69 protein-coding genes, 1 pseudogene and 2 other annotated features (1 of these 72 running past the window's edge) are annotated in these 56,822 nt (G+C 39.0%); of the genes and pseudogenes, 69 read left to right on the top strand and 1 reads right to left on the bottom strand.

Annotated elements, in window-relative coordinates; all coding sequences use genetic code 11:
* The 68 genes and pseudogenes from gltX to QRN68_RS08495 all read left to right on the top strand — a co-directional run.
* Positions 1 to 1,395 carry the 3' portion of a glutamate--tRNA ligase gene (gltX, locus tag QRN68_RS08830; RefSeq protein ID WP_285396438.1) on the top strand. 66 nt of this gene lie to the left of the window's left edge, so 1,395 of the gene's 1,461 nt are visible here — the last part of the coding sequence; its start codon lies off the left edge, out of view; its stop codon occupies positions 1,393 to 1,395.
* Between the two features lie 50 nt (positions 1,396 to 1,445).
* Positions 1,446 to 1,663 (top strand) — a binding site (T-box leader).
* 149 nt (positions 1,664 to 1,812) lie between these two features.
* Positions 1,813 to 2,463, top strand: a complete 651-nt coding sequence (gene cysE, locus QRN68_RS08825) for a serine O-acetyltransferase (protein WP_285396437.1) — start codon at positions 1,813 to 1,815, stop codon at positions 2,461 to 2,463.
* Positions 2,460 to 3,860, top strand: a complete 1,401-nt coding sequence (cysS, locus tag QRN68_RS08820; protein ID WP_285396436.1) for a cysteine--tRNA ligase — start codon at positions 2,460 to 2,462, stop codon at positions 3,858 to 3,860. Before cysE ends, cysS begins: the two co-directional genes overlap by 4 nt.
* A 5-nt stretch (positions 3,861 to 3,865) precedes the next feature.
* Positions 3,866 to 4,285, top strand: coding sequence for a Mini-ribonuclease 3 (locus tag QRN68_RS08815; protein WP_285396435.1), 420 nt, complete (start codon positions 3,866 to 3,868; stop codon positions 4,283 to 4,285).
* Positions 4,285 to 5,037: a 23S rRNA (guanosine(2251)-2'-O)-methyltransferase RlmB gene (rlmB, locus tag QRN68_RS08810; protein WP_285396434.1), complete on the top strand. Its 753-nt coding sequence runs from the start codon at positions 4,285 to 4,287 to the stop codon at positions 5,035 to 5,037. The genes QRN68_RS08815 and rlmB overlap by 1 nt, the downstream gene beginning before the upstream one ends.
* 2 nt (positions 5,038 to 5,039) lie before the next feature.
* Positions 5,040 to 5,552, top strand: a complete 513-nt coding sequence (locus QRN68_RS08805; RefSeq protein ID WP_285396453.1) for an NYN domain-containing protein — start codon at positions 5,040 to 5,042, stop codon at positions 5,550 to 5,552.
* Positions 5,553 to 5,620: 68 nt separating this feature from the next.
* Entirely contained in the window at positions 5,621 to 6,268 is a 648-nt protein-coding gene (gene sigH / locus QRN68_RS08800) for an RNA polymerase sporulation sigma factor SigH (protein ID WP_285396433.1), read from the top strand.
* A gap of 76 nt (positions 6,269 to 6,344) precedes the next feature.
* Positions 6,345 to 6,491 carry a 50S ribosomal protein L33 gene (gene rpmG / locus QRN68_RS08795; protein ID WP_004233588.1) on the top strand — a complete coding sequence of 49 codons (147 nt, stop codon included), beginning with the start codon at positions 6,345 to 6,347 and terminating at the stop codon, positions 6,489 to 6,491.
* Positions 6,492 to 6,539: 48 nt separating this feature from the next.
* Positions 6,540 to 6,725, top strand: a complete 186-nt coding sequence (gene secE / locus QRN68_RS08790) for a preprotein translocase subunit SecE (protein ID WP_285396432.1) — start codon at positions 6,540 to 6,542, stop codon at positions 6,723 to 6,725.
* Between the two features lie 385 nt (positions 6,726 to 7,110).
* On the top strand, positions 7,111 to 7,644 hold the full coding sequence (gene nusG, locus QRN68_RS08785) for a transcription termination/antitermination protein NusG (RefSeq protein ID WP_285396430.1): 534 nt from the start codon (positions 7,111 to 7,113) through the stop codon (positions 7,642 to 7,644).
* A 226-nt stretch (positions 7,645 to 7,870) separates the two neighbouring features.
* Positions 7,871 to 8,296: a 50S ribosomal protein L11 gene (gene rplK / locus QRN68_RS08780; RefSeq protein WP_004233593.1), complete on the top strand. Its 426-nt coding sequence runs from the start codon at positions 7,871 to 7,873 to the stop codon at positions 8,294 to 8,296.
* Positions 8,297 to 8,415: 119 nt separating this feature from the next.
* Positions 8,416 to 9,114: a 50S ribosomal protein L1 gene (gene rplA / locus QRN68_RS08775; RefSeq protein ID WP_285396429.1), complete on the top strand. Its 699-nt coding sequence runs from the start codon at positions 8,416 to 8,418 to the stop codon at positions 9,112 to 9,114.
* A gap of 61 nt (positions 9,115 to 9,175) precedes the next feature.
* Positions 9,176 to 9,321: a sequence feature (ribosomal protein L10 leader region), on the top strand.
* 32 nt (positions 9,322 to 9,353) lie between these two features.
* The gene (gene rplJ / locus QRN68_RS08770; protein ID WP_068986555.1) at positions 9,354 to 9,854 is read left to right on the top strand and encodes a 50S ribosomal protein L10; all 501 of its coding nucleotides are present in this window, start codon (positions 9,354 to 9,356) and stop codon (positions 9,852 to 9,854) included.
* Between the two features lie 71 nt (positions 9,855 to 9,925).
* A complete protein-coding gene (rplL, locus tag QRN68_RS08765) occupies positions 9,926 to 10,288 on the top strand; it encodes a 50S ribosomal protein L7/L12 (RefSeq protein ID WP_285396428.1) in 363 nt (120 codons plus the stop codon).
* 76 nt (positions 10,289 to 10,364) lie between these two features.
* Positions 10,365 to 10,967: a class I SAM-dependent methyltransferase gene (locus QRN68_RS08760; RefSeq protein ID WP_285396427.1), complete on the top strand. Its 603-nt coding sequence runs from the start codon at positions 10,365 to 10,367 to the stop codon at positions 10,965 to 10,967.
* Positions 10,968 to 11,208: 241 nt separating this feature from the next.
* On the top strand, positions 11,209 to 14,784 hold the full coding sequence (gene rpoB, locus QRN68_RS08755; RefSeq protein WP_285396426.1) for a DNA-directed RNA polymerase subunit beta: 3,576 nt from the start codon (positions 11,209 to 11,211) through the stop codon (positions 14,782 to 14,784).
* Between the two features lie 203 nt (positions 14,785 to 14,987).
* Positions 14,988 to 18,674 carry a DNA-directed RNA polymerase subunit beta' gene (gene rpoC, locus QRN68_RS08750; RefSeq protein ID WP_285396425.1) on the top strand — a complete coding sequence of 1,229 codons (3,687 nt, stop codon included), beginning with the start codon at positions 14,988 to 14,990 and terminating at the stop codon, positions 18,672 to 18,674.
* 139 nt (positions 18,675 to 18,813) lie between these two features.
* Positions 18,814 to 19,062, top strand: coding sequence for a ribosomal L7Ae/L30e/S12e/Gadd45 family protein (locus tag QRN68_RS08745; RefSeq protein WP_285396424.1), 249 nt, complete (start codon positions 18,814 to 18,816; stop codon positions 19,060 to 19,062).
* 98 nt (positions 19,063 to 19,160) lie between these two features.
* A complete protein-coding gene (rpsL, locus tag QRN68_RS08740; RefSeq protein WP_008181595.1) occupies positions 19,161 to 19,580 on the top strand; it encodes a 30S ribosomal protein S12 in 420 nt (139 codons plus the stop codon).
* A gap of 148 nt (positions 19,581 to 19,728) precedes the next feature.
* A complete protein-coding gene (gene rpsG, locus QRN68_RS08735) occupies positions 19,729 to 20,199 on the top strand; it encodes a 30S ribosomal protein S7 (RefSeq protein ID WP_024364378.1) in 471 nt (156 codons plus the stop codon).
* Positions 20,200 to 20,279: 80 nt separating this feature from the next.
* Positions 20,280 to 22,358 carry an elongation factor G gene (fusA, locus tag QRN68_RS08730; protein ID WP_285396422.1) on the top strand — a complete coding sequence of 693 codons (2,079 nt, stop codon included), beginning with the start codon at positions 20,280 to 20,282 and terminating at the stop codon, positions 22,356 to 22,358.
* A 139-nt stretch (positions 22,359 to 22,497) separates the two neighbouring features.
* The gene (gene tuf / locus QRN68_RS08725) at positions 22,498 to 23,685 is read left to right on the top strand and encodes an elongation factor Tu (RefSeq protein WP_285396421.1); all 1,188 of its coding nucleotides are present in this window, start codon (positions 22,498 to 22,500) and stop codon (positions 23,683 to 23,685) included.
* A 417-nt stretch (positions 23,686 to 24,102) separates the two neighbouring features.
* Complete coding sequence (locus QRN68_RS08720; protein WP_285396452.1) at positions 24,103 to 24,786, top strand: response regulator transcription factor; 684 nt, start codon at positions 24,103 to 24,105, stop codon at positions 24,784 to 24,786.
* Positions 24,787 to 24,792: 6 nt separating this feature from the next.
* The gene (locus QRN68_RS08715; protein WP_285396451.1) at positions 24,793 to 25,809 is read left to right on the top strand and encodes a sensor histidine kinase; all 1,017 of its coding nucleotides are present in this window, start codon (positions 24,793 to 24,795) and stop codon (positions 25,807 to 25,809) included.
* A 96-nt stretch (positions 25,810 to 25,905) separates the two neighbouring features.
* Positions 25,906 to 26,667 (top strand): ABC transporter ATP-binding protein, encoded by a 762-nt coding sequence (locus tag QRN68_RS08710; RefSeq protein WP_285396420.1) that lies wholly within the window; start codon positions 25,906 to 25,908, stop codon positions 26,665 to 26,667.
* Positions 26,657 to 28,624: an FtsX-like permease family protein gene (locus QRN68_RS08705; RefSeq protein ID WP_285396419.1), complete on the top strand. Its 1,968-nt coding sequence runs from the start codon at positions 26,657 to 26,659 to the stop codon at positions 28,622 to 28,624. The genes QRN68_RS08710 and QRN68_RS08705 overlap by 11 nt, the downstream gene beginning before the upstream one ends.
* A gap of 176 nt (positions 28,625 to 28,800) precedes the next feature.
* Positions 28,801 to 30,117 carry a Na+/H+ antiporter family protein gene (locus QRN68_RS08700; RefSeq protein WP_285396418.1) on the top strand — a complete coding sequence of 439 codons (1,317 nt, stop codon included), beginning with the start codon at positions 28,801 to 28,803 and terminating at the stop codon, positions 30,115 to 30,117.
* A gap of 476 nt (positions 30,118 to 30,593) precedes the next feature.
* On the top strand, positions 30,594 to 30,902 hold the full coding sequence (gene rpsJ / locus QRN68_RS08695; protein WP_004233624.1) for a 30S ribosomal protein S10: 309 nt from the start codon (positions 30,594 to 30,596) through the stop codon (positions 30,900 to 30,902).
* Positions 30,903 to 30,947: 45 nt separating this feature from the next.
* On the top strand, positions 30,948 to 31,577 hold the full coding sequence (gene rplC, locus QRN68_RS08690; RefSeq protein ID WP_068986544.1) for a 50S ribosomal protein L3: 630 nt from the start codon (positions 30,948 to 30,950) through the stop codon (positions 31,575 to 31,577).
* A gap of 26 nt (positions 31,578 to 31,603) precedes the next feature.
* Positions 31,604 to 32,227 (top strand): 50S ribosomal protein L4, encoded by a 624-nt coding sequence (gene rplD, locus QRN68_RS08685; protein ID WP_012296062.1) that lies wholly within the window; start codon positions 31,604 to 31,606, stop codon positions 32,225 to 32,227.
* A complete protein-coding gene (gene rplW / locus QRN68_RS08680) occupies positions 32,227 to 32,511 on the top strand; it encodes a 50S ribosomal protein L23 (RefSeq protein ID WP_285396417.1) in 285 nt (94 codons plus the stop codon). The genes rplD and rplW overlap by 1 nt, the downstream gene beginning before the upstream one ends.
* A gap of 48 nt (positions 32,512 to 32,559) precedes the next feature.
* Positions 32,560 to 33,390, top strand: a complete 831-nt coding sequence (rplB, locus tag QRN68_RS08675; protein ID WP_068986542.1) for a 50S ribosomal protein L2 — start codon at positions 32,560 to 32,562, stop codon at positions 33,388 to 33,390.
* A gap of 60 nt (positions 33,391 to 33,450) precedes the next feature.
* Positions 33,451 to 33,729 (top strand): 30S ribosomal protein S19, encoded by a 279-nt coding sequence (rpsS, locus tag QRN68_RS08670; protein WP_008181911.1) that lies wholly within the window; start codon positions 33,451 to 33,453, stop codon positions 33,727 to 33,729.
* 22 nt (positions 33,730 to 33,751) lie between these two features.
* Positions 33,752 to 34,096 (top strand): 50S ribosomal protein L22, encoded by a 345-nt coding sequence (rplV, locus tag QRN68_RS08665; RefSeq protein ID WP_004233639.1) that lies wholly within the window; start codon positions 33,752 to 33,754, stop codon positions 34,094 to 34,096.
* Between the two features lie 3 nt (positions 34,097 to 34,099).
* A complete protein-coding gene (gene rpsC / locus QRN68_RS08660) occupies positions 34,100 to 34,753 on the top strand; it encodes a 30S ribosomal protein S3 (protein WP_025116438.1) in 654 nt (217 codons plus the stop codon).
* Position 34,754: 1 nt separating this feature from the next.
* The gene (gene rplP, locus QRN68_RS08655; RefSeq protein ID WP_054767906.1) at positions 34,755 to 35,189 is read left to right on the top strand and encodes a 50S ribosomal protein L16; all 435 of its coding nucleotides are present in this window, start codon (positions 34,755 to 34,757) and stop codon (positions 35,187 to 35,189) included.
* The gene (rpmC, locus tag QRN68_RS08650) at positions 35,179 to 35,379 is read left to right on the top strand and encodes a 50S ribosomal protein L29 (RefSeq protein WP_004233646.1); all 201 of its coding nucleotides are present in this window, start codon (positions 35,179 to 35,181) and stop codon (positions 35,377 to 35,379) included. The genes rplP and rpmC overlap by 11 nt, the downstream gene beginning before the upstream one ends.
* Before the next feature lie 18 nt (positions 35,380 to 35,397).
* A complete protein-coding gene (rpsQ, locus tag QRN68_RS08645; protein ID WP_285396414.1) occupies positions 35,398 to 35,661 on the top strand; it encodes a 30S ribosomal protein S17 in 264 nt (87 codons plus the stop codon).
* 43 nt (positions 35,662 to 35,704) lie between these two features.
* Positions 35,705 to 36,073 carry a 50S ribosomal protein L14 gene (gene rplN / locus QRN68_RS08640; protein ID WP_004233650.1) on the top strand — a complete coding sequence of 123 codons (369 nt, stop codon included), beginning with the start codon at positions 35,705 to 35,707 and terminating at the stop codon, positions 36,071 to 36,073.
* Between the two features lie 35 nt (positions 36,074 to 36,108).
* On the top strand, positions 36,109 to 36,417 hold the full coding sequence (gene rplX, locus QRN68_RS08635; protein WP_053482809.1) for a 50S ribosomal protein L24: 309 nt from the start codon (positions 36,109 to 36,111) through the stop codon (positions 36,415 to 36,417).
* Between the two features lie 28 nt (positions 36,418 to 36,445).
* The gene (gene rplE / locus QRN68_RS08630) at positions 36,446 to 36,985 is read left to right on the top strand and encodes a 50S ribosomal protein L5 (protein WP_079562362.1); all 540 of its coding nucleotides are present in this window, start codon (positions 36,446 to 36,448) and stop codon (positions 36,983 to 36,985) included.
* Positions 36,986 to 37,006: 21 nt separating this feature from the next.
* Positions 37,007 to 37,192: a type Z 30S ribosomal protein S14 gene (locus QRN68_RS08625; RefSeq protein WP_004233656.1), complete on the top strand. Its 186-nt coding sequence runs from the start codon at positions 37,007 to 37,009 to the stop codon at positions 37,190 to 37,192.
* A 29-nt stretch (positions 37,193 to 37,221) separates the two neighbouring features.
* On the top strand, positions 37,222 to 37,620 hold the full coding sequence (gene rpsH, locus QRN68_RS08620; protein WP_008181717.1) for a 30S ribosomal protein S8: 399 nt from the start codon (positions 37,222 to 37,224) through the stop codon (positions 37,618 to 37,620).
* A gap of 30 nt (positions 37,621 to 37,650) precedes the next feature.
* Positions 37,651 to 38,190, top strand: coding sequence for a 50S ribosomal protein L6 (rplF, locus tag QRN68_RS08615; protein ID WP_249075421.1), 540 nt, complete (start codon positions 37,651 to 37,653; stop codon positions 38,188 to 38,190).
* A 32-nt stretch (positions 38,191 to 38,222) separates the two neighbouring features.
* Positions 38,223 to 38,582: a 50S ribosomal protein L18 gene (gene rplR / locus QRN68_RS08610; protein WP_083227117.1), complete on the top strand. Its 360-nt coding sequence runs from the start codon at positions 38,223 to 38,225 to the stop codon at positions 38,580 to 38,582.
* A gap of 21 nt (positions 38,583 to 38,603) precedes the next feature.
* The gene (rpsE, locus tag QRN68_RS08605) at positions 38,604 to 39,107 is read left to right on the top strand and encodes a 30S ribosomal protein S5 (RefSeq protein WP_068986538.1); all 504 of its coding nucleotides are present in this window, start codon (positions 38,604 to 38,606) and stop codon (positions 39,105 to 39,107) included.
* Between the two features lie 13 nt (positions 39,108 to 39,120).
* The gene (rpmD, locus tag QRN68_RS08600) at positions 39,121 to 39,303 is read left to right on the top strand and encodes a 50S ribosomal protein L30 (RefSeq protein WP_049662869.1); all 183 of its coding nucleotides are present in this window, start codon (positions 39,121 to 39,123) and stop codon (positions 39,301 to 39,303) included.
* Between the two features lie 34 nt (positions 39,304 to 39,337).
* Entirely contained in the window at positions 39,338 to 39,778 is a 441-nt protein-coding gene (rplO, locus tag QRN68_RS08595) for a 50S ribosomal protein L15 (protein WP_079562360.1), read from the top strand.
* Positions 39,778 to 41,073, top strand: a complete 1,296-nt coding sequence (secY, locus tag QRN68_RS08590) for a preprotein translocase subunit SecY (protein ID WP_285396408.1) — start codon at positions 39,778 to 39,780, stop codon at positions 41,071 to 41,073. Before rplO ends, secY begins: the two co-directional genes overlap by 1 nt.
* Positions 41,074 to 41,143: 70 nt before the next feature.
* Positions 41,144 to 41,797, top strand: a complete 654-nt coding sequence (locus tag QRN68_RS08585; RefSeq protein ID WP_285396406.1) for an adenylate kinase — start codon at positions 41,144 to 41,146, stop codon at positions 41,795 to 41,797.
* A 249-nt stretch (positions 41,798 to 42,046) separates the two neighbouring features.
* Positions 42,047 to 42,124: pseudogene (locus QRN68_RS08580) on the top strand (type I methionyl aminopeptidase); the annotation flags it as partial.
* Between the two features lie 86 nt (positions 42,125 to 42,210).
* The gene (gene infA / locus QRN68_RS08575) at positions 42,211 to 42,429 is read left to right on the top strand and encodes a translation initiation factor IF-1 (RefSeq protein ID WP_004233690.1); all 219 of its coding nucleotides are present in this window, start codon (positions 42,211 to 42,213) and stop codon (positions 42,427 to 42,429) included.
* Positions 42,430 to 42,466: 37 nt separating this feature from the next.
* Entirely contained in the window at positions 42,467 to 42,580 is a 114-nt protein-coding gene (gene rpmJ / locus QRN68_RS08570) for a 50S ribosomal protein L36 (RefSeq protein ID WP_000868344.1), read from the top strand.
* A 24-nt stretch (positions 42,581 to 42,604) separates the two neighbouring features.
* On the top strand, positions 42,605 to 42,970 hold the full coding sequence (gene rpsM / locus QRN68_RS08565; protein ID WP_285396401.1) for a 30S ribosomal protein S13: 366 nt from the start codon (positions 42,605 to 42,607) through the stop codon (positions 42,968 to 42,970).
* A 25-nt stretch (positions 42,971 to 42,995) separates the two neighbouring features.
* A complete protein-coding gene (rpsK, locus tag QRN68_RS08560; protein ID WP_036151912.1) occupies positions 42,996 to 43,385 on the top strand; it encodes a 30S ribosomal protein S11 in 390 nt (129 codons plus the stop codon).
* 139 nt (positions 43,386 to 43,524) lie between these two features.
* A complete protein-coding gene (locus QRN68_RS08555) occupies positions 43,525 to 44,469 on the top strand; it encodes a DNA-directed RNA polymerase subunit alpha (protein WP_004233733.1) in 945 nt (314 codons plus the stop codon).
* 57 nt (positions 44,470 to 44,526) lie between these two features.
* Positions 44,527 to 44,907, top strand: a complete 381-nt coding sequence (gene rplQ / locus QRN68_RS08550) for a 50S ribosomal protein L17 (protein ID WP_012296051.1) — start codon at positions 44,527 to 44,529, stop codon at positions 44,905 to 44,907.
* Positions 44,908 to 45,484: 577 nt separating this feature from the next.
* Positions 45,485 to 46,330 carry an energy-coupling factor ABC transporter ATP-binding protein gene (locus QRN68_RS08545; protein ID WP_285396394.1) on the top strand — a complete coding sequence of 282 codons (846 nt, stop codon included), beginning with the start codon at positions 45,485 to 45,487 and terminating at the stop codon, positions 46,328 to 46,330.
* Complete coding sequence (locus tag QRN68_RS08540; RefSeq protein WP_285396392.1) at positions 46,306 to 47,178, top strand: energy-coupling factor ABC transporter ATP-binding protein; 873 nt, start codon at positions 46,306 to 46,308, stop codon at positions 47,176 to 47,178. Before QRN68_RS08545 ends, QRN68_RS08540 begins: the two co-directional genes overlap by 25 nt.
* Entirely contained in the window at positions 47,175 to 47,972 is a 798-nt protein-coding gene (locus QRN68_RS08535) for an energy-coupling factor transporter transmembrane component T family protein (protein WP_285396390.1), read from the top strand. The genes QRN68_RS08540 and QRN68_RS08535 overlap by 4 nt, the downstream gene beginning before the upstream one ends.
* Positions 47,973 to 47,984: 12 nt before the next feature.
* Positions 47,985 to 48,725, top strand: coding sequence for a tRNA pseudouridine(38-40) synthase TruA (truA, locus tag QRN68_RS08530; RefSeq protein WP_285396388.1), 741 nt, complete (start codon positions 47,985 to 47,987; stop codon positions 48,723 to 48,725).
* Positions 48,726 to 49,177: 452 nt separating this feature from the next.
* Entirely contained in the window at positions 49,178 to 49,615 is a 438-nt protein-coding gene (gene rplM / locus QRN68_RS08525) for a 50S ribosomal protein L13 (RefSeq protein ID WP_004233742.1), read from the top strand.
* 25 nt (positions 49,616 to 49,640) lie between these two features.
* Complete coding sequence (rpsI, locus tag QRN68_RS08520) at positions 49,641 to 50,033, top strand: 30S ribosomal protein S9 (protein ID WP_004233744.1); 393 nt, start codon at positions 49,641 to 49,643, stop codon at positions 50,031 to 50,033.
* A 417-nt stretch (positions 50,034 to 50,450) separates the two neighbouring features.
* Positions 50,451 to 51,068: a hypothetical protein gene (locus QRN68_RS08515; protein WP_285396383.1), complete on the top strand. Its 618-nt coding sequence runs from the start codon at positions 50,451 to 50,453 to the stop codon at positions 51,066 to 51,068.
* Positions 51,069 to 51,095: 27 nt separating this feature from the next.
* Complete coding sequence (locus QRN68_RS08510; RefSeq protein ID WP_285396382.1) at positions 51,096 to 51,863, top strand: DUF6630 family protein; 768 nt, start codon at positions 51,096 to 51,098, stop codon at positions 51,861 to 51,863.
* 292 nt (positions 51,864 to 52,155) lie between these two features.
* A complete protein-coding gene (locus QRN68_RS08505; RefSeq protein ID WP_481817442.1) occupies positions 52,156 to 53,073 on the top strand; it encodes a DUF4822 domain-containing protein in 918 nt (305 codons plus the stop codon).
* 179 nt (positions 53,074 to 53,252) lie between these two features.
* The gene (locus tag QRN68_RS08500; RefSeq protein ID WP_285396380.1) at positions 53,253 to 53,966 is read left to right on the top strand and encodes an N-acetylmuramoyl-L-alanine amidase; all 714 of its coding nucleotides are present in this window, start codon (positions 53,253 to 53,255) and stop codon (positions 53,964 to 53,966) included.
* 72 nt (positions 53,967 to 54,038) lie between these two features.
* Positions 54,039 to 55,094, top strand: a complete 1,056-nt coding sequence (locus QRN68_RS08495) for a P-loop NTPase (RefSeq protein WP_285396379.1) — start codon at positions 54,039 to 54,041, stop codon at positions 55,092 to 55,094.
* 57 nt (positions 55,095 to 55,151) lie between these two features.
* Here the strand turns inward: QRN68_RS08495 and gerD are convergent, their stop codons facing one another.
* Positions 55,152 to 55,760 carry a spore germination lipoprotein GerD gene (gene gerD / locus QRN68_RS08490; RefSeq protein ID WP_285396378.1) on the bottom strand — a complete coding sequence of 203 codons (609 nt, stop codon included), beginning with the start codon at positions 55,758 to 55,760 and terminating at the stop codon, positions 55,152 to 55,154.
* Positions 55,761 to 55,913: 153 nt separating this feature from the next.
* Here gerD and QRN68_RS08485 point away from each other — a divergent pair, with 153 nt between their 5' ends.
* Entirely contained in the window at positions 55,914 to 56,588 is a 675-nt protein-coding gene (locus QRN68_RS08485) for a KinB-signaling pathway activation protein (RefSeq protein ID WP_285396377.1), read from the top strand.
* The last annotated feature ends 234 nt before the right edge of the window (positions 56,589 to 56,822 follow it).

The following is a 56,822-nucleotide window of genomic DNA, read 5'->3' as shown; positions in this document are numbered from 1 at the left end:
CGTACAGCGTTATTTAACTATTTATATGCAAAACATCATAACGGTAAATTCATTGTACGTATTGAAGATACGGATATCGAGCGCAATGTAGAAGGCGGAGAAGCATCTCAGCTTGATAACTTAAAATGGTTAGGTATCGAATATGATGAGTCAATCGATATTGGTGGACCGTATGCACCTTATCGTCAAATGGAGCGTCTTGATATTTATAAAGAGCACGCTGAAAAGCTTTTAGAGCAAGGTTTAGCTTATAAATGCTTCTGTTCTTCAGAGAAATTAGAAGCATCTCGTGAAGAGCAAAAAGCACGAGGTGTTGCAGCTCCAACTTATGATGGTACTTGTCGTCATTTATCAGTAGAGGAAGTTGCGGCTAAAGAAGCTGCAGGTGAACCATACACAATTCGTATGCGCGTACCTGAAAATGTATCATATGAATTTGAAGATTTAGTACGTGGGCAAGTAACATTTGAGTCAAAAGATATTGGTGACTGGGTACTTGTTAAAGCAAACGGTATTCCAACGTATAACTATGCGGTAGTGCTAGATGATCACTTTATGGAAATTTCACATGTATTCCGTGGTGAAGAGCATTTATCGAATACACCAAAACAAATGATGATTTTTGATGCATTTGGCTGGGAATATCCACGCTTTGGTCATATGACATTAATCATTAATGAAAACCGTAAAAAATTATCAAAACGTGATGAATCAATTATTCAATTCGTCACACAATATAAAGATTTAGGATACCTACCTGAAGCAATGTTCAACTTCTTTGCATTACTTGGCTGGTCTCCTGAAGGGGAAGAAGAGATTTTCTCAAAAGAAGAATTTATTAAAATCTTTGATGAAAAACGTCTTTCAAAATCACCATCTATGTTCGATAAGCAAAAGCTTACATGGATGAATAACCAATACATTAAAAAGCTATCTTTAGAAGAAGTAGTGGCATTATCTTTACCACACTTACAAAAAGCTGGTTTATTACCAGAAGAGCTGACAGCGGAAGAACTTGCATGGGCGACAGATTTAATCGCACTTTATCATGACCAAATGAGCTTTGGTGCTGAAATTGTAGAACTATCTCGCCTATTCTTTAACGATCACATTGAATATGATGAAGAAGCAAAAGCAGTTTTAGCTGGTGAGCAAGTACCTGAGGTTATGGCAGCATTTAAAGTGCAGCTTGAAGGTTTAGAAGAATTTACGCCTGATACTGTTAAAGCCGCTATTAAAGCTGTTCAAAAAGAAACAGGTCACAAAGGGAAAAATCTATTTATGCCAATCCGCGTTGTAACAACGGGTGAAACGCATGGCCCAGAGCTTCCTAACGCGATTTGCTTAATTGGCAAACAGAAAACAATTGACCGTGTAGAAAAACTTGCGCAATAAGTAGAAATTGATTGACAATTTATTAGTTCGTTGTAAAATGTATTTAAATTGAGAAAGCGTTGATAGGGAGAAGTAAGTGGCGCATGCTCTAAAGAGAGGACCATCACCGGCTGAAAGTGGTCTGAGCCTAGGCAAAACTGAAATGCACCTTTGAGCATAAAGCTGAACAATAGTAGGCTTTATCGATTCGTTCCCGTTATAGAACGTCCAGAGTGGAAGGTTTTTGCCTTCAATCAGAGTGGAACCGCGCAAATTTAGCGTCTCTGTCATTCCTTTTTGGGATGATAGGGGCGCTTTTTTATGTTTTAGTCATTTGACGGTGGCACAATTCTACTCAACTAACTCTGCAGCGAATCAACGTTAGCTACAGTGTGTCAAAGGGTCAAGGCCAATCAAAACGAAAAGGGGGAGTTTTTTGTGTTTAAAAGAATGAAGGAAGATGTAGAAACAATCTTTGAGAATGATCCAGCAGCGCGTAGTGTGTTTGAAGTTGTGCTAACATACTCAGGTCTACATGCTACATGGGCGCATCGAGTTGCCCATTGGTTCTTTAAAAGGCGCTTTTATTTTATAGCTCGTACTATTTCACAAATTAGTCGCTTCTTTACTGGAATTGAAATTCATCCTGGAGCGAAGATTGGTCGACGTTTCTTTATTGACCATGGGATGGGCGTTGTTATTGGCGAAACATGTGAGATTGGTGATAATGTAACATTGTATCAAGGGGTAACTTTAGGTGGTACAGGAAAAGAAAAGGGGAAACGCCATCCGACATTAAAGGACAATGTACTAGTTGCGACAGGAGCAAAAGTATTAGGTTCTATTACAATTGGTGAGAATAGTAAAATTGGTGCAGGTTCAGTTGTCTTAAAAGAAGTGCCACCAAACGCTACAGTTGTCGGTATTCCTGGTAAAATTGTGATTAAGGATGGAGTCCGTCTAGAGAAAAAACTAGACCACCAAAATATACCTGACCCTGTAGAAGAACGTTGTCAAGGTTTCGAGAAACAGATTGCAGCATTGCAGCAGGAAATCGAGAGCTTACAAAAGGAGAGAGAAACACAATGAGTATTCAAATTTTCAACTCATTAACACGACAAAAGGAAACTTTCGTACCGCTAGAAGAAGGCAAAGTGAAAATGTATGTTTGCGGTCCGACTGTTTATAATTATATCCATATTGGGAATTCGCGTCCTGTTATTGTTTATGATACAGTACGACGTTATTTTCAATATAGAGGCTATGATGTGAAATTTGTATCCAATTTTACGGATGTAGACGATAAAATTATTAAGGCAGCAAATGAGCTGGGCGAAGAAGTACATGAATTAACAGAGCGCTTCATTGCTGCGTATTTTGAAGATGTTACAGCATTAGGCTGCAAGAAGGCAGATGTACACCCACGCGTTACAGAGCATATGGATGATATTATACAATTCATTCAAGTTTTAATCGATAAAGGCTATGCTTATGAGTCAGCTGGAGATGTCTATTACCGAACTCGTAAATTTAATGGCTACGGTAAACTATCTCATCAATCGGTGGATGATTTAAAAATTGGTGCTCGTATTGAAGCTGGCGAGAAAAAAGATGATGCATTAGATTTCGCTCTATGGAAAGCTGTTAAGCCAGGTGAGATTTATTGGGAAAGCCCTTGGGGAAAAGGTCGTCCGGGTTGGCATATTGAATGCTCGGTAATGGCACGTGAACATTTAGGAGATACTATTGATATTCATGCTGGTGGGCAAGATTTAACTTTCCCGCATCACGAAAATGAAATTGCACAATCTGAAGCTCATAATGATAAAACATTTGCACGTTATTGGATGCACAATGGGTATATTAATATTGATAATGAAAAAATGTCCAAATCTCTTGGCAATTTTATACTCGTTAATGATATTCGTAAACAAATTGATCCACAAATCTTACGCTTCTTTATGCTTTCTGTACATTATCGCCATCCAATTAACTTTTCAAAGGATTTAGTGGATGCAGCCGCAACTGGTTTAGAACGAATTCGTACTGCCTACAACAATGTTAAGCATCGTTTAACAGCAACTGCTAGCCTAGGTGATCATTCAGAAGAATGGCTTGGAAAAATTGCTGAACAAAAAGCGTATTTTGAAGAAGCAATGGATGACGATTTTAATACAGCCAATGCCATTTCCGTATTATTTGAATTAGCACGTATCGCAAATATTTATTTAAATGAAACAAATACCGATGAAAAAGTATTATTGCGTTTTGTTGAAACTTTTGAGGTGTTAGGTGACGTCTTAGGTATTGAATTTGCAAAAGAAGAAGAGCTATTAGACGAAGAAATTGAAGCACTTTTACAGGAGCGTGTAGAAGCGCGTAAAAATCGTGATTTTGCTCGTTCAGATGAAATTCGTGACCATTTGCAAGCGCAAGGTATCATTTTAGAAGATACGCGACAAGGAACTAGATGGAAACGAGGGTAAGTAACTTGGATAAACTCCGCAACGAAGATGTCAAGCAATTGAATGCATTAGCGTTAGCCTATATGGGAGACGCAGTTTTAGAGCAAAAGGTACGAGAGTATTTGCTACGTGCCGGCCGTGTTAAACCTAATACACTTCATAGAGAAGCGACGTGTTATGTATCAGCGAAAGCGCAATCTATGATTGTACATCGAATGATGGATGAAGGCTTTTTAACAGAGGAGGAATTGGCTGTGTTCCGTCGTGGACGCAATGCCAAATCCGGCTCTGTGCCCAAAAATACAGATGTTCAAACATACCGTAATAGCTCAGGCTTTGAGGCGGTGCTTGGTAGTTTATATTTATTAAATGAATTAGAACGCGTGTATGCAATCATTGCATACGCTATTCAAATAATCGAGGAATCAAAAGGAGTGTCGAAATAATGGCAGAGCAAAATGGTGAAATTATTGCCGGTAAAAACCCAGTGTTAGAAGCACTTCGTTCAGGCCGCGATATGAATAAAGTATGGATTGCAGAAGGTGTAAAAAAATCAGGGGTTAATGAATTACTAGATTTGGCACGAGAACGTGGCGTCATTGTTCAATTTGTCCCGAAAAAAAAGGTTGATCAATTATCAGATGCCAATCACCAAGGAATTGTCGCCTCTGTTGCAGCATACCAATATGCAGAGCTAGAGGATTTATTTGCTGCGGCAGCAAAAAAACAAGAAGACCCATTTTTCTTGATTTTAGATGAGCTAGAGGATCCGCATAATCTGGGCTCTATTATGCGAACTGCTGATGCTATAGGTGCACACGGTATAATTATCCCGAAGCGTCGTTCCGTAAGTTTGACAGCTGTAGTGGCAAAGTCTTCAACGGGAGCAATAGAGCATGTACCTGTCGTGCGTGTTAATAACCTAGCGCAAACAGTAGAAGAGCTAAAAGAACGAGGAGTATGGATCGCAGGTACAGATGCTAAAGGTTCTGCGGACTATCGTAAAATGGATGCAACATTACCGCTAGCGATTATTATTGGTAGTGAAGGTAAAGGCATGAGCCGCTTGTTAAAAGAGAAATGTGACTTTTTATATCATTTACCGATGATTGGACATGTCACATCACTAAATGCATCGGTAGCTGCTGCACTTTTAATGTATGAAGTGTATCGTAAACGTCAAGAAGCGAATGATTGACAATGAACAACATTTTGCTTGTTGACGGCTATAATATGATTGGAGCTTGGAAAGAGCTACGGCCATTACGAGATACGAATTTTGAAGATGCGCGTAAGAGATTAATTGAGCTTATGGCTGAGTATAAGGCGGCCATGGGCTGGCGCGTAATTATCGTTTTTGATGCACATCTTGTACCAGGTGTGGAGCAATCTTATTTAGAAAATGATGTCGAAGTCATTTATACACGAAAAAACGAAACAGCAGATGAACGTATTGAAAAAATGACAAGAGAACTAAAAGCTAGAAATGTTCAAATTCATGTAGCAACTTCGGATATGGCAGAGCAAAGTGTAATTTTTGGTAACGGTGCTTTGCGAAAATCGGCAAGAGAGCTAGAAATTGATCTGGGTATTATCCAGCATAAAATTTCTCATGATGTGAAACGAAAACAGGATAGCAAGCCGCCATCTCGCATAGAGCTAAAGCCTGATATTGCTTTGGCCTTTGAAAAATGGCGACGTGGTTTGAAATGATTGATTGACTCATATTTTCCAATTCCGTTATACTGTTCCTAATTATCTGTTGTGGCTGAGGTGATACCATGTTTAAAAATAGTATTGTACAAGTGACACAAGATTTTGAACGATTCAATGATGAAGAACTTATTGAAATGGTGCATCAAGGTAATACAGATGCGTTGGATTATTTAATTACGAAATACCGTTTGTTAGTAAGAGCAAAGGCTAGATCATATTTTTTAATTGGTGCGGATAAAGAAGATATTGTGCAAGAGGGCATGATTGGTTTATATAAAGCCATTCGTGATTTTAAGGGAGACAAGCTAGCTTCTTTTCGAGCTTTTGCTGAGCTATGTATTACAAGACAAATTATTACGGCTATTAAAACTGCTACAAGACAAAAGCATATACCACTAAATTCTTACGTTTCTTTGGACAAGCCTATTTTTGATGAAGAGTCAGATCGTACATTAATGGACGTGTTAACAGGTGCTATTATGGATGATCCGGAAGAATTAATGATTCATAGAGAAGAGTATGGTTACTTAGAAGAAAAGATGAGTGAGATTTTAAGTGAATTAGAGTTACAAGTGTTAGCTCTTTACTTAGATGGCCGGTCTTATCATGAAATTTCCGCGAAATTAAATCGTCATGTGAAGTCCATTGACAATGCTTTGCAACGAGTAAAGCGTAAATTAGAGCGACATTTAGTGCTTGAAGAAATGTCCTAGCGGTAGCATACCCTTGTTGACATTGACAAATATAGGTGTTAGTCTTGAAAAGACAAAGTGCCGAAAAGGTGATTATATGGCAAAAAAAGTCGTTTTAAATTGTGAAAAATGTGGATCGAGAAATTACACGTTTCCTGCTAAGGAAGGTTCAACTGTACGCCTCGAATTAAAGAAATTTTGCTCACATTGCAATGAACATACAATGCATAAACAAACGCTATAAAATAATTTGTAAATAGACAGATATGATTGATTCGGAGGTCAGGCTAGAATGGGCAAGATTAAAGGCTTTTTCAGCAATGTAATGTCGGAAATGCGCAAAACAAGCTGGCCAAAAAGTAAAGAACTGACGAAATATACAGTCGTTGTAATTTCAACTGTTGTAATTATGGCTTTATTTTTTGTGTTAATTGATTTAGGCATTTCATCATTACTTCGCTGGTACTTAGAGTTATAATTTAGTAAATAGCATGTTAATACTTCTGAAATAGCCCGTCATTACAATAAACGGGTTTTTTCGTTTGTTTTATCTTCATTCAGCGTATGTTTTTATAGCGAAAGCAAAGCGACAGCTACAATTACGCCAAGGTGAAATTGAAGAAGTGAACTGCAATAAAATATTCTTAATATGGTAAGTATGCTACTAGGGATAGTATGAGGGTAGCAATAGATGACTATGCTAGTTTGGGTATATATCATCAGGCTTTCGCTAGGCTATTAGCGGAAGCTATGTTTTTCTAATGGGTAGTTTGTGAAAAGAGTAAAGGATACGCTTAGCATATCGTGATTCATTTTTTCACTTTTATTTGTAAGGGAGGGACGGACGAGGAGTCCTAGTAGTTATGGAGAAAAATTGGTATGTTGTTCATACGTATTCAGGGTATGAGAACCGCGTAAAAGCAAACCTAGAGAAACGTGTAGAAACAATGGGTATGCAGGATAAGATTTTCCGTGTTATTGTGCCTGAACACGAAGAAACAGAAATGAAGGATGGGAAAAAGCGTACAATGATGCGTAAAGTTTTCCCTGGCTATGTTTTAGTAGAGCTAATTATGACAGATGATTCGTGGTACGTTGTACGTAATACACCAGGTGTAACTGGCTTTATAGGTTCATCTGGTGGCGGGGCAAAGCCTACACCTTTATTACCTGAAGAAGCGGATCGTCTACTACAACAAATGGGAATGACTGACAAAGTTGTCGAAGTTGATATTTCTGTTGGGGAAGCGGTAGAAGTATTAGAAGGGCCTTTTGCTCACTTCCAAGGACGTGTTGAAGAAATTGACACTGAAAAAGGAAAAGTGAAAGTTTCTGTTGATATGTTTGGTCGCGAAACAATTATGGAACTAGATTTTGAACAAATACAAAAAATGTAGTTCTAGTAACTAAAGTGTCATACGTCTGATGCGTATGTCGCAGATTTTGTTAATTACTACTTGCTTAAAAAAAATAAAAGTGGTATCATTTCAAGGTCAGACTGTCAGACTTTAGTTTGACGTCTGTAATGATAATTTTAATGTTATCGGCACTTAGCTGACAGACAGATATTGAGTGGGAGGGGCAACCCAATTACCACATCACGGACTTAAGGAGGTGTGTCTCGTGGCTAAAAAAGTTATTAAAGTTGTAAAACTTCAAATCCCTGCTGGTAAAGCAAATCCAGCTCCACCGGTTGGTCCTGCATTAGGTCAAGCGGGTGTGAACATCATGGGATTCTGTAAAGAATTCAATGCGCGTACTGCAGATCAAGCTGGTCTTATTATCCCAGTTGAAATTTCAGTATTCGAAGACCGTTCTTTCACTTTCATTACAAAAACTCCACCTGCAGCAGTTCTACTTAAAGTAGCAGCTGGTATCCAATCTGGATCTGGTGAACCAAACCGTAAAAAAGTGGCAACGGTTAAACGTGATAAAGTTCGCGAAATCGCTGAAACTAAAATGCCAGACCTTAACGCTGCTTCAGTTGAAGCTGCAATGTTAATGGTTGAAGGTACTGCACGAAGCATGGGTATTGTTATCGAAGACTAATCCCATTACTTGATGATGTATTTGTTTTTTGGAAGGTTGCGGAGTTTCTTTGTGAACGCGCAACCTTTATTCGTGGGAGGTAAAATCCGCTATAACCACAATCAAGGAGGAATTATATAATGGCTAAAAAAGGTAAAAAACTGCAAGATGCAGCAAAATTAATCGACCGTAACGCAGTATACGGCGCACAAGAAGCAATCGAACTTGCTCAAAAAACTAGCTCAGTGAACTTCGACGCTACTGTAGAAGTTGCTTTCCGTCTAGGAATCGATACTCGTAAAAATGACCAACAAATCCGTGGTGCAGTAGTGTTACCAAACGGTACTGGTAAAACTCAACGCGTATTAGTATTCGCTAAAGGTGAAAAACTTAAAGAAGCTGAAGCAGCTGGTGCTGACTATGTAGGCGATGCAGAATACATCCAAAAAATCCAACAAGGTTGGTTCGATTTCGATGTAATCGTTGCAACTCCTGACATGATGGGTGAAGTTGGTAAACTTGGTCGTGTATTAGGACCTAAAGGTTTAATGCCAAACCCTAAAACTGGTACAGTTACTTTCGACGTAACAAAAGCTATCGAAGAAATTAAAGCTGGTAAAGTAGAATACCGTGCTGATAAAGCTGGTATCATCCACGCTCCTATCGGTAAAGTTTCTTTCTCTGCAGAAAAATTAGTAGAAAACTTCTTAACTGTATTTGACGTAGTGCAAAAAGCAAAACCTGCTGCAGCTAAAGGTACTTACATGAAATCTGTAAACGTTACAACTACAATGGGTCCAGCTATTAAAATCGACGCTTCAAACGTAGTAGTAAAATAATAAAAGATTTTACACAAATCTATTGACGGTGCTATATATCCATGATATTATAGTTGCTGTTGTGAATCATCCATTTGTACCGTAGACAGTAGGAGTGACTTGTCACTTAATGATCCTACCGAGGACATCGGAATTCGGATTCTTATTTAAAGATGATGACTTTCAGCCTCTGCGTCTAATTGACCCAGAGGCTTTACTTTTGTCGGTATAAATGACCCATTCTAATAGGAGGTGTCATCATGAGCAAAGCAATCGAAAACAAACAAGTACAAGTTCAAGAGATTACTGAAAAATTCCAAAACGCTGCTTCTGTAGTAGTTGTGGATTACCGTGGTCTTAACGTTGCACAAGTGACTGAGCTTCGTAAACAACTTCGTGAAGCTGGCGTTGAGTTCAAAGTTTACAAAAACACTTTAACTCGTCGTGCTACTGAAGCTGTTGGCCTTGAAGGAATCAATGACGTATTAGTTGGTCCTAACGCAATTGCGTTCTCAAATGAAGATGTTGTAGCTCCTGCTAAAATCATCAACGAGTTCGCTAAGAAAAATGAAGCTTTAGAAATTAAAGCAGGTATTATTGAAGGTACAATCTCTTCTGTTGAAGATGTTAAAGCACTTGCAGAACTTCCATCACGCGAAGGTCTTCTTTCTATGCTTTTATCTGTACTTCAAGCTCCAGTGCGCAACTTCGCACTTGCAACAAAAGCTGTTGCAGAACAAAAAGAAGAACAAGGCGCGTAATTTTATACGCACTATAACTTCTGCGGCCTGACCGCAACAATAAAACATTATCCAATTAGGAGGAAATTATAATGAATAAAGAGCAAATCTTAGAAGCTATCAAAGCTATGACAGTTCTTGAATTAAACGATTTAGTAAAAGCTATCGAAGAAGAATTCGGTGTAACAGCTGCTGCTCCTGTAGCAGTAGTAGGTGGTGCTGCTGCTGGCGCTGCTGAAGAAAAAACTGAGTTTGACGTAGTATTAGCATCTGCTGGTGCAGAAAAAATTAAAGTAATCAAAGTGGTTCGTGAAATCACTGGTTTAGGTCTTAAAGAAGCTAAAGAAGTAGTAGATAACGCTCCTAAAGCTCTTAAAGAAGGCATTTCTAAAGATGAAGCTGAACAAATCAAAGCTAAACTTGAAGAAGTTGGCGCATCTGTAGAAGTTAAGTAATCTCGCGTTACTTTTAAACAAGAGGAAAGCTCGTCATTGTGGCGGGCTTTTTTCTTCATTCTGAGGAGGCGTGAAAATGTCTGATCATTATTATACAAGTAAGCCTCAAACTGAGAGTAAACCTCGTCATTGGACCTTCAAATTATTAGGTCATACGTTTTCTTTTGAAACGGACGCAGGTGTATTTAGTAAAAGCGAAGTAGATTTTGGATCCCGTGTTTTGATAGATGCTTTTCAAATGCCTGATATTGATGGTGCAATTTTGGATGTGGGTTGTGGCTACGGACCGATAGGATTATCCATTGCCAAAACAAACCCGGATCGTACCGTTTTGATGATGGATATTAATGAACGTGCAGTTACGCTTTCGCAAAAAAATGCGCAAGGAAACGGAGTTCAAAATGTACGAATATTTGTGAGTGACGGACTATCGATGGTCGACGAAAATGTAAAAGCTGCAGCTATATTAACCAATCCTCCAATTCGTGCGGGAAAGGATACAGTTTTCCGTTTTTACGATGGTGCTTACGACAAGTTAGCGACATCTGGTGAGCTGTGGGTAGTGATACAGAAGAAGCAAGGTGCACCATCAACGGTAAGTTACTTAGAGGAAAAATTTTCAGAAGTCGATGTTGTAGAGAAGAAAAAAGGGTACTGGATAGTACGTGCAAAAAAATAAGTGAAATATGTATAAAATATTGACTTGACAAATCGGCTATGATAACATGATACAATGCAAAAATATTATTTTGAGGTCGTGTGCCCTTTTGTATATGATTGTTTTAATGTGGGTATACTTGCCAAGATAAGTTTAGTTAACCGAAAATGAGATCTTTTTGAAGACTCGTTTTCTTTTTGTCTTTCGAAATCATACACTATTTGTATGATTTTGCAAAGACCTAATATCGCTTTATTGAGGGGTGAATGAGTTGACAGGTCAACTAGTTCAGTATGGACAACACCGCCAGCGTAGAAGCTTTGCGCGTATTAAAGAGGTGCTTGAGCTTCCAAATCTGATTGAGATTCAAACGGCGTCTTACGAGTGGTTCCTTGAAGAAGGTTTACGTGAAATGTTCCGTGACATTTCGCCGATCGAGGACTTTACAGGCAATCTTTCATTAGAATTTATCGATTATTCATTAGGTGATCCTAAGTATGATGTCGATGAGTGTAAAGAGCGAGATGTTACTTACGCAGCTCCTTTACGTGTGAAAGTACGTCTTTACAACAAAGAAACAGACGAAGTGAAAGAACAAGATGTCTTCATGGGTGACTTCCCATTAATGACAGAGACAGGTACGTTCATTATCAATGGTGCTGAACGTGTTATCGTTTCACAATTAGTTCGTTCACCGAGTGTGTATTTCCATGATAAAACTGATAAAAACGGTAAAAAAGGTTTTGGAGCTACAGTTATTCCGAACCGCGGTGCATGGTTAGAATATGAAACTGACGCGAAAGACGTAGTATATGTACGTATTGATCGTACGCGTAAGCTTCCAGCAACAGTGCTACTTCGTGCATTAGGTTTCGGTTCAGACCAAGAAATTATCGATATTATCGGTGACAACGAGTATTTACGTAACACGTTAGAAAAGGATAACTCTGAAAGTACAGAAAAAGCACTTTTAGAAATCTATGAACGTTTACGTCCAGGTGAGCCACCAACAGTTGAAAGTGCGAAGAGCTTATTATACTCTCGTTTCTTTGATGCGAAACGCTATGATTTAGCGAATGTTGGTCGCTACAAAATGAATAAAAAGCTTCATATCAAAAATCGTTTATTTAACCAAACGATTGCTGAAACGCTTGTAGACCCAGAAACAGGCGAAATTTTAGTAGAGAAAGGTACAGTTCTTGACCGTCGTACTTTAGATAAAATCTTACCGTATCTAGAAGATTCATCAAAAGCAATCGGTTACCGCACTTTATCACAAGTAGGTGGAGTGCTTGAGGATGATGTAACAATTCAGTCTATTAAAATTTATGCACCAAAAGATGAAGCGCAAAAAGAAATCAATATTATTAGTAATGCATACATCGATGAAGAAGTGAAGAATATTACACCTGCTGACGTATTATCTTCAGTAAGTTATTTCTTCAACTTACTTTACCAAGTAGGGGCAACAGATGATATCGACCACTTAGGTAACCGTCGTCTACGCTCTGTTGGTGAGCTGTTACAAAACCAATTCCGTATCGGTTTATCTCGTATGGAACGTGTAGTACGTGAGCGTATGTCTATTAACGATACAGCTGCTATCGTACCACAACAATTAATTAATATTCGTCCAGTAATTGCGTCAATTAAAGAGTTCTTCGGTAGCTCTCAGTTATCACAATTCATGGACCAAACAAACCCATTGGCAGAATTAACACATAAACGTCGTCTTTCTGCATTAGGGCCTGGTGGTTTAACACGTGAGCGTGCAGGTTTCGAAGTACGTGACGTTCACTATTCTCACTATGGTCGTATGTGTCCTATCGAGACACCAGAGGGTCCAAACATTGGTTTAATCAACTCATTATCTTCATTTGCCAAAGTAAATAAATTTGGATTCATTGAAACACCTTATCGTCGTATTGACCATGAGACAGGTAGAGTAACGGATCAAATTGATTATTTAACAGCTGACGAAGAAGATAACTACTATGTAGCACAAGCGAACTCACTGTTAAATCCTGATGGTTCATTTGCTAAAGAAGAGGTAGTAGGTCGTTTCCGTGGGGATAATACAGTATTCAATAAAGCACAAATGGACTACATGGACGTTTCACCTAAACAAGTAGTTTCGGCTGCGACTGCATGTATCCCGTTCTTAGAGAACGATGACTCGAACCGTGCACTTATGGGTGCCAACATGCAACGTCAAGCAGTTCCTCTTCTTAACCCAGAAGCACCATTCGTTGGTACTGGTATGGAACACGTTGATGCGCGTGACTCTGGTGCGGCTGTAGTAGCGAAATATGATGGTATTGTTGAGCATGTAGAAGCTCGCTCTATCCATGTTCGCCGAATTGAAGTCGTTGATGGTAAAGAAGTTAAAGGCGATTTAACAAAATATAAATTACAAAAATTCATTCGTTCTAACCAAGGTACTTCATACAACCAACGTCCACTTGTAAAAGTTGGCGAACGTGTGAAACCTCGTGACATTTTAGCAGATGGTCCATCTATGGAAAATGGTGAACTTGCTCTTGGTCGTAACGTACTTGTTGCGTTCATGACTTGGAACGGCTTTAACTATGAGGATGCTGTTATCATGAGCGAACGCCTTGTAAAAGACGATGTTTATACATCTGTTCATATTGAAGAATATGAATCAGAGTCTCGTGATACAAAATTAGGACCTGAAGAAATCACTCGCGATATTCCAAACGTTGGGGAAGATGCACTTCGTAACTTAGACGAACGTGGTATCATCCGCATCGGTGCAGAAGTACGTGACGGTGACATTCTTGTAGGTAAAGTAACACCTAAAGGAGTTACAGAATTAACTGCTGAAGAACGTCTATTACATGCTATCTTCGGTGAAAAAGCTCGTGAAGTTCGTGATACTTCATTACGTGTACCACACGGTGCTGGCGGTATTATTCTTGACGTGAAAGTATTTAACCGTGAAGATGGCGATGAATTACCACCAGGTGTTAACCAATTAGTTCGTGCTTACATTGTTCAAAAGCGTAAAATTCGCGTTGGGGACAAAATGGCCGGACGTCATGGTAACAAAGGGGTTATCTCTCGTATCTTACCGGAAGAGGATATGCCATTCATGCCAGACGGAACTCCTGTCGATATCATGTTAAACCCACTTGGCGTACCTTCTCGTATGAACATCGGACAAGTTTTAGAGCTACACTTAGGTATGGCTTCTCGTTACTTAGGTATTCATATGGCAACTCCAGTATTTGATGGTGCCAACGAGGAAGACGTTTGGGAAACGATGGAAGAAGCAGGTATGAACCGTGATGGTAAAACAATCCTGTATGATGGACGTTCAGGTGAACCATTTGATAACCGCGTATCAGTAGGGATCATGTACATGATCAAACTTGCTCACATGGTTGATGATAAACTTCACGCACGTTCAACTGGTCCTTACTCACTTGTTACACAACAACCACTTGGTGGTAAAGCACAGTTCGGTGGACAACGTTTTGGTGAGATGGAGGTATGGGCACTTGAAGCATACGGTGCTGCTTACACACTTCAAGAAATCTTAACAGTTAAATCCGACGACGTTGTTGGTCGTGTGAAAACATACGAAGCAATTGTTAAAGGTGAAAGTGTACCTGAGCCAGGCGTTCCTGAATCATTCAAAGTATTGATTAAAGAACTTCAATCTCTTGGTATGGATGTGAAGATGTTAACAGTCAATGATGAAGAGGTAGAGCTTCGCGACTTAGACGAGGAAGATGAACTTCAACCAGCTGATGCTCTTAACATTGCACCACAGCAAGATAAAGAAGAAGAGCCAGTAGAGTCTTTTGAATAATGGATAACCGAAATTCACAGCTTTTGTGAATAAGGTCAAACTTATTTTTCAAACTAGCCGGGCAGGATTTAACGCCCTGCCCGGCTTTTTCAATAAATCATTCTATTTTTAATCCGTTGTTAAAGAGGTATTTCTTTACAAACGATTATCGAGCTGCGTAAAAGAGTCTTTATAAAGACCTATACTAGAGGGAGGTAGGCTCCTTGATAGACGTTAATGAATTTGAATATATGAAAATTGGTTTAGCTTCTCCTGACAAGATCCGTTCTTGGTCATACGGTGAAGTTAAAAAACCTGAAACAATTAACTATCGTACTTTAAAACCAGAAAAAGATGGTTTATTCTGTGAGCGTATTTTCGGTCCAACTAAGGACTGGGAGTGTCATTGTGGTAAATACAAACGTGTACGCTATAAAGGCGTAGTTTGTGATCGTTGTGGAGTTGAAGTAACACGCGCTAAAGTTCGTCGTGAACGTATGGGTCACATCGAATTAGCAGCACCAGTATCTCATATCTGGTACTTCAAAGGTATTCCTAGCCGTATGGGTCTTATTTTAGATATGTCCCCACGTGCACTAGAAGAAGTAATTTACTTTGCTTCTTACGTTGTAATCGAGCCAGGTGCTACAAACTTAGAAAGTAAACAACTACTTTCTGAAAAAGAGTACCGTGCATATCGCGAAAAATTCGGCAACACTTTCGAAGCATCTATGGGTGCGGAAGCGATTAAAAGATTATTAGGCAAAATTGATCTTGAAGATGAAACTCAATCTTTAAAAGAAGAGTTAAAATCAGCACAAGGTCAACGTCGTACACGTGCCATTAAACGTCTTGAAGTTGTTGAATCATTCCGTAACTCAGGTAACTCTCCTGAATGGATGATTTTAGATGTACTACCGGTTATTCCACCAGAGCTTCGTCCGATGGTGCAATTAGATGGTGGCCGTTTCGCAACTTCTGACTTAAACGATTTATATCGTCGTGTAATCAACCGTAATAACCGTTTAAAACGTTTACTAGACCTTGGTGCTCCAAGTATCATCGTACAAAACGAAAAACGTATGTTACAAGAAGCTGTTGATGCATTAATTGATAACGGTCGTCGTGGTCGTCCTGTAACAGGTCCTGGTAACCGTCCATTAAAATCACTTTCACATATGCTGAAAGGTAAACAAGGTCGTTTCCGTCAAAACTTACTTGGTAAACGTGTTGACTACTCAGGTCGTTCGGTTATCGTAGTAGGTCCAAACTTAAAAATGTACCAATGTGGTCTACCGAAAGAAATGGCAATTGAGCTGTTCAAGCCTTTCGTGATGAAAGAGTTAGTAGAACGCGGTCTTGCGCATAATATTAAATCTGCTAAACGTAAAATCGAGCGTTTAAACAACGACGTATGGGACGTTTTAGAAGATGTAATTCGTGAGCATCCAGTATTACTTAACCGTGCACCAACGCTTCACCGTCTTGGTATTCAGGCCTTTGAACCAACATTAGTTGAAGGTCGTGCTATTCGTCTTCACCCATTAGTATGTACAGCTTATAACGCTGACTTCGATGGTGACCAAATGGCGGTTCACGTACCATTATCAGCAGAAGCACAAGCAGAAGCTCGTCTTCTAATGCTTGCAGCACAAAATATCCTGAACCCGAAAGACGGTAAACCAGTTGTAACACCATCTCAAGATATGGTATTAGGAAACTACTACTTAACACTTGAGCGTGAAGCAGCTCGCGGCGAAGGAACAATTTTCTATGGACCAAACGAAGTATTAATTGCATATGACACAGGTCATGTTCATTTGCATACTCGTATTGCGATTAAAGCAAGCTCGTTAAACAACCCAACATTCACTGAAGAACAAAATAATATGTTCCTATTAACGACTGTTGGTAAAGTAATCTTTAATGAAATTTTACCAAAATCATTCCCATTCATTAACGAGCCAACTGATTTCAACTTAGAGCAAGAAACACCAGACAAATACTTTGTTAACTTAACAATTGATGAAGAAACGTTAAAAGAGCTTGAGGCAGATGCTACTTATAATGGGCTTGATGAAAAAGGTAAAGTTGAAGCACAACGTACAGCTGTACTTCGCAAACATTTTGCATCAGTACCAGTTGTAAACCCATTCCGTAAAAAATTCTTAGGTAATATCATTGCTGAAGTATTTAAACGTTTCCACATCACTGAAACATCTAAAATGCTTGACCGCATGAAGAACCTAGGATTCAAATATTCAACACGTGCTGGTATCACTGTAGGTGTATCTGACATCGTCGTATTACCAGATAAAGGCGAAATTTTAGCGGTAGCTCAAGAAAAAGTAGATAAAGTTCAAGCGCAATTCCGTCGTGGTTTCATCACGGAAGATGAGCGTTATGATCGCGTTATCTCAAGCTGGAGTGCTGCGAAAGATGAAATTCAAGCTAAGCTGATGAAGTCGCTTGAGAAAACAAACCCAATCTTTATGATGTCTGACTCAGGTGCCCGTGGTAACGCATCTAACTTTACACAGTTAGCTGGTATGCGTGGTCTGATGGCCAACCCGGCTGGTCGTATCATCGAACTTCCAATTAAATCTTCATTCCGTGAAGGTTTAACGGTATTAGAGTACTTCATCTCAACTCACGGTGCTCGTAAAGGTCTTGCCGATACAGCCCTAAAAACTGCCGATTCAGGTTACTTAACACGTCGTCTTGTTGACGTTGCACAAGATGTTATCGTTCGTGAGGATGACTGTGGAACTGACCGCGGTTTAACAATCGGTGCGTTAATGGAAGGCACAGAGCTAATTGAAGCGTTAGATGAACGTATTATCGGTCGTCATACGAAGAAAACAATCTTGCATCCAGAAACAGGCGAAGTAATTTTAGAAAAAGACGGTTTAATCGACCAAGATATCGCTCGTACAGTTATCGAGCTTGGTATCGAGGAAGTAACAATCCGTTCAGCATTCACATGTAATACAAAACATGGCGTATGTAAAAAATGTTACGGCATGAACTTAGCAACAGGTGAAGAGGTTGAAGTTGGAGAAGCAGTTGGTATTATTGCGGCTCAATCAATCGGTGAACCAGGTACACAGTTAACAATGCGTACATTCCATACAGGTGGGGTTGCCGGGGATGATATTACACAAGGTCTTCCACGTATCCAAGAGATTTTTGAAGCACGTAATCCTAAAGGTCAATCAGTTATTTCTGATATCGCAGGTACTGTTTCAGACATCACTGAAATCCGTGAAGGTCTAAAAGAAATTACAATTGAAGGTGACGTAGAAACTCGTAAATACCCAGCACCTTACAATGCTCGTCTGAAAGTACAAGAAGGCGACTTTGTAGAACGCGGTCAAGTATTAACAGAAGGTTCTATCGATCCAAAACAATTGTTAAAAGTTAAAGACGTTTCAACAGTTCAAGAGTACCTGTTAAAAGAAGTACAAAAAGTATACCGTATGCAAGGGGTAGAAATTGGAGATAAACATATCGAGGTAATGGTTCGCCAAATGCTTCGTAAAGTACGTGTAATTGAAGCTGGTGATACAGAATTATTACCAGGCTCATTACTAGATATCCACCAATTCTCAGAAGCAAATGCAGATGCTGTGTTAAATGGCAAAAACCCTGCAACTTGTCGTCCTGTCATTCTTGGTATTACAAAAGCTTCTCTTGAAACAGAATCATTCTTATCTGCTGCATCATTCCAAGAAACAACACGCGTGTTGACAGATGCAGCCATTAAAGGTAAACGTGACGAGCTTCTAGGATTAAAAGAGAACGTAATTATCGGTAAACTTGTTCCTGCAGGTACTGGTATGCAACGTTATCGTCAAATCCGTATCGAAAAAGATGAGCTTGACACAGATGAGCTAATTTCTGCTGAATAATCATTAAATAAGTGCCGGAGAGATGTTTTTTCATCATCTCTTCGGGCTTTTTAAAGAATATTAGTTGACAGTCGAAATTGGTAATGATAATATATTGAAGGTTGATAGTTAACTGTTCTGTACTTTGGAGGATATGAAAATGTCTTATGATAGAGTAAGGGCAAGTCAAACAATCATAGGTACAAAGCAAGCAGTAAAAGCAATGCGCGATGGTTCAGTGAAAGAACTTTTTGTGGCACTTGACGCAGACAATTGGGTAACCGATTTGGCCATTACTTTCGCGAGAGAAATCGGTGTGCCAGTTATTCTTGTTGAGTCCAAAAAGGAACTGGGCAAGACCTGTGGAATCCACGTTGGAGCAGCGGTTGTTGCTATTGCTGTAGAGTAGTTTTTGTGTATAAAACACAAAGACTTTGTTTTTACCCAAAAAATGAACCACCTGGATGTGTGGTATTAACAAGGAATAAATGAAGGGAGGAAATACCGATGCCTACAATTAACCAATTAGTACGTAAGCCTCGTCAATCTAAAAGCACGAAATCAAAATCACCAGCGTTAAACAAAGGATATAACTCATTTAAAAAATCTTTAACTGATGTTAAATCTCCACAAAAACGTGGTGTTTGTACTCGTGTAGGTACAATGACACCTCGTAAACCAAACTCAGCGTTACGTAAATACGCTCGTGTTCGTTTAACTAACCAAATTGAGGTTACAGCTTATATCCCAGGTGAAGGCCACAACTTACAAGAGCACAGTGTTGTTCTTATCCGTGGCGGACGCGTAAAAGACTTAGCGGGTGTTCGTTACCATATCGTACGTGGAGCTCTTGATACAGCTGGTGTAAACGGTCGTTTACAATCACGTTCTAAATACGGAACAAAACGCCCTAAAGAAAAAAAATAATATAACACTATATAGTGTTTCTAAATAATGAGCCTCATGTAGGTGTGACAAATTTCAAATCTTGCTAGCAGATTTGAAATTTGAGTAACAACTACGATAAGGCAACTTTATAAAATAAATCGATATCTATTCGAAAGGAGGAAAACACATGCCTCGTAAAGGTCCTGTTTCCAAACGTGACGTGTTACCAGATCCAATTTATAATTCAAAACTAGTAACTCGTTTAATCAATAAAATGATGGTTGATGGTAAAAGAGGTACTTCTCAAAAGATTTTATACGGTGCGTTCGAATTAGTTAAAGAACGTTCTGGTGAAAATCCAATTGAAGTATTCGAAGCTGCTCTAAACAACGTAATGCCAGTTCTTGAAGTACGTGCTCGCCGTGTTGGTGGTTCTAACTACCAAGTACCAGTTGAAGTACGTCCAGAACGTCGTACAACTTTAGGTCTTCGTTACCTAGTTAACTATTCTCGTCTTCGTGGTGAAAAAACTATGGAAGAGCGTTTAGCTAACGAAATCCTAGATGCTTCAAACAACACTGGTGCATCAGTTAAGAAACGTGAAGATATGCACAAAATGGCAGAAGCGAACAAAGCATTCGCTCACTACCGTTGGTAATTTAACCTATGTGTTAGTTAACTGGCTAACACAAGGTCTTTTATACAGTCTTTACCCCAATATGGAAGGAGAAATTTCCTATGAAACGCGAATTCTCACTTGAGAATACTCGTAATATTGGGATCATGGCTCACATTGATGCTGGTAAAACAACAACAACTGAGCGTATCCTTTATTACACTGGTAAGATTCACAAAATCGGTGAAACTCATGAAGGCGCTTCTCAAATGGACTGGATGGAGCAAGAGCAAGAACGTGGTATTACAATCACTTCTGCTGCAACAACAGCCCAATGGGCAGGTCACCGTGTAAACATCATCGATACTCCTGGACACGTAGACTTCACTGTAGAAGTAGAACGTTCATTACGCGTACTTGACGGTGCTGTAACAGTACTAGATGCTCAATCTGGTGTTGAGCCTCAAACTGAAACTGTATGGCGTCAAGCTACAACATACGGTGTTCCACGTATTGTATTCATTAACAAAATGGATAAAACAGGAGCAGATTTCTTATATTCTGTAGGAACTCTACATGAGCGTTTACAAGCAAACGCTCACCCTGTCCAATTACCTATCGGAGCTGAAGATGAGTTCTCTGCAATCATCGACTTAGTTGAAATGAAAGCTACTTTCTACGGCGACGAAAAAGGTACAGCAGTAACTGAAGGAGAAATTCCTGCAGAATACCGCGAACAAGCTGAAGAATACCGTGAAAAATTAATCGACGCTGTTGCAAGTGTTGATGAAGATATCATGGAAAAATATTTAGAAGGCGAAGAAATTACTGTTGCTGAACTTAAAGCGGCTATCCGTCGTGCTACGATCGCAGTAGAATTCTACCCAGTAATCTGTGGTACAGCATTCAAACACAAAGGTGTACGCCCAATGTTAAATGCAGTTATCGATTACTTACCATCTCCAGTTGATGTACCAGCAATCAAAGGTACTTCAGTTGATGGTGACGAAGAGTTAGAACGTAAATCTTCTGATGATGAGCCATTCTCAGCTCTTGCATTCAAAGTTATGACTGACCCATTCGTAGGTAAATTAACTTTCTTCCGTGTGTACTCTGGAACATTAGATTCAGGTTCATACGTACAAAACTCTTCTAAAGGTAAACGTGAGCGTGTAGGTCGTATCCTACAAATGCACGCTAACTCTCGTGAAGAGATTTCTAAAGTATTCGCTGGGGACATCGCAGCAGCAGTAGGTCTTAAAGATACTACTACTGGTGATACTCTATGTGACGAGAAAAACCTAGTTATTCTTGAATCAATGGAGTTCCCTGAGCCAGTAATTTCTCTTTCTGTAGAACCAAAATCAAAAGCTGACCAAGATAAAATGGGGCAAGCTTTACAAAAACTTCAAGAAGAGGATCCAACTTTCCGTGCTCACACTGACACAGAAACTGGACAAACAATCATCTCAGGTATGGGTGAGCTTCACCTTGATATCTTAGTTGACCGTATGCGCCGTGAATTTAAAGTAGAAGCTAACGTAGGTGCTCCAATGGTATCTTACCGTGAAACATTCCGTGGCTCTGCAAAAGTTCAAGGTAAATTCACTCGCCAATCTGGTGGTCGTGGACAATACGGAGACGTAACGATTGAGTTCTCTCCAAATGAAGAAGGTAAAGGCTTTGAATTCGAAAACGCTATCGTTGGTGGTGTAGTACCTCGTGAATACATTCCTGCAGTAGAAGCTGGTCTTCGTGACTCTCTTGACCGCGGTGTAGTAGCTGGTTACCCACTAATCGACATTAAAGCGAAATTAGTATTCGGTTCTTACCATGACGTTGACTCGAATGAGATGGCGTTCAAAATTGCTGCATCTATGGCTCTTAAAGAAGCTGCTAAACAATGTGATGCAGTTATCTTAGAACCAATGATGAAAGTAGAAGTTGTAATTCCAGAAGAATACCTTGGTGATATCATGGGTAACATTACTTCTCGTCGCGGACGCGTTGAGGGTATGGAAGCTCGCGGTAACTCACAAGTTGTTCGTGCAATGGTTCCTTTATCGGAAATGTTTGGTTATGCAACAACTCTTCGTTCAGCAACACAAGGTCGTGGTGTATTCTCAATGACATTTGATCATTATGAAGAAGTACCAAAATCAATCGCTGCTGAAATCATCAAAAAAAATAAAGGTGAATAATTGAAATTTCATCTTGCATAAAGTATAACTAATTTGTAAGCTATGATTGTGGTATGGTGGATGGGCCCGTTCGCCATCAGCAATCATTCTATAAATTCAAAAAAAATATAAACATATAATTTTGAGGAGGCAATCTCTAATGGCTAAAGAAAAATTTGACCGTTCAAAAACGCATGCTAACATTGGTACAATCGGACACGTTGACCATGGTAAAACTACTTTAACTGCTGCAATCGCTACAGTTCTTTCTAAAAAAATGGGTGGTACAGCTAAATCTTACGCTGACATCGATAACGCTCCAGAAGAAAAAGAGCGTGGTATCACAATCAATACTTCTCACGTAGAATACGAAACAGCTACTCGTCACTATGCACACGTTGACTGCCCAGGACACGCTGACTATGTTAAAAACATGATCACTGGTGCTGCACAAATGGACGGCGGTATCTTAGTAGTATCTGCTGCTGATGGCCCAATGCCACAAACTCGTGAACACATCCTTTTATCTCGTCAAGTAGGTGTTCCATACTTAGTAGTATTCATGAACAAATGTGATATGGTTGACGACGAAGAATTATTAGAATTAGTAGAAATGGAAATCCGTGACCTACTATCTGAATATGACTTCCCAGGTGACGATCTTCCTGTAATCAAAGGTTCTGCTCTTAAAGCTCTTGAAGGCGAAGCAGAATGGGAAGAAAAAATCGTTGAATTAATGGACGCTGTAGATGCTTACATCCCAACTCCAGAACGTCAAACTGACAAACCATTCATGATGCCAGTTGAGGACGTATTCTCAATCACTGGTCGTGGTACAGTTGCAACTGGCCGTGTTGAACGTGGTCAAGTTAAAGTTGGTGACGTAGTTGATATCATCGGTATCGCTGAAGAAGCTAAATCTACAACTGTAACTGGTGTAGAAATGTTCCGTAAATTATTAGACTATGCTGAAGCTGGTGACAACATCGGTGCTTTACTTCGTGGTGTAGCTCGTGAAGAAATCCAACGTGGTCAAGTATTAGCTAAACCAGGCTCAATCACTCCACACACTAACTTCAAAGCTGAAGTTTACGTTTTATCAAAAGAAGAGGGTGGCCGTCATACTCCATTCTTCTCTAACTACCGTCCTCAGTTCTACTTCCGTACAACTGACGTAACAGGTATCTGTAACTTACCAGAAGGCGTTGAAATGGTAATGCCTGGTGATAACATCGAAATGACAGTAGAACTTATCGCTCCAATCGCTCTTGAAGAAGGTACTAAATTCTCTATCCGTGAGGGTGGCCGTACTGTAGGCGCTGGCGTAGTTGCTTCTATCCAAAAATAATTTTAGCGCAAGCTAATTTTTCAAAACCAATCTGTAGGGACGCTTACAGATTGGTTTTTTATGTTAAAATAAATAAAGAACATTGGATAATCTTATTTAAATTAGATTATTTTATGTATACATAATAGGTGAAATACCAAAAAAAGCAGAAATAACTCAACGCGCTAAATGTAAGAATAAAATTTTTCTATACGATGTAGCCGGAAATGAAAGTGAGTGCCAGAGATTAAAATTTTTGGCTCATCACCATAAGTTGTGGATGCTATTTGTTGGAACGTATGCTAAATATGCTGATTGAAGTGGAGACTGGACGCCCCTAGGAAAGCGCCCAGTCGGAACGGAAATCAATCCCACGTTATGGTGTGAAACTATTTAATACATATAAACATTTCATGGAAGGAGAATTTGCAAATGGAGATGAAAATATTGCTGATAGAAGATGATCCATCAATTTTTGAAATGATTCAGACGCGTTTTGCACAATGGACTCTTCAAGTTGTTGGTCCGAAAGATTTCCAAAAGGTGATGGATGATTTTATTGAGGAAAAGCCACAGCTTGTATTGATTGACATTCAGCTACCAGCCTATGATGGCTTTCATTGGTGTCGTGAAATTCGGCATATTTCAAAGGTGCCAATTCTCTTTCTATCGTCACGGGACCATCCAATGGATATGGTGATGGCAATGCAAATGGGCGCTGATGATTTCATACAGAAACCCTTCAATATGGACGTACTACTTGCAAAGGTACAGGCCATCTTACGTCGTACATATGATTATGTAGAAGAGTCGATGGATGTCACACGTTTTAACGGTGCAGTTATTGACTATGCACGAAGTGAAATTATGTTTGAAGGACAGCTTGTTTCCTTAACTAAGAATGAGCTTTTTATTTTACGTATTTTAGTGGAGAAGTCTAATCAAATTGTTTCTAGAGATGATTTAATGAGAAAGTTATGGGACGATGAGCGTTTTGTTAATGATAATACCTTATCTGTAAACGTAAATAGATTACGTGCAAAGCTTGAGGATATTGGTTTACAGGATGTTATTTTAACAAAAAAGGGACTTGGTTATATGGCAGTAACGCAGGGGACGTGAGTGAAAATGCTACTTTTATTTTTAAAAGAACGCCTTGCATGGATAGGCTTTTTTGTATTTACAATTGTTATTCTTAACGTTTTATTTACTTTAGATGCTGGGTTAATTGGAGTTTCAATTGGATACGTGAATGTTTGTTTGCTTGTTAGTTTTATAGCTTTTCTTATTTGGCGATATGTAGTTGAAGTAGGGCAGTTAAAGGATTTCCTAGGAAATGTAGACAGCCAGCTTGATGACACACACAGTAGAAACTTAGCGTTATCACCTTTTCAAGCTGCATATTTTACAAAGATTGAAGATGTCTTTAACGATAAGGATACGGAGTTAAATCAAGCAAAAGTACAGCTACAGGAATATACAGATGAGCTCTTGGCCTGGGTTCATGAAGTAAAAGCACCATTAACTTCAATTAATTTAATGTTAGATCATATAGAAGATTTGACATTACGTCGTAAATTAGAAGCTGAGTGGTTAAGACTACATTTATTGGTTGATCAGCAGCTACATCAAACACGTTTTTCTTCGATTGAAAAAGATAATTATATGGCAGTCATCGAGCTAAGAACGGTTGTCTATAAGGAAATAAGAGCTATGCAAGCATGGTGTATTGAAAAAGGTATCGGTTTTGATGTTGGTGAGTTAACGGAGACAGTGCTGACGGATGGTAAATGGCTAGCTTTTATCGTTCGACAAATTTTATCCAACGCGATTAAATATAGTCCTGCAAATTCGGAAGTGTTGATATTTACGGAGGTAGATCCGATGGGCGCAACTTTATTACATATAAAAGATGCAGGTATTGGTATTAGTAAGGAGGATTTGCCTCGAATTTTTCAAAAGTCGTATACTGGAACAGCTGGAAGGGAATCTGCACAGTCAACAGGCATGGGTTTGTATTTAGCTCATAATGTAGCTCAGAAGATAGGTGTTCGTATTAGTGTACAATCAATTGTAGATGAAGGCTCAATATTTACCTTACGTTTTCCGTTACAAAATGAATATGTCAAACTAACAGGTAGATGACGAAATTGTCACCTACCTTTTTATATTGTCATGTAAAACGCACGAATTGACGAAGGAGACAGGGTACACTTGATATAAAGAAAGGGGCGTTTACAAGTGGCAGTTTTAATTGGTCGTAAAGTAAAAAAAGTATATGGAAAAAAATCAACAGCTCAAGAGGTTTTAAAGGGCATTGATTTAGAAGTGAATAAAGGTGAATTTGTCGGTATTATGGGACCATCAGGCTCAGGAAAAACAACACTTTTAAACGTTTTGTGTTCAATTGACTTTGCAACAGAAGGTGTCATTGAAATAAATGGTCAAAACCTACGTGGTATGAAGGAGAAGGCGCTGGCTAATTTCCGCCGTGAGCAATTAGGATTCGTATTCCAAGATTATAATTTATTAGATACGTTAACAGTAAAAGAAAATATTCTATTACCATTAGCTATTGGAAAGTTACCGAAGGCTGTTGCGGAGAGTCGTTTAAATGAACTTACACACTTATTAGGTATTACCGATATTTTAAATAAATACCCAAACGAAATATCAGGTGGTCAAAAGCAACGTACATCGGCAGCTCGTGCACTTATTACAAATCCATCGCTTGTATTTGCTGATGAGCCTACAGGCGCACTTGATTCAAAATCGGCTACTGCACTTTTAAAAAACCTACAAAGTATTAATGAGACAAAAAAAGCAACGATTATGATGGTTACGCATGATGCGGTGGCTGCAAGTTTTTGTACACGCGTATTATTTTTAAAGGACGGACTCATTTATAGTGAGCTATATAAAGGGGATAAAACGAGACAGGCATTTTTCCAAGAGATCATGCATACGCAAAGTGTGCTAGGTGGTGACGGTTATGAGTCTTAGTAAACTCGTGTTACGCAGCATGAAGAAAAATATGAAGCACTATTATTTATATTTCTTCGCACTTATTTTTAGTGTTACTTTATATTTTTCCTTTGTGACATTGCAAAATAACCCTGAGGTGCTAGCTACTGTACAGAAGAGCGGTACAGCCACAGCGGGCTTTGAAGCAGCAACATATATGTTGTACTTTATTATTTTGTTTTTCGTACTATATGCAAACCATTTATTTATGAAGCGTCGCAGTAAGGAAATAGGCTTGTATCAGCTGATAGGGATGACAAAGGGGCTTATCGTACGCTTATTGGCGGTAGAAAGTATCTTATTATTTGTAGGCGCGGTCGTTTTAGGTATACTTGCAGGGTTCTTTAGTTCACGCTTATTCGCAATGATTTTACTGCGCTTACTAGAAAAAGAGGCACTTGTGACAATGACATTTAGTACAGAGGCATTACAGCAGTCTATCGTAGTATTTGCCATTCTACTAGTAATTGTACTTGTGCAAATGGCTTGGATGATTTATCGCGTATCATTACTATCGTTATTTAGTGCTGCAAAGCAAGCCGATGAGCGTGTAAAACGCTTTAGCCCATTACAAATGGCTATTGGTTTTTTGGGACTTGTACTAATTGCATATGGTTACTATGCATCAACTAAGCTCTTCGATATTAACTCTTATGATTTAGGACTTAATATGATTATTATTTTAGCAACTACCATTGGCGGAACATTCCTTGTTTTCCGTTTCTCTGTCGCATTTATAATGAATTCAATTCGTCTAAAGAAAAATGGACATTTGTCTGTACATGATGTACTCGCATTAACACCAATTATGCATCGTATGAAAAGTAATGCAAAATCATTAACGCTTATAACTGTTTTAACAGGTGTATCACTTGGTATTACAACTTTAGCATATATAGCGTATTATTCATCGGAATCCTCGGCATATAGCCAAGTACCTGGTGATTATGTTTATCTTGAAGATAATGGTCAGGAGTTTTTAAAGAAGTTAGAGGAAAATAATATTGCTTTTGATAAAAAAGATTATCGGTTACAGAGTGTTTCAGCTCCACTTTCACAGTTATTATCTGAAGACCCACAAAATTCAGGTAATCCATTTGCCAGTATGGTAGGAACCGTGTATACGACTCCGCTTTCAGATTATCAACAAATTGTTCCTGAAGCTTTTGTTTCGGGTAAAGATGTAATTATAACAAACTATGGTGGCTATATGGCAGAGATGTTTCCGCTTGAAAAGGAGCGTGATATAGTTGTCACTACAGGAAGTCCAGAGGCATATAAGGAGGAAACATTTCATGTTAAGGAAGTTCGACATGAAAGTATTATAAGTGGTACTGTGACTTCTGGACCTGGGGGGCCAATTTTCGTAGTTCCGGATGCATTGTTTGAAAAATTAGCTGTTCATGCAAATTATTCTCAATGGCATAAACAAACATCTATTAATCTAAAGGATAAAAGTGATTTAGCTCTAGCGGAGAAATTATATATACAAACAGGTGCAGGAGTAATAAATAACTATACACTACTGTCCTATGAAGAAGAACGTAAGGAGAATATCGAAACATTAGGAATAACGATATTTACAACAGCATTTTTAGGCTTAGCATTTTTAATGACAACAGGTAGTATTTTATACTTTAAACAAATGTCTGAGGCTGAAGAGGAGCGAGCTTCTTATACGATATTAAGAAAGATTGGCTTCGCTGAAAAAGATATTATGAAAGGTATATATATGAAACAAGCCTTTAACTTCGGTGTTCCATTAATAATAGGGCTACTCCATAGTTATTTCGCTGTTAAGTCAGGATGGTTTTTATTCGGCTCAGAATTAACCGTACCATTATGGATTGCAATGAGCTGCTATATAGCTTTATATGCTATCTTCGCTGTACTTTCTATTGGATATTATAAAAAAGTCATTCGCGAATCATTATAACAGTTAAATAGGAAGGACTTAAAAAACAGTGTGATGATTTAAAAGTCATACTGTTTTTTTATGTTGTGTGAATCAGGGAATTTCTCGTAGGGATATAAAAACATCTTGACTTTCAATTATCAGACCATTAAAGTTTAATCTGTTAGTAATCTAGTGTACGAAAGTGAAGTGTCGAAATGAACGCAGTAATTGTGGCAGTAGCTGTCATGTTAATATTAAGCTTGCTCCGTATCAATGTTGTACTTTCTCTAGTATTGGGGGCCTTTGTAGGGGGCTTAACAAGCGGCATGGGTATTGAAGCAACTGTACAATCATTTACGGAAGGATTAGGAGCAGGTGCAACGATTGCTTTAAGTTATGGCTTACTTGGTGGTTTCGCTATTGCCATTTCAAAAACAGGAATCCCAGAATTAATGATTGCAGGTATTTTAAAGATATTAAATAAAAACGGTGAAAGTAATCGAAAAAGTTTAGTAAAGGTTTTAATCTTCTTACTGATCTTTATGATGTCTATTTTCTCACAAAACTTAATTCCAATTCATATAGCCTTTATTCCATTACTGATTCCTCCAATCTTAAAGGTTTTAAATATGCTAGAGGTTGACCGACGATTTATTGCAACATTAATTGCTGTCGGTTTAATAGGAACATATAGTTTCGTCCCTGCTGGCTTCGGAGCTATTTTCCAAGATATCGTTTCTACACAAGTATCTGAAGCTGGTATGGAGGTATCTTCACGTGATGTACCAGTAGCGATGGCTATACCCGTTCTAGGGATGCTGATTGGATTATGTGTAGCATTTTTCGTTTATCGAAAACCTCGACAATATGAAAATAATGATGTTGAAACAGAGTCTTTAAATGTTAATGTCAGTAAGTTTGTTATTGTTTCAACGGCGGCGGCTTTAATTGTATCTTTAGTTGCACAAATTTATACTGATTCGATGATTGTTGGTGCTTTTACAGGGATTATGATTATGTATTTTACAGGCTCGCTTAATTGGAAAGAGGCAGATGAAGTTCTTTCTGAAGGAATGAAAATGATGGCCTTTATTGGTTTTGTTATGATCGCTGCAAATGGGTTTGCATCTGTTATTAATGCCACAGGTGATGTAGATAGCTTAATTACTAACTCATTAGCAATTCTTCAAGGGAATAAGAGTCTAGCTGTATTTATTATGTTGGTTATTGGTTTAATCGTAACGATGGGGATCGGTTCATCGTTTGCAACAGTACCTATTATTGCGACCTTATTCGTACCCCTTGCACAAGGATTAGGATTGAGTCCTTTGGCGATTATTTGTCTAATAGGTACAGCGGGTGCTTTAGGCGATGCAGGCTCTCCTGCTTCAGACTCTACGCTTGGACCAACTGCAGGTTTAAATGTAGATGGACAGCATAATCACATTTGGGATACATGTGTGCCAACGTTCTTATTCATTAACATCCCACTTATTATTTTTGGTTGGATTGCATGTGTATTCTTCTTATAAAGATATAGAAAGAGCGGTTTCTAATATTAGAGACTGCTTTTTTTGTTAAAGAAACGATAGATTATTAATTAAGGCATAAACTAAGGACGTAATTTTCATCGAGGATAAAGCGCTACATCCTCGAAGTGAGATCATCGGCGATTTAGCAAACTCGTTCTTGGATCGACTAATTGTTTGAAATGTTCGAAAACGTTGATATCACAGCCTTAAGTGTTGCAATGTGCATAGAAATTTTATATACTAATAAACGGCTTAGATAAGCGAGAAATATAAAGTAGTATGAATACCTGCAACATTTAAAAGAATTTAGCGAAAAGACTTGCTTATTCTTTTTTTATTGTATATAATGTTGAATGTTGGTCTTTGACTGCGATGAAGCGAGAGGTTGCCGACACACCCGGCCGCTTTGCCATGGCGGTGTGTTGGAAAATTTTCGTGGAGAATGTCTAGAAAATAGGCGAGAAGGAGGGAAAATAATGGCAAAACAAAAGATTCGTATTCGTTTAAAAGCGTATGATCACCGTATTTTAGATCAGTCTGCTGAGAAAATTGTGGAAACTGCAAAACGTTCAGGTGCAAGTGTATCAGGTCCGATTCCACTTCCAACTGAGAAGTCTGTGTACACAATTCTTCGTGCCGTTCACAAGTATAAAGATTCTCGTGAACAATTCGAAATGCGTACGCATAAACGTCTGATCGATATCGTTAACCCAACACCACAAACTGTTGATGCGTTAATGAAACTTGATTTACCATCTGGCGTTGATATCGAAATCAAACTTTAATGGTAAAAAAATATAACTTTTTAAAACTTACAGGAGGTGTGACAAATGGCTAAAGGAATCTTAGGTAGAAAAATTGGTATGACACAAGTTTTCGCTGAAAACGGCGATTTAATCCCGGTAACAGTTATCGAAGCTACTCCAAACGTAGTTCTTCAAAAGAAAACTGTTGATACAGACGGCTACGAAGCTATCCAAGTTGGTTTTGAAGACAAGCGCGTTAAGCTTTCTAACAAACCAGAGCAAGGTCACGTAGCAAAAGCGAACACTGCTCCTAAGCGCTTCATTCGTGAATTCCGCAACGTGAACGTGGGAGAATACGAAGTTGGTCAAGAAGTCAAAGTAGAAATTTTCGCAGAAGGCGATGTAATTGATGTAACAGGTGTTACTAAAGGTAAAGGTTTCCAAGGTGTAATTAAACGCCATGGTCAATCTCGTGGTCCTATGGCCCACGGTTCTCGTTACCACCGTCGTCCTGGTTCAATGGGTCCAGTTGCTCCGAACCGCGTATTCAAACAAAAGAAATTACCTGGTCAAATGGGTGGCACTGTAGTTACAATCCAAAACTTAGAAATCGTGAAAGTTGATGCGGAACGTAACTTACTACTTGTTAAAGGTAATGTTCCTGGTTCTAAAAAAGCTCTAGTTACAGTTAAAACTGCAATTAAAGCTAAGTAATCACCTAAGGAAAGGAGGAAACAGGAATGACAAAAGTATCTGTACTTAGTCAAACAGGTGCTTCAGTTGGTGAAATCGAATTAAACGATGCGATTTTTGGAATCGAGCCAAATGAAGCAGTATTATTCGACGCTGTAGTAGCACAACGCGCTTCTCTTCGTCAAGGTAATCACAAGGTTAAAAACCGTTCTGAAGTTGCTGGTGGTGGTCGTAAACCATGGCGTCAAAAAGGAACTGGTCGTGCTCGTCAAGGTTCTATCCGTTCTCCACAATGGCGCGGCGGTGGTATCGTATTCGGTCCAACTCCACGTAGCTACTCTTACAAATTACCTAAAAAAGTTCGTCGCTTAGCTCTTAAATCTGCTTTATCAGCTAAAGTGGTAGAACAAAACTTCTTAGTTCTTGATGCTCTTACACTAGCAGCACCAAAAACAAAAGAATTCACAAAAATCCTTAAAGATCTTTCTTTAGAGAAAAAATCTTTATTCGTTACTGCTGACCTAGATGAAAACGTAGCATTATCTGCTCGTAACATCCCTGGTGTAACAGTTTTAACTGCAAACGGAATCAACGTTCTTGATCTATTAGGTCACGAAAAAGTTGTATTCACTAAGTCTGCAGTAGAAAAAGTTGAGGAGGTGCTTGGATAATGGAAGCACGTGATATTTTAAAACGTCCGGTCATTACTGAGCGTTCTTCAGAACTTATGGCAGAGAAAAAGTATACTTTCGAAGTAGACACTCGCGCTAACAAAACTCAAGTAAAAGACGCTGTAGAAGAAATCTTTGGTGTACAAGTTGAGAAAGTAAACGTTCTTAACTACAAAGGTAAATTCAAACGCGTTGGCCGTTACGGTGGTTACACTAACAAACGTCGTAAAGCGATTGTTAAATTAACTGCTGATAGCAAAGAAATTGAATTATTCGAAATGTAATCCTTAAGGGATTTATGATTTGAACACTTAAGAAGGAGGGAAAACACAATGGCGATTAAAAAGTATAAACCTACCTCTAATGGTCGTCGTAACATGACGTCATTAGACTTTGCGGAAATTACAACTAACAAGCCTGAGAAATCATTGCTTGAACCTACTAAACGCAAAGCTGGTCGTAACAACCAAGGTAAAATCACTGTTCGTCATCATGGTGGTGGTCATAAGAAGCAATACCGTGTTATCGATTTCAAACGTGTTAAAGATGGCATTCCGGCAAAAGTTGCTACTATTGAATATGATCCAAACCGTTCTGCGAATATCGCATTAATTAATTACGCTGATGGAGCAAAAGCTTACATCTTAGCACCAAAAGGTCTAGAGGTTGGTCAAACAATCGTATCTGGTCCAGATGCTGATATTAAAGCAGGTAATGCATTACCATTAGCAAACATTCCAATGGGTACTACAATCCATAACATCGAGTTAAAACCTGGTAAAGGTGGACAATTAGTACGTTCTGCTGGTACTTCTGCGCAAGTACTTGGTCGTGAAGATAAGTACGTAATCGTTCGTCTTCAATCTGGTGAAGTACGTTTAGTTTTAGCTACTTGCCGTGCTACAATCGGTCAAGTTGGTAATGAACAACACGAACTTGTAAACATCGGTAAAGCAGGTCGTAGCCGTTGGTTAGGTAAACGCCCAGTAGTTCGTGGTTCTGTAATGAACCCTAACGATCACCCACACGGTGGTGGTGAAGGACGTTCTCCAATCGGACGTAAATCACCAATGACTCCTTGGGGTAAACCAGCACTTGGTTACAAAACTCGCAAGAAGAAAAACAAATCGGATAAATTCATTATCCGTAGTCGTAAAAAATAAAGTGGTTAAACTACGGTTCTATGTGAGAGCCGTGGTGGAATCACGGAGGGAGGTTCCTACATGGGCCGCAGCTTGAAAAAAGGACCTTTTGTTGATGACCATTTAATGAAAAAAGTGGAAGTGCAAGAGGCTTCTGAGAAAAAACAAGTTATTAAAACTTGGTCACGCCGTTCTACAATCTTCCCGAACTTCATCGGATTAACGATTGCAGTATATGATGGACGTAAACATGTTCCTGTATACGTAACAGAAGATATGGTAGGCCACAAACTTGGTGAGTTCGCACCTACACGTACTTACAAAGGTCACGGTGCAGACGACAAGAAAACAAGACGCTAATTTTGAGAGGAGGTAAATCCTAATGACACAAGCTAAAGCTATCGCTCGCACAGTACGCATTGCCCCTCGTAAAGTACGTCTAGTTGTAGACTTAATCCGAGGTAAGCAAGTTGGTGAGGCAGTTGCAATTTTACGTCATACTCCAAAAGCGGCGTCTCCAGTCGTTGAAAAAGTATTAAAATCTGCAGTTGCTAACGCTGAGCACAACTACGATCTTGACATCAACTCTTTAGTAGTTTCTGAAGTATTCGTTGATGAAGGTCCAACATTAAAACGTTTCCGTCCACGTGCACAAGGACGTGCAAGCGCAATTAACAAACGCACAAGCCACATCACTCTAGTGGTATCTGAGAAGAAGGAGGGTTAATCCGTGGGTCAAAAAGTACATCCAATAGGACTGCGCGTTGGTATTATTCGTGACTGGGAGTCAAAATGGTACGCTGAAAAAGACTATGCAACTCTACTTCACGAAGACATCAAAGTGCGTAAATATATTGAAACGGCTCTTAAAGACGCTTCTGTTTCTAAAGTAGAAATCGAACGTGCTGCAAACCGTGTAAACATCACAATTCACACTGCGAAACCAGGTATGGTAATCGGTAAAGGTGGTACTGAAGTTGAAAATCTTCGTAAATACCTTAGCGAGTTAACTGGTAAACGTGTACACATCAATATTATCGAAATTAAACGTGCTGATCTTGACGCTCGTCTAGTAGCTGAAAACATCGCTCGTCAATTAGAAAACCGTGTATCATTCCGTCGTGCGCAAAAGCAAGCGATCCAACGCACAATTCGTGCTGGTGCAAAAGGAATTAAAACACAAGTATCTGGTCGTTTAGGTGGCGCTGATATCGCGCGTGCTGAACACTATAGTGAAGGAACTGTTCCACTTCATACTCTACGTGCTGACATCGACTATGCACACGCAGAAGCTGACACTACTTACGGTAAATTAGGCGTTAAAGTATGGATCTACCGTGGTGAAGTTCTTCCTACGAAGAAATCTGTGGAAGGAGGCAAATAATATGTTATTGCCTAAACGCGTAAAATACCGTCGTGAACACCGCGGAAACATGCGTGGCGAAGCGAAAGGCGGCAAAGAAGTATCTTTCGGCGAATGGGGCTTACAAGCTCAAACAGCTAGCTGGATTACTAACCGTCAAATCGAATCTGCCCGTATCGCGATGACTCGTTACATGAAACGTGGCGGTAAAGTTTGGATTAAAATCTTCCCGCACAAGCCTTACACTAAAAAACCTCTAGAAGTCCGCATGGGTTCTGGTAAAGGTTCTCCTGAAGGCTGGGTAGCAGTAGTAAAACCAGGAAAAGTAATGTTCGAAATCGCTGGTGTATCTGAAGAGGTAGCACGTGAAGCACTTCGTTTAGCATCACATAAGCTTCCTGTTAAATGTAAGATCGTAAAACGTCAAGAAACTGGTGGTGAATCTAATGAAAGCTAATGAAATCCGTGACCTTGCCACTTCTGAAATCGAATTAAAAGTGAAATCACTGAAAGAAGAGCTTTTCAACCTTCGCTTCCAATTGGCGACTGGTCAATTAGAAAACACAGCTCGTATTCGTGAAGTGCGTAAAGCAATCGCGCGTATGAAAACTGTTATTCGTGAAAGAGAAATCAGTGCAAATAACTGATAAAGGAGGTTTTCAAGTATGACTGAGCGTAATCAACGCAAAGTTTACACGGGCCGCGTTGTTTCAGATAAAATGGACAAAACTATAACTGTTTTAGTTGAAACTCATAAAAAGCACAAGCTTTATGGTAAACGTGTAAAATACTCTAAAAAGTTTAAAACTCATGATGAGTTAAACACAGCGAAAATCGGTGATATCGTACGTATCATGGAAACTCGCCCGCTATCAGCTACTAAACGATTCCGTCTAGTTGAAGTTGTAGAAAAAGCGGTTATTATTTAATAACTATTTCGGAACAACCAATTTCCGAAGGGAGGTAACCTAAGTGATCCAACAAGAAAGTCGTATGAAAGTTGCTGACAACTCAGGTGCACGCGAAGTTCTTACAATTAAGGTGCTTGGTGGCTCTGGCCGTAAAACTGCTAACATCGGTGATATCGTTGTTTGTACAGTTAAGAAAGCAACACCAGGTGGCGTTGTCAAGAAGGGTGACGTTGTTAAAGCTGTTATCGTTCGTACTAAATCAGGCGTACGTCGTAAAGACGGTACGTACATCAAATTTGATGAAAATGCTTGTGTAATTATTCGTGATGATAAATCACCACGCGGAACTCGTATTTTCGGACCTGTTGCACGTGAATTACGTGACAGCAACTTCATGAAAATCGTTTCTCTAGCTCCAGAAGTTCTTTAATTTCATGATAGTGCCAATCAAGGAGGTGCGACAGCATGCATGTAAAAAAAGGTGACAAGGTTAAGGTAATCACTGGTAAGGACAAAGGCAAAGAAGGCGTAATCCTTGCTGCTTACCCTAAACAAGATCGCGTTCTTGTTGAAGGTGTGAACATCGTGAAAAAACACGTAAAACCTAACCAATTGAATCCACAAGGTGGAATTGTTAGCCAAGAAGCTGCAATTCACGTTTCGAACGTAATGCTAATCGATCCTAAATCTGGCGAGCCGACTCGTGTAGGTTATAAAATCGAAAACGGTAAAAAAGTTCGTGTTGCAAAAAAATCAGGTGCAGTAATCGACTAACTAGTATAAAAAGAAGGGAGGTACACACATGAGCCGCCTAAAAGAAAAATATTTAAATGAAGTTTCAACTGCTCTTATGAGCAAATTTGGATATAAATCAGTTATGCAATTGCCGAAAGTTGACAAAATCGTTATCAACATGGGTGTTGGTGATGCAGTTCAAAACTCAAAAGCATTAGATGCAGCTGTAGAAGAATTAACAATTATCACTGGTCAAAAACCAGTTGTAACTAAAGCGAAAAAATCGATCGCAGGTTTCCGTCTACGTGAAGGTATGCCTATCGGTGCTAAAGTTACATTACGCGGTGAGCGTATGTATGAATTCTTGGACAAATTAATCTCAATTTCACTACCTCGTGTACGTGACTTCCGTGGTGTTTCTAAAAAAGCATTCGATGGTCGCGGTAACTACACTTTAGGTGTTAAAGAGCAATTAATTTTCCCAGAAATCGATTACGATAAAGTTTCAAAAGTACGCGGTATGGACATCGTGATCGTAACGACAGCGAACTCTGACGAAGAAGCTCGCGAGTTATTGACACAATTCGGTATGCCGTTCCAAAAGTAATTAAACAAGGAGGGCGAAAACGTGGCTAAAAAATCTATGATCGTTAAACAACAACGTAAGCAAAAGTTTAAAGTGCAAGAATATACACGTTGTGAACGCTGTGGTCGTCCACACTCTGTGTATCGCAAATTCAAACTTTGCCGTATTTGTTTCCGAGAACTTGCATATAAGGGACAAATTCCTGGCGTGAAAAAAGCCAGCTGGTAATCCCCTAATTTGGGAAGGAGGTAAATGTAATGACAATGACTGATCCGATTGCAGATATGCTTACTCGCATTCGTAATGCGAACATGGTTCGTCACGAGAAGTTAGAAGTACCAGCTTCCAACGTGAAAAAAGAAATCGCTGAAATTTTAAAGCGCGAAGGTTTCGTACGTGACGTAGAATACGTAGAAGATAACAAGCAAGGTATTATCCGTATCTTCTTAAAATACGGTAAAGATAACGAGCGTGTTATCACTGGCTTAAAACGTATTTCTAAACCTGGTCTACGAGTATATGCTAAAACAAATGAAGTGCCTAAAGTACTGAACGGTCTTGGTATCGCTTTAGTGTCAACTTCACAAGGTCTATTAACAGATAAAGAAGCTCGCGCTAAACAAGTTGGCGGCGAAGTTCTAGCATACGTTTGGTAATTAGCAATAAATGAATGGAGGTGCAACTAAATGTCTCGTGTAGGTAAAAAAATTATCGAGGTACCAGCTAACGTAACTGTTACTGTTGCAGCTGACAACACTGTTACTGTTAAAGGTCCTAAAGGCGAACTTGTTCGTTCTTTCCACCAAGATATGAAAATTGAGCAAGAAGGAAATGTGATTTCTGTATCTCGTCCTTCTGACTCAAAAGAACACCGCACAAACCACGGTACAACTCGTGCGCTTTTAGCGAACATGGTTACTGGTGTTTCTGTAGGTTTCGAAAAATCATTAGAACTAATCGGTGTCGGTTACCGCGCGCAATTACAAGGTAAAAAACTTGTTCTTAACGTAGGTTACTCTCACCCAGTTGAGTTCACACCTGAAGATGGTCTAGAAGTAGAAGTTCCTTCTAACACTAAAATCATCGTTAAAGGTATTAGCAAAGAACGCGTTGGCGCTCTTGCATCTAACATCCGTGACGTTCGTCCACCAGAGCCGTACAAAGGTAAAGGGATCCGTTACGAAGGCGAATACGTTCGTCGTAAAGAAGGTAAAACAGGTAAATAATGCTGCCTAAGCATTAGAAAGGAGTGACCCTTGTGATTACGAAACAAGATAAAAATCAGGTTCGTAAAAAACGTCATGCACGTGTACGTTCTAAAATTTCGGGTACTGCTGAGCGTCCACGCTTAAACGTATTCCGTTCTAACAAGAACATTTACGCGCAACTTATCGATGACGTAGCAGGCGTAACACTTGTTAGCGCATCTTCTCAAGAAAATGGTTTTGAAGGTGCTGGTAGCAATGTTGATGCTGCAACTAAAGTCGGTGAAACAATCGCAAAACGCGCTACGGAAAAAAATATTACTGCTGTAGTATTTGACCGTGGTGGTTACTTATATCATGGACGCGTAAAAGCTTTAGCTGAAGCTGCACGTGAGAATGGTTTAGAATTTTAATAAGAAGGAGGGACACATTTCATGAGTCGAATTGACGCAAACAAACTTGGAGAACTTGAAGAACGCGTAGTTACTATTAACCGTGTTGCTAAAGTTGTTAAAGGTGGACGTCGCTTCCGCTTCACAGCATTAGTTGTTGTTGGCGATAAAAACGGACATGTAGGTTTCGGTACTGGTAAAGCTCAAGAAGTGCCAGACGCTATCCGCAAAGCTGTTGAAGATGCGAAGAAAAACTTAATCGAAGTGCCACGCGTAGGTGGAACAACTCCACACTTAGTGCAAGGTCGCTTTGGTGCAGGAGAAATCCTAATTAAACCTGCTGCTCCTGGTACAGGGGTTATCGCTGGTGGTCCAGTACGTGCCGTACTAGAACTTGCTGGTATTACTGATATTCTTTCAAAATCACTTGGATCTAACACACCAATTAACATGGTGCGTGCAACTATTCAAGGTTTAACTGAATTAAAACGCGTAGAGGACGTAGCTAAATTACGTGGTAAATCAGTGGAAGAAATATTAGGATAAGGGGGGAAAGATAATGGCTAACAAATTAGAAATCACCCTTACAAAATCTGTGATTGGTTCTAAACCAGCACAACGCAAAACTATTGAAGCACTAGGTTTACGTAAATTAAACCAAACTGTTGAGAAAGCTGATAATGCAGCTACTCGCGGTATGATTGATGTAGTAGCTCACTTAGTTACTGTAAAAGAAAACTAATTTTTAATTAACGAACAAGGAGGTGCCATCCAATATGAAACTTCATGAGTTAAAACCAGCAGAAGGTTCCCGTAAAGTACGTAACCGCGTAGGTCGCGGTATCGGTTCTGGTAACGGTAAAACTGCAGGTAGAGGTCATAAAGGTCAAAACTCTCGTTCTGGCGGCGGTGTACGCCCAGGATTCGAAGGTGGTCAAAACCCTTTATTCCGTCGTTTACCGAAACGCGGCTTTACTAACATTAACCGTAAAGAGTACGCGATCGTTAATCTTGACACATTAAACCGTTTTGAAGATGGTGCAGAAGTAACAACTGCATTATTACTTGAATCAGGTTTAGTGAGCAATGAAAAAGCTGGAATTAAAGTTCTTGGAAACGGAACTCTTAACAAAAAGCTTACAGTAAAAGCTCATAAATTCTCAGCTTCGGCTAAAGAAGCAATTGAAAATGCCGGCGGAACTACTGAGGTGATTTAATGTTTCAGACAATCTCTAACTTTATGCGTGTTCGAGATATACGAAATAAAATCATTTTCACTCTTTTAATGTTAATCGTTTTCCGTATTGGTACGTTTGTACCAGTACCGAACGTTGACGCTAATGTATTAAAGGCAACTGATGAGTACAACCTCGTTGGTTTCCTAAATACTTTTGGCGGTGGTGCTTTAAAGAACTTCTCCATCTTTGCGATGGGGATTATGCCTTACATCACTGCTTCAATCATTGTTCAGTTATTGCAAATGGACGTAGTACCGAAATTTGCTGAGTGGGCAAAGCAAGGTGAAGTCGGAAGACGTAAACTTGCACAATTTACTCGTTACTTTACAATAGTTCTTGCTTTTATCCAATCATTTGCGATGTCATTTGGCTTTAATAAAATGTATGGTGGATCTTTGATTAAAGAAGAAGGAATTTTAACTTACGTTACGATTTCCATTGTATTAACAGCGGGTACAGCATTCCTAGTATGGCTTGCTGAACAAATTACTGCGCATGGTGTTGGGAATGGTATTTCTGTTATAATTTTCGGAGGTATCGTTGCGGCATTACCGACAAGTGCCAACCAAATTTATGCACAGCAAATCGAGGGTGCTGGTGATAAACTATTTATCAACCTAGTGATCCTTGGATTACTTGTTTTAGTTATGCTTGCAGTTGTTGTTGGGGTTATCTATGTGCAACAAGCACTACGTAAAATTCCAATTCAATATGCAAAACGCGTTACTGGACGTAACCAACAAACTGGTGGTCAACAAACGCATTTACCGTTAAAAGTGAATGCTGCAGGGGTTATTCCGGTAATCTTTGCATCAGCGTTTATTACGGTACCCCGTATGTTAGTTCCGTTATTTGGTGAGAATGATGTAACAATATTCATTGGAAGCATGTTTGATAATACAAAACCTGTTGGAATGATTATTTACGTTGCATTGATCGTCGCGTTCACATATTTCTATGCATTCGTACAAGTGAATCCGGAAAATGTGGCAGATAACTTGAAAAAGCAAGGTGCTTACATTCCAGGTATTCGTCCTGGTGAAAGCACACAAACGTATTTAACAAGCGTGTTATATCGTCTAACATTTGTCGGTGCGATTTTCTTAACTGTTATTTCTGTAATGCCGGTTATATTCGTAAAATTTATGAATCTACCTGCTTCAGTGCAGATCGGTGGTACTAGTATAATTATCGTGGTCGGCGTAGCGCTAGAAACGATGAAACAGCTAGAATCTCAACTTGTTAAACGTCACTACAAAGGCTTTATGAAATAATGTTGGTTTTTAGGGAACGTTCCATCGTTTCCTGAAATCAGCAAACCTTTTGTGGGAGGAATATTTCCGTATGAATATCATTTTAATGGGTCTGCCAGGTGCTGGTAAAGGTACACAGGCAGATAAAATTGTTGAGAAGTACGCGATTCCTCATATTTCTACAGGCGATATGTTCCGTGCTGCTATGAAAGAGGGTACAGAACTAGGCTTACAGGCTAAATCGTTTATTGATCAAGGTGCACTAGTACCTGATGAAGTAACGATTGGTATTGTTCGTGAGCGACTTGCTAAACCTGATTGTGAAAAGGGCTTCTTATTAGATGGATTCCCACGTACTGTTCCTCAAGCTGAAGCTTTAGACAGCATTCTTGCTAATCTTGGCAAAGCTATTGAACATACTATTAACATCCAAGTTGAAAAAGATGAGTTAGTAGCTCGTCTATCAGGTCGTCGTATTTGTAAAACTTGTGGCACATCTTATCATCTAATTTTCAATCCTCCAGCTGAGGAAGGAAAATGTGATAAAGATGGCGGCGAGCTTTATACACGTGCGGATGATAATCCTGAAACGGTTGCGAACCGTCTGGAAGTAAATATGAAACAAGCACAACCTTTACTTGACTACTATGAAGTAAAGAATGTGTTAACAAATATAGATGGACAGCAAGATATTAATAAAGTGTTTGCTGATCTTGATGCTCTATTACAGGGCAGCCGCAGCTGATACCCGGCTCCGGGCGCAGAATACTGCTTCCGCGGGAGGCATGCGGGAGCAACAACGAAACATAATTTTTTTGAGAGTTGCAAAAGCATATTGTGCCCGGTATATATTTCTTTTAAAAAGTGCAACATTACTTTTGAAAGAGTATAATGGGTTTCGTGGAAGCATCTGTGTAACGGGTATGAATATCTCATCAAAGACATTCCGGTATTCGTGTAAACATGGGAGATTCAGTGCCCTTACTGGTTCTGTATATTCCGTGGATTGTGTGAAGCGAAACCAGACGAGCGTCTTTCAAACATCTCTCATACAATCCAAACATATGTTGAAACGAGGTTGCTTCTATGGTTGCAGCAGATATCCGTTTGATGTAACGATGAGAACTTTAATTTGCATATAGAGAGGAGACAGAGTAGATGGCGAAAGATGATGTAATTGAAGTCGAAGGGACAGTTGTTGAGACTTTGCCAAACGCGATGTTTAAGGTAGAATTAGAAAATGGACATGTGATTCTAGCACACGTTTCTGGTAAGATTCGTATGCACTTTATCCGTATTCTACCTGGAGATAAGGTTACTATCGAGTTATCTCCTTATGATTTAACTCGCGGTCGTATCACATACCGTTTTAAATAATCTTTTGCGCTCCGGACTACTAAGGAGGTTAGGTTAGATGAAAGTGAGACCATCTGTGAAACCGATCTGCGAAAAATGTAAAGTAATTCGCCGACGCGGTAAAGTAATGGTAATCTGTGAAAATCCTAAACACAAACAAAAACAAGGTTAATTCTAAAGGAGGTGCACAACGTACATGGCACGTATTGCTGGTGTTGATATTCCTCGCGAAAAACGCGTGGTAATTTCATTAACTTACATTTACGGTATTGGTAAAACTACAGCTCAGAAAGTATTAGCTGACGCAGGTATTTCAGAAGAAACACGCGTACGCGACTTAACTGAAGATGAGTTAAACAAAATCCGTGAACAATTAGATTCATACAAACTTGAAGGTGACTTACGTCGCGAAACTTCATTAAATATCAAACGTCTGATGGAAATCGGTTCATTCCGTGGTATCCGTCACCGTCGTGGTTTACCTGTTCGTGGTCAAAATACGAAAAACAATGCGCGTACGCGTAAAGGTCCTCGTAAAACTGTAGCGAACAAGAAAAAATAATAAGTAAAGGAGGTTCCTTCTTAACATGGCTCGTAAACAACAAACTCGTAAACGTCGTGTGAAAAAGAATATCGAATCTGGTATCGCACACATTCGTTCTACATTTAACAATACAATCGTAACGATTACAGATATGCAAGGTAACGCTGTATCTTGGTCAAGTGCTGGTGCTCTTGGTTTCCGTGGTTCACGTAAATCTACACCATTCGCTGCTCAAATGGCTGCAGAAACTGCTGCTAAAGCATCCCTTGAACATGGTCTGAAAACGTTGGAAGTAACTGTTAAAGGTCCTGGTGCAGGTCGTGAAGCTGCAATTCGTGCACTTCAAGCTGCTGGTTTAGAAGTAACTGCTATTAAAGACGTTACTCCAGTTCCTCATAATGGTTGCCGTCCGCCAAAACGTCGTCGCGTGTAATGGGTGCGTCTCATATTGTATGAGAACATCATTTTTTGTACAGACTGTCTTGTGCAGATAATTAACGATACGTCATTGACGATCGAATCTATGATGGAAAGAACCTATACATTCGATGTTTTGAGGGAGGGTAAATGAAATGATCGAAATTGAAAAACCAAAGATTGAAACGGTGGAGATCAGCGAAGATTCCAAATATGGAAAGTTTGTTGTAGAACCGCTTGAACGCGGATATGGAAACACTTTGGGTAATTCTTTACGTCGTATCCTTCTGTCTTCATTACCAGGAGCTGCTGTCACTTCAATCCAAATTGACGGTGTTCTTCACGAATTCTCAACTGTAGAAGGCGTAGTAGAAGATGTAGCTTCAATTATTTTGAACGTGAAAAAACTAGCTCTTAAAATCTACTCTGACGAAGAAAAAGTTATTGAGATTGATGTAAAAGGCGATGGTACAGTTACGGCTGCTGACATTACACATGACAGTGATGTGGAAATTTTAAACCCGGATCTATATATTGCAACAATCGCTAAAAACGGTCATTTACGTATGCGTATGTATGCACAACGCGGCCGTGGTTACACTCCTGCTGATCAAAACAAACGTGAGGATCTTCCTATCGGCGTGATCCCGATCGACTCTATTTACACTCCAGTATCACGCGTCAATTTCCAAGTGGAAAATACTCGTGTAGGTCAGTCTTCTGACTACGATAAACTTTCTCTTGATGTGTGGACAGATGGTAGCATCGGTCCGAAAGAGGCGATTTCGCTCGGAGCAAAAATTTTAACCGAGCACCTTAACATCTTCGTTGGCATGACAGATGAGGCACAAACTGCTGAAATCATGGTCGAAAAAGAAGAAGATCAAAAAGAAAAAGTTTTAGAGATGACTATCGAAGAACTTGATCTTTCTGTTCGTTCTTATAACTGCTTAAAACGCGCTGGTATTAATACAGTACTAGAACTTGCGAATAAGTCAGAAGACGATATGATGAAAGTTCGTAACCTTGGACGTAAGTCATTAGAAGAAGTAAAAGCGAAGTTAGAAGAGCTTGGTTTAGGATTACGCAAAGAAGACTAAGCGATTTAAACAAAACTTACAAGATCAGATATTTTTTTATAAAGGAGGGAAACATCCATGGGTTACAGAAAACTTGGTCGTACAAGTTCTCAACGTAAAGCGATGTTACGTGACTTAGCTACTGATTTAATCATCAACGAGCGTATCGAAACTACTGAGGCTCGCGCTAAAGAAGTACGTAAAGCTGTTGAAAAAATGATTACTTTAGGTAAACGCGGAGATTTACACGCACGCCGTCAAGCTGCTGCATTCATCCGTCGTGAACTAGTAACAACTACTGATGCAGAAGGTAACGAAACAACTTCATTTGCACTTCAAAAGTTATTTGACGATGTTGCACCACGTTATGCAGAGCGTCAAGGTGGTTACACTCGTATTCTTAAAGTAGGTCCTCGTCGTGGAGACGGTGCACCTGTTGTTGTGATTGAATTAGTTTAATCATAAGAGAAAACAAGTGGTGAAGAGGGTGGAATCACCACCCTCTTTCTTTATAAACGATTTATACGACAAATAATTAAGCTGAGCGTTATGATGAGCGGACACTGTTGTGTGGCGTCTCGTTTAGCTCTCCGCACCTCATTCAGAAGAAACAAGGGCTTGAGCACCCGTGTTTCTTGAAAATGTAACGACTAGCGCATTTCTATCGAATGAGGTGCGCGCTTTTTTATTTATTAGGGAAGTATATGATAGCGCCAATTAGTGGTGCTTTTTTTAATATTCAGGAAAGTATAGATTTTGAATTGTAGATAATCTAGAGCATAGTTTTCATTTAGGCTAAAGCGCTACATCCTCGAGGTCGCTCGGGCTCACCAGCACTTGTCGGATGTAATCGAGCGCTTTAACGCATTTGTTCATATACGGCTCTTGACATATATAGAGCTATACGTGAACAAGCAAAAGAAAGGAAAGTCATTTTAGCACTTTTCTTTTATTGACATAATGATTGTAGTAGAATTCATACATAAAAAAGTGTAAGTTAGTTAGTAGAGCTGAGCATGTAGAGAGGAGTTTAGAAATGCCAGAAATTTTATCATTAAATAATGTGACATTTTCATATACACCAGAAGAAAAAGAAAGTCGCAATGCTGTTGAAAATGTAAGTTTTGCGGTACAGGAAGGGGAATGGATTGCCATCGTTGGCCATAACGGCTCTGGTAAATCCACCATTGCAAAACTTATGAATGGCTTGCTATACCCACAACAGGGTGATGTACGTATATTACGTGAACCATTAAATGAAGAAAACTTATGGGAAAGCCGCTCACAGATGGGCATGGTTTTTCAAAATCCAGACAATCAATTTGTTGGAGCGACAGTGCAAGATGATGTTGCGTTTGCTCTTGAAAATAACGGAGTACCCTATGAAGAGATGGTAGAACGTGTACATGCAGCACTCAAACAAGTACAAATGGACAATTTTTTAGATCATGAGCCACATCACTTATCAGGTGGGCAAAAGCAGCGTGTAGCTATCGCAGGTGCACTTGCACTGAAACCAAAGCTCCTTATTCTAGATGAAGCAACGTCTATGCTAGATCCACAGGGACGTGCAGAGGTATTACAAACAGTTCAAGCTTTACGTGCTGAAACAGGGTTAACGGTAATATCCATTACACATGATTTAGAAGAAGCCATGCTTGCAGATCGTGTTCTCTTTATGAATGATGGGAAAAAATTTGCTGAAGGTACACCTGCTGAAATTTTTGCACTTGGGGACAAGCTAGTTGAGTTTGGGCTAGACTTACCATTTGCCATGAAGTTATCAAAGCTATTGCAAAAGGAAGGTGTTCCGCTAATGGGACAACATATGACAGAAGAAGAGTTGGTGAATGATTTATGGACATCAAACTTCAACAAGTAAGCTATGCCTATTCCCAGGGTACGCCTTTTGAAAAACGTGCATTATTCGATGTAGATTTTGAAATTCCTTCACATACGTATCAGGCGATAATTGGGCATACTGGCTCCGGTAAGTCGACCATTCTTCAACATTTTAATGCACTTCTAAAACCAACTTCAGGAGAAGTGCATATTGGAGATCGCATTGTTGTAGCTGGGAAAAAGGCGAAGGATTTAAAGGCAGTACGTCAAAAAGTTGGTATTGTGTTTCAATTCCCGGAGCATCAGTTGTTTGAAGAAACGGTATTAAAGGATATTATGTTTGGTCCGATGAACTTTGGTGTATCGGAGAAAGAGGCCGAAGCGCGAGCAAGAGAACTTGTTGGCTTAGTAGGTTTACCAGAGAACGTACTTGAAAAATCACCTTTTGATTTATCAGGTGGACAAATGCGCAGAGTGGCCATTGCTGGTGTATTAGCGATGGAACCTGAAGTTATTGTTTTAGATGAACCAACTGCAGGGCTTGATCCACGAGGTCAGAAAGAGATTATGGATATGTTTTATAAGCTACATCAGGAACGTGGTTTAACGACGATTCTCGTTACGCATAGTATGGAGGACGCAGCTCGTTATGCAGACAATATCGTCATTATGCATGAAGGGAAAAATGTATTACGTGGTATACCACAAGAAATTTTCAAAGATGTGGAGACATTAAAGAATCTTCGCTTAGAACCACCTCGTATCGTACGCTTTCAACAAAAAATCGAAAAAATGATAAATACACCCTTCTCAAAGATATGCTTAACCGAAGAAGAGCTAGCAACTGAAATTGCTCGAGTGTTAAGAGAGGAGCGTGCAGAATCATGATGGAGAAAATGATATTTGGGCGCTTCCTACCAGGAAATTCTCCCGTTCATAAGCTCGATCCACGATCAAAGCTTATCTTTGTGTTTGCTTTCATTATTATTGTTTTTTTAGCAAACAACGCAGTGACATATGCCCTACTATTGGCATTTACCTTACTCGTTGTGCTAGTGTCACGTATTCGCCTATATTTTTTAATTAATGGTCTAAAGCCAGTACTCTTTTTAATGGCCTTTACTTTCCTGCTTCATATTTTTATGACGAGGGAAGGCGCTGTAGTTTTTGAATGGAAGTTTATCACGATTTATGAAGAAGGTATTCGACAAGGGATATTTATTTCGATACGTTTCCTAGTTCTCGTGTTTATGACATCTATTTTAACGCTTACTACGTCACCGATTTCTATTACGGATGGCATTGAAGTACTGCTAAATCCATTAAAAGCTGTGAAAGTGCCTGTGCATGAGTTAGCCCTGATGATGTCTATATCATTGCGCTTTATTCCAACGTTAATGGATGAAACAGATAAAATTATGAAAGCACAAATGGCACGTGGTTCTGATTTATCTTCTGGACCGATAAAAGATCGTATCAAAGCGGTTGTACCATTACTTGTGCCTCTCTTTGTAAGTGCTTTTAAACGAGCCGAGGATTTAGCAACAGCTATGGAAGTAAGAGGTTACCGCGGAGGCGAAGGGCGTACAAGATATCGCAAGCTAAAGTGGGATATGAGTGATACATTTGCACTCGTGTTATTAGCAGCAATGGCCGTTTTACTATTCTTCTATAGAAGTTAAAAGGAGAGCTTTATGCGACGATTAAAAGCAATTATTAGTTATGATGGAACGAAATTTTCTGGCTATCAAGTACAGCCTGGGGAGCGGACAGTACAGGCAGAGCTTGAACGTGTTCTAGCCATTATGCATAAAGGGGAAAAGGTAAAGGTAACAGCGAGTGGACGTACAGATGCAAGAGTGCATGCAACAGGCCAAACATTGCATTTTGATTCACCACTCGCGATTCCAGTAGATAAATACATGAAGGCATTGAATGTTCAACTGCCAAGAGATATTCGAGTAATGTCGATTGAAGAAGTTGCTGTTGATTTTCATGCGCGCTACAGTGTAACAGGAAAGCGGTACCGATATATATGGTCATGTGAGCCTGTACAAAGTCCATTCCGCAGACATTACACTGTAGAGACAAATGGTGTGAAACCAAATGTTGACGCAATGCAGGAGGCAGCAAAAGCTATTATCGGTACACATGATTTTTCATGCTTTTGTGCAGCCAATACAAGTGTCAAAGATAAAGTGCGTACGGTGACGACACTACAATTTGAATGGCATGGTGAGGAGCTACACATGGTAATTGAAGGGAACGGCTTCTTATATAATATGGTACGCATTATCGCAGGCACACTTTGGGAAGTTGGTGTAGGACGACGTGACATTGACAACGTGGAGCTAGTCGTTAAATCTATGAATCGTGATCAAGCCGGTAAAACTGCACCACCACAAGGTCTATATCTTGAAAAAGTCTTCTATTAAAATGGCTTATCCAAAGTTGGGCTGTCATTTTGTTTAACGTATGTCATGAGGATAAGTTGATTGTAGTGGAGACTGGGCGACTCCTTGGGGATTAGCGTCACAGATGAGACCCTGCAGCGAAGCGAAGCGGCTCATCGGACGCCCCCAGGAAAGCGCCCAGTCGGAACGGAAATCAACCACTCGTTTTGTTGAGAAGCCATTATAATATTATAAAATTTTTGACACGAAATAACATTATATTTTAAAAATGAAGGCTCATAAAAGCCCTAATTTAACCAATCAATAAATCTGAACAACTTCTCCAGGTGTTTATTGAAATTGCTTGACTTTAAAAGTCATTCATTATATGATAACAGATGGTATTTTCATTACCACCACAAATAAGCCCCGAAAACTTATAGTGTAGTTTAATGAAAAATAACGGTAATCGAATCGATTAGGAGGATATATACATGCGTACAACATTCATGGCTAAAGGTCACGAAGTAGACCGTAAATGGCTAGTAGTTGATGCAGAAGGCCAAACTCTTGGACGTTTAGCTTCTGAAGTAGCTGCTATCTTACGTGGTAAACATAAACCAACATTCACACCAAACGTTGACACAGGTGATCACGTAATCATCATCAACGCTGACAAAATCCATTTAACTGGTAACAAATTAGAGGGTAAACTTTACCGTCACCATACTCAATTTGCGGGTGGTTTAAAAACTCGTACTGCTGGTGAAATGCTAGACAAGTACCCAACAAGAATGATCGAATTAGCAGTTAAAGGAATGCTTCCTAAAAACTCTTTAGGTCGCAAAATGTTCACTAAACTTAACGTTTATACTGGAACAGAGCATCCACATGCTGCACAAAAACCAGAAGCATACGAGCTTCGCGGATAATATAAATTAAGAGGAGGATATTACTTTGGCACAAGTTCAATACATCGGCACTGGTCGCCGTAAAAGCTCTGTAGCTCGTGTACGTTTAGTACCAGGTACAGGTAAAATTGTTATCAACAAACGTGAAATCGAAGAATACGTACCATTCGCTGCATTACGTGAAGTAATTAAACAACCATTAGTAGCTACTGAAACTACAGGAAGCTATGATATCCACGTAAACGTTAACGGTGGTGGATACACTGGTCAAGCTGGAGCAGTACGTCATGGTATCGCTCGTGCTCTACTTCAAGTAGACCCAGATTTCCGTGCTGCATTAAAATCTGCTGGATTACTTACTCGTGATTCACGCATGAAAGAACGTAAAAAACCAGGTCTACGCGGCGCTCGTCGTGCACCTCAGTTCTCAAAACGTTAATATCGTTGTTATATCAACGTTTCAAGCCCTTTCCCATTTGTATGGGAAAGGGTTTTTTTACGTTTAAAATTTAAATTAACTATATGAAATTAAAACTTCATAACATCTTCGAAAATCTCTTCATTTAAATCCACCAACCAAAAAAGTTTATCCAGTTTGTTCCATGTAATATAATAGAAAATAGAATTTTAAGTTAATATTACAGCAAAGGAGCAATAAAAATGATTTCCTTTCTTTTGAAAGAATTAGATGAACAATTAGAGAAGAATATTCCCTCCTTTTTTGAATTCTCCCGCAACCGAAAATGATATAAGAAAGAGATTAGATTTCTCGACCATGTTTGGGAAATGACTGAAACGGAAAGTGAAATATGGCATCAGTATTTATATTCAAATGAATGAGAAGAAGGGGATGTAAATGAAGACATTAGGAGATCTTAAACGATTAAAAAAGCATTTAAAGCTATTTGCAATTTTGGACATAATCTTCTGTGATGAAGACTGGCTACGTTTTTACCACTTTGATTCAAATTGGGGTAAAGATCTTTCACTTGCAACCATTGATAATGGTGCAGGTGATCACGTATATATTTTGTTATCGGAAAAAGGTGTGATAATTAAAGGGTTCGATCATGAGTCCTTTCTAAGTCCGCATGCAAGGGATGAATATGCAGTCTATCCGGGAATTTATGAAAACACTCCACATGCTTTATTAATATTATTAGAGAATGATGCAATGGAAAAAGAAGAGGTGACTTTTTGCATGTGGCGTGAGGCGGACGATACTACATGGAAAAAGGGGGATGTTGTAATTCCAGAAGGAGAAGATGATGGAGCAGAATTTTTGTTAGGAACGATTTATCATGATTTAGAGGATTATGTTGAATGGGCTAAAAATTACTATGATATGCCGATTTCAATGGAAATTATTCAAGAAATTTTCTCAGGCATTCCAATATCTGAAGAAATAATTCAATCATTAAATCCTGAAAGAAATGTAGATGCAGCGAGAAAAGAAATTAAGAAAGTTCTTTAAAAAGATTGTAGTCTAGAAGGGAAAGGAATGCTAAGAATTATGAAATTACTTGAAGCTATTTATCCGTTACTTAACGAAGGACAAAAGAAAGAAGTGGAACAACTTTTATCTGACTATCAAAAACTTGAAACTCATGATTTTATTAAGAAGCAAAGGAGATTTATCAACCGTACCGAAACAGAAGAGTTTTATATTGACAACCAAAATGAAAATATGGAAATAGATACACTCATCTTCTATTTGTTTATGATTAGGTATATTGAAACAACGGATTGGAGCGGTGAAGAATATCCTGGTCAAATAAAAAGATTTTTGCATTCACGACTAAAACAATATGGATATTCCAGTATAAAATTAAACGATACAGCTGTAAAAAGGAAATTGCAACATAATCAAGTTAAAAGAGGGGAATATATTCCGTTATTATTGAATTGTTATGACAAACAAGTTAGGCAGCTTGGTTTGAAAATAGCGATTTTTGACAATGGTTGTGATGAATATAATATTGCTCTAGTACCGATGGATTTGTTTATGAACATGGAGAATGAAGTGACCGATTGCGAGGTTACAGATACTATCATTTGGAGTTTGCATATCTTGCAAATTAGCGAAAAAAGATCCGATGCTATGCATTTGCTGCGAAAAAAATTAGGCATACCTTTATTAGAGATTAAAAACTTTATATCAACACTTCCAATATGTGTAGGGATAGGTTTAAAACGTGAATTAATAGAACTAAAATTAGAGTATGAAAAAGCTAACTGTATTATGTTACTGGAAGAATGCAGTGAATAATATGATTTTGCTGAAACTATATCTAACTAAAAAAACGTTAATATCGTTGTTATATCAACGTATTTAAGCCCTTTCTCGAACTTTCGAGAGAGGGGTTTTTTCTATACTTGGCTCTTTAAACTTACAAGTCCAAGTACTTTCAGATATCCTGAAGCACAGTTGTTGTCTTGAATATTAATAACAATTGTGATGTGTATTTTATATAGAATTGGCTGATACTATTTTTAGGTTTTTAATTTCTGAAATTGGAGGTCAATATATGAAAAAGCTATTAATAATATCATTTGCAGCAATGGCGCTTCTTGCAGCATGTCAGAACAAAACTGACGTCAAAAAAACTGAAGAAGTAAAAACAGAGAATGCTGCAAATCCAAGGAAGGTTGAAATAACAAAAGGTCAAGCAAATGCCAAAATTCTTAGTGACACAAACTGGCAGGGCACAAAAGTTTATGATAAAAATAAAAAAGATTTAACAGCGGAAAATTCAAATCTAATTGGTCTTGCTAAATATGATGCTGATTCAGGACGTTATGAATTTTTCGATCCAAATACAGGTGGAAGTCGCGACGATAAAGGTACTTTCTTTATTACGAATGATGGAAAACATAGAATATTGATTTCAGAAACGAAAAATTACCAAGCAATTGTTGAAATTACTGAGTTAACAAATAATATGTTTACGTATAAACAAATGGGGAAAGATGCAAATGGTAAAGATGTAGAGGTATTCGTTGAGCATGCCCCTTATAAGGACAAAAAGCTTACATTTACTGCACCAGATAAAACTTTAAATACTTCTACAGGCACTATAGTAAAAGATATTGATGGAGATAAGATTTTAGCTGATACCCTTTGGCAAGGCACTGTAGTATTAGATGTAAACAAAAATGATGTAACACAATTTAATACAAATTTTATTAGCCTGGCGAAATATGATGCTAATACGAATAAGTATGAATTTTTCAATCCTGACACGGGTAAAAGCCTTGGTGACTATGGTTACTTTAATGTTATTGATGGAAATAAATTAAGAGCTCATGTTTCAATTGGCGACAATAAATATGGGGCAGTACTGGAAATTACTGAGCTAAATAATAAGAAGTTCACGTATAAAAGGACTGGTAAAGACAAAGACGGTAAGGATATAACAGTATTTGTTGAGCATGAACCTTATACAGGTAAGCTTAAGCCAGAATTTACACTAAAATAATAAATCAACGGTATTAATCCTTGTATTATAAATGGAATAATGCCGTTGTCTCATTACTAAAAAAGTATCTTCTGCAACAAATCAAACTCTCAATTTTAATACTTGAGAGTTTTTTTCACTTTCTGGCATAGTTCAATCACTAACTTCGTACACTGAATGTAAAAGGGTGGTGGATATGGGTGAAGCGCTGGCTTGCACTAGGAGTAATTATGCTGATGAGTATAGTGGTCGTGGCATATGAAACAAATGCTTCGGATCGCAACTTCTTCTTACCGGACCCACTTGGTGGCCTGAAGATTGTTATTGATGCGGGGCACGGAGGTCAGGATGGAGGGGCTTCAAAGGGCGAAGTAATTGAAAAGGATATTACACTTGCGATTGCGCAGCATGTGGAGAAGCAGTTAAAGAAAAAAGGCGCAACAGTCGTAATGACTCGTACAACAGATGGAGACGTTATCGATGAGCACGCGTCATCGGAAAAATTTGGAACAATGAGAGAGCGAAAAAAGCAGGACATCTTTTTAAGAAAAGACATAGTAGGAAAAGAAAAACCGGATGTTTTTATTACAATTCATGCAAATGCCATTCCTGAAACAAAATGGCGTGGCGCACAGGTGTTTTATCATAAAGAAGGACATGCTGAAAGTGAATTATTAGCAAAGAGCATTCAAGAATCTATTCGCACTAACTTGAAAAATACTGATCGAGAAGCGTTGTCTATAAAGCAAATATATTTACTGAAAAAAGCTGAGGTACCTGCTGCTCTAGTAGAAACAGGATTTATAAGTAATGATGAGGAACGTGCATTATTAACTGACAAGAAATACCAAGAAAAAATGGGAGATGCAATTGTTGAAGGTATAGAAGCGTATTTATTAGCTAAAATTGAATAGAGCAACAACACACCGTAAATCAAAACATTTATGATATACTAACATTGAGATAATATAAGGGGAGTGTTCGTCGTGATAAATGAACAACAAGTACGAGAAATACTAGGACAACTACAAGATCCATTTTTACATAAATCATTCGCAGAAACAGACGGTATTACAAACGTAACAGTAAAAGAAGAGAAGAATCATGTCAGTGTAAAAATTGCGATTGCTAAAACAAATACACCTGAACAATTACAGTTACAAATGAAAATTGTTGAAGTTTTGAAAGAAGCGGGTGCGGGTACAGTTGGAATTCGTTTCGAAGAGCTATCAGCAGAAAAACTACAGAGCTTCCGTGGCGTTGCAACTGAGGCTGAAGCACAAGATATTTTATCTCCGCTTAGTACAGTACAAGTTATTTCAATTGCTTCTGGTAAAGGTGGCGTAGGGAAATCTACAGTATCCGTTAACTTAGCTGTTGCATTAGCTCGTCTAGGTAAGAAGGTTGGCTTGATTGATGCTGATATTTATGGGTTCAGTGTGCCTGATATGATGGGTGTTACAGATATGCCAAAAGTGATAGACAATCGAATTTTCCCTGTTGATCGCCTTGGAGTGAAAATGATTTCAATGGGCTTCTTTGTTGAAAATAACGCCCCGATTGTTTGGCGTGGACCAATGTTAGGTAAAGTGTTAGATCAGTTCTTCCGTGACGTAGAATGGGGCGAGTTAGATTATCTATTATTGGATTTACCGCCTGGTACAGGTGACGTTGCATTAGATATTCACCAGATGCTCCCTTCGTCAAAAGAAATTGTCGTAACAACACCACATCCGACGGCAGCGTTTGTTGCAGCTCGTGCAGGTGCAATGGCTTTACAAACAGACCATGAAATATTAGGTGTTGTTGAAAATATGGCATGGTATGAATCGAAATCAGGTGACCGTGAATTCGTTTTCGGTCAAGGTGGAGGTCCAAAATTAGCAGAAGAACTACGTACAGAGCTACTTGGACAAATTCCTCTTGGTCAACCTGACTGGTCAGACGAAGATTTTGCCCCTTCTGTTTATGCTGAAAAACATACAACAGGACAAATTTATTTAGACATCGCGACGAAAATCATCAATAAATTAAGTAATTAATTAATGAAAACGGATTTCCTCAAACAATGGAGGAAATCCGTTTTTCGATATAAGGGGTTACTGAGAGCCCTTTTGTTCCTTGGTTGTACCTTCACCGCCCCCACCAGCTTCTTTTTTTCCACCGCCTTCAGTTTTACCTGTTTCGCCAGCGCTCTTCCGAATAAGCTCCTGCCATTTTGACTGCATAAGAGGACTTTCAATCGTTTCTTTCACAATTTCCTCCATTTGTTTTCTCATGTTGGAGGATTTTAGAATAGTCTCTAACTGCTTTTGCATATCTGGCTGCCCAAAGAATGCCTCCATATCCTTTTGGAAAGTGGGGTCTTTCATTAATTCCTTCATAATATCCTGCTGCTGCTTTTGCATACTTTTAGCTACCGTTTCTTTAAACTTTGGATCTTCAAATGTTTTCTTCCAAAAGTCTTCTGCTTTCTTGGAAAGCAAAGTATCCTCGGTAGCTTTCTTCACTTCTTCATGTTCTAAAACCAATAATTCACGGAAACTAGGGTCCTCTAAAAGCTGTCGCAATGCCTTTTTACCTTCCTCGGTTTGTAAAGAGTCAATCATTATTTTTTTTATTTCATCATAGGACATGGTAGAGGTTTTTTCTTGTGAACAGGCAGAAAGAAAAAGTATTAGAATTAGAAATAAGGTGAATTTTCGCATTAATAATCAGTCCTTTCTATAGATAGACTCTTTCAATTATTGTTCACATTTATGATGACTTTATGTATTGGTTAAGATGAGAAATAGCTTTTTTAACGATGCATTGTTAAAATGAGTACAGATATACATTGAGAAATTGGGGGACATTTAGTTGTGACGATACGAAATTGGGCAAAGTTTTTCTTCTTTGCAATGCTCGTTGGTGGCGCGGTCAACGGAATTTGCAGTTTATTTATTCGATGGGACTTCTTCCAACCATATGTAGCAAATGGTCAATGGGGTGAATTCTTGGCAGGACTTTTATGGATGGTCTTCTTAGGATTCACAATGAGTGTTATTGCACAGGCAGGCTTTTTTGCTTATTTAACGCTCCATCAAGTAGGAGTTAATATTTTTAGAACACTTACATTATGGAATTGGGTTCAACTGGTGCTAATTGCTATTACTATTTTTGATATTATATTCTTCCGTTTTGTACCTGGTATAAAGGATGGACAAAGCTGGGTATTTTATATTGGCTTGTTAATTGTATTAATATTCGGAGCTGTAGCAACAGCCATGCAAAAAGTAAAATTAACAGGGAAAAAACATGTTTTCATTTCAGCTTTATTTTTTATGATTGTCGTTACAACATTGGAATGGACAATTGCGTTAATGGGTCGCGATGAAAATATTAACGAGTATGTTGCATTATTACTATTTCCACTACTCGCTGTAAATGCTTATCAATTATTAATATTACCAAAATATAATGCAAAATCCGATGAGGATCGTCAAAAATTAGAAGCACGCCGCAAAGCGCGGCTTGAACAAGCTAATAATGCATAATAAATTTAAGAAGAAGTTGCCTCTACAAATCGTTGGAGGCAACTTCTTTATTATGGTCTATCACCAAAAGTTGTGGATGACATTTGTTAAAACGTATGTAATGTATATAGGTTGATCTGCGTTCCGGCTAGTTGACTCCTTGGGGATTAGCGTTACAGATGAGACCCTCGAGAGGGCAGCGCGAGTGAAGCGGCTCATCGGACGTCCCTAGGAAGCTTTGCTCTGTGCGAAAGC

Source organism: Lysinibacillus sp. fls2-241-R2A-57 (assembly GCF_030209535.1).
Taxonomy (GTDB): Bacteria; Bacillota; Bacilli; order Bacillales_A; family Planococcaceae; genus Lysinibacillus.
This window is presented reverse-complemented; position numbering and strand designations above follow the sequence as displayed.

Excerpts from the sequence above, each read along its gene's own strand:
- rplV (WP_004233639.1), top strand. The coding sequence starts at position 33,752 with ATGACACAAGCTAAAGCTATCGCTCGCACAGTACGCATTGCCCCTCGT.
- QRN68_RS08745 (WP_285396424.1), top strand. The coding sequence starts at position 18,814 with ATGTCTTATGATAGAGTAAGGGCAAGTCAAACAATCATAGGTACAAAG.
- tuf (WP_285396421.1), top strand. The coding sequence starts at position 22,498 with ATGGCTAAAGAAAAATTTGACCGTTCAAAAACGCATGCTAACATTGGT.
- rpsJ (WP_004233624.1), top strand. The coding sequence starts at position 30,594 with ATGGCAAAACAAAAGATTCGTATTCGTTTAAAAGCGTATGATCACCGT.
- gerD (WP_285396378.1), bottom strand. The coding sequence starts at position 55,760 with ATGCGAAAATTCACCTTATTTCTAATTCTAATACTTTTTCTTTCTGCC.
- rplM (WP_004233742.1), top strand. The coding sequence starts at position 49,178 with ATGCGTACAACATTCATGGCTAAAGGTCACGAAGTAGACCGTAAATGG.
- truA (WP_285396388.1), top strand. The coding sequence starts at position 47,985 with ATGCGACGATTAAAAGCAATTATTAGTTATGATGGAACGAAATTTTCT.
- rplC (WP_068986544.1), top strand. The coding sequence starts at position 30,948 with ATGGCTAAAGGAATCTTAGGTAGAAAAATTGGTATGACACAAGTTTTC.
- QRN68_RS08585 (WP_285396406.1), top strand. The coding sequence starts at position 41,144 with ATGAATATCATTTTAATGGGTCTGCCAGGTGCTGGTAAAGGTACACAG.
- rpsQ (WP_285396414.1), top strand. The coding sequence starts at position 35,398 with ATGACTGAGCGTAATCAACGCAAAGTTTACACGGGCCGCGTTGTTTCA.
- nusG (WP_285396430.1), top strand. The coding sequence starts at position 7,111 with ATGGAGAAAAATTGGTATGTTGTTCATACGTATTCAGGGTATGAGAAC.
- QRN68_RS08720 (WP_285396452.1), top strand. The coding sequence starts at position 24,103 with ATGAAAATATTGCTGATAGAAGATGATCCATCAATTTTTGAAATGATT.
- rpsK (WP_036151912.1), top strand. The coding sequence starts at position 42,996 with ATGGCTCGTAAACAACAAACTCGTAAACGTCGTGTGAAAAAGAATATC.
- QRN68_RS08805 (WP_285396453.1), top strand. The coding sequence starts at position 5,040 with ATGAACAACATTTTGCTTGTTGACGGCTATAATATGATTGGAGCTTGG.
- QRN68_RS08705 (WP_285396419.1), top strand. The coding sequence starts at position 26,657 with ATGAGTCTTAGTAAACTCGTGTTACGCAGCATGAAGAAAAATATGAAG.
- rpsM (WP_285396401.1), top strand. The coding sequence starts at position 42,605 with ATGGCACGTATTGCTGGTGTTGATATTCCTCGCGAAAAACGCGTGGTA.
- secE (WP_285396432.1), top strand. The coding sequence starts at position 6,540 with ATGGGCAAGATTAAAGGCTTTTTCAGCAATGTAATGTCGGAAATGCGC.
- cysS (WP_285396436.1), top strand. The coding sequence starts at position 2,460 with ATGAGTATTCAAATTTTCAACTCATTAACACGACAAAAGGAAACTTTC.
- rplD (WP_012296062.1), top strand. The coding sequence starts at position 31,604 with ATGACAAAAGTATCTGTACTTAGTCAAACAGGTGCTTCAGTTGGTGAA.
- rplA (WP_285396429.1), top strand. The coding sequence starts at position 8,416 with ATGGCTAAAAAAGGTAAAAAACTGCAAGATGCAGCAAAATTAATCGAC.
- rpsS (WP_008181911.1), top strand. The coding sequence starts at position 33,451 with ATGGGCCGCAGCTTGAAAAAAGGACCTTTTGTTGATGACCATTTAATG.
- fusA (WP_285396422.1), top strand. The coding sequence starts at position 20,280 with ATGAAACGCGAATTCTCACTTGAGAATACTCGTAATATTGGGATCATG.
- rplE (WP_079562362.1), top strand. The coding sequence starts at position 36,446 with ATGAGCCGCCTAAAAGAAAAATATTTAAATGAAGTTTCAACTGCTCTT.
- QRN68_RS08760 (WP_285396427.1), top strand. The coding sequence starts at position 10,365 with ATGTCTGATCATTATTATACAAGTAAGCCTCAAACTGAGAGTAAACCT.
- rplL (WP_285396428.1), top strand. The coding sequence starts at position 9,926 with ATGAATAAAGAGCAAATCTTAGAAGCTATCAAAGCTATGACAGTTCTT.
- rplJ (WP_068986555.1), top strand. The coding sequence starts at position 9,354 with ATGAGCAAAGCAATCGAAAACAAACAAGTACAAGTTCAAGAGATTACT.
- rpmC (WP_004233646.1), top strand. The coding sequence starts at position 35,179 with ATGAAAGCTAATGAAATCCGTGACCTTGCCACTTCTGAAATCGAATTA.
- rplB (WP_068986542.1), top strand. The coding sequence starts at position 32,560 with ATGGCGATTAAAAAGTATAAACCTACCTCTAATGGTCGTCGTAACATG.
- rpsL (WP_008181595.1), top strand. The coding sequence starts at position 19,161 with ATGCCTACAATTAACCAATTAGTACGTAAGCCTCGTCAATCTAAAAGC.
- QRN68_RS08515 (WP_285396383.1), top strand. The coding sequence starts at position 50,451 with ATGAAGACATTAGGAGATCTTAAACGATTAAAAAAGCATTTAAAGCTA.
- rplP (WP_054767906.1), top strand. The coding sequence starts at position 34,755 with ATGTTATTGCCTAAACGCGTAAAATACCGTCGTGAACACCGCGGAAAC.
- QRN68_RS08535 (WP_285396390.1), top strand. The coding sequence starts at position 47,175 with ATGATGGAGAAAATGATATTTGGGCGCTTCCTACCAGGAAATTCTCCC.
- QRN68_RS08505 (WP_481817442.1), top strand. The coding sequence starts at position 52,156 with ATGGCGCTTCTTGCAGCATGTCAGAACAAAACTGACGTCAAAAAAACT.
- rpsG (WP_024364378.1), top strand. The coding sequence starts at position 19,729 with ATGCCTCGTAAAGGTCCTGTTTCCAAACGTGACGTGTTACCAGATCCA.
- rplX (WP_053482809.1), top strand. The coding sequence starts at position 36,109 with ATGCATGTAAAAAAAGGTGACAAGGTTAAGGTAATCACTGGTAAGGAC.
- rpsH (WP_008181717.1), top strand. The coding sequence starts at position 37,222 with ATGACAATGACTGATCCGATTGCAGATATGCTTACTCGCATTCGTAAT.
- rpmG (WP_004233588.1), top strand. The coding sequence starts at position 6,345 with ATGGCAAAAAAAGTCGTTTTAAATTGTGAAAAATGTGGATCGAGAAAT.
- QRN68_RS08555 (WP_004233733.1), top strand. The coding sequence starts at position 43,525 with ATGATCGAAATTGAAAAACCAAAGATTGAAACGGTGGAGATCAGCGAA.
- rplW (WP_285396417.1), top strand. The coding sequence starts at position 32,227 with ATGGAAGCACGTGATATTTTAAAACGTCCGGTCATTACTGAGCGTTCT.
- rpmJ (WP_000868344.1), top strand. The coding sequence starts at position 42,467 with ATGAAAGTGAGACCATCTGTGAAACCGATCTGCGAAAAATGTAAAGTA.
- QRN68_RS08545 (WP_285396394.1), top strand. The coding sequence starts at position 45,485 with ATGCCAGAAATTTTATCATTAAATAATGTGACATTTTCATATACACCA.
- rplF (WP_249075421.1), top strand. The coding sequence starts at position 37,651 with ATGTCTCGTGTAGGTAAAAAAATTATCGAGGTACCAGCTAACGTAACT.
- infA (WP_004233690.1), top strand. The coding sequence starts at position 42,211 with ATGGCGAAAGATGATGTAATTGAAGTCGAAGGGACAGTTGTTGAGACT.
- rplQ (WP_012296051.1), top strand. The coding sequence starts at position 44,527 with ATGGGTTACAGAAAACTTGGTCGTACAAGTTCTCAACGTAAAGCGATG.
- QRN68_RS08715 (WP_285396451.1), top strand. The coding sequence starts at position 24,793 with ATGCTACTTTTATTTTTAAAAGAACGCCTTGCATGGATAGGCTTTTTT.
- QRN68_RS08540 (WP_285396392.1), top strand. The coding sequence starts at position 46,306 with ATGGACATCAAACTTCAACAAGTAAGCTATGCCTATTCCCAGGGTACG.
- secY (WP_285396408.1), top strand. The coding sequence starts at position 39,778 with ATGTTTCAGACAATCTCTAACTTTATGCGTGTTCGAGATATACGAAAT.
- rlmB (WP_285396434.1), top strand. The coding sequence starts at position 4,285 with ATGGCAGAGCAAAATGGTGAAATTATTGCCGGTAAAAACCCAGTGTTA.
- rpsE (WP_068986538.1), top strand. The coding sequence starts at position 38,604 with ATGAGTCGAATTGACGCAAACAAACTTGGAGAACTTGAAGAACGCGTA.
- rplO (WP_079562360.1), top strand. The coding sequence starts at position 39,338 with ATGAAACTTCATGAGTTAAAACCAGCAGAAGGTTCCCGTAAAGTACGT.
- sigH (WP_285396433.1), top strand. The coding sequence starts at position 5,621 with ATGTTTAAAAATAGTATTGTACAAGTGACACAAGATTTTGAACGATTC.
- QRN68_RS08700 (WP_285396418.1), top strand. The coding sequence starts at position 28,801 with ATGAACGCAGTAATTGTGGCAGTAGCTGTCATGTTAATATTAAGCTTG.
- rpmD (WP_049662869.1), top strand. The coding sequence starts at position 39,121 with ATGGCTAACAAATTAGAAATCACCCTTACAAAATCTGTGATTGGTTCT.
- QRN68_RS08510 (WP_285396382.1), top strand. The coding sequence starts at position 51,096 with ATGCTAAGAATTATGAAATTACTTGAAGCTATTTATCCGTTACTTAAC.